Annotated in this window: 47 protein-coding genes (1 of these 47 running past the window's edge); 27 read left to right on the forward strand and 20 right to left on the reverse strand. The window is 73.0% G+C overall.

From position 1 onward, the window contains the following. Positions 1-318: 318 nt before the first annotated feature. On the reverse strand, positions 319-1,362 hold the full coding sequence (locus ABT026_RS20240; protein ID WP_351116084.1) for a DUF6745 domain-containing protein: 1,044 nt from the start codon (positions 1,360-1,362) through the stop codon (positions 319-321). A 65-nt stretch (positions 1,363-1,427) separates the two neighbouring features. After that, positions 1,428-1,754, reverse strand: coding sequence for a DUF8820 family protein (locus ABT026_RS20245; protein ID WP_351116085.1), 327 nt, complete (start codon positions 1,752-1,754; stop codon positions 1,428-1,430). Positions 1,755-1,940: 186 nt separating this feature from the next. Here ABT026_RS20245 and ABT026_RS20250 point away from each other — a divergent pair, with 186 nt between their 5' ends. The 8 genes from ABT026_RS20250 to ABT026_RS20285 all read left to right on the forward strand — a co-directional run bounded on the left by ABT026_RS20250 (position 1,941) and on the right by ABT026_RS20285 (position 11,548). Then, positions 1,941-2,894: an STM4015 family protein gene (locus tag ABT026_RS20250; protein WP_351116087.1), complete on the forward strand. Its 954-nt coding sequence runs from the start codon at positions 1,941-1,943 to the stop codon at positions 2,892-2,894. A gap of 141 nt (positions 2,895-3,035) precedes the next feature. Continuing rightward, positions 3,036-4,205: an STM4014 family protein gene (locus ABT026_RS20255; protein ID WP_351116088.1), complete on the forward strand. Its 1,170-nt coding sequence runs from the start codon at positions 3,036-3,038 to the stop codon at positions 4,203-4,205. Positions 4,206-4,212: 7 nt separating this feature from the next. Further along, on the forward strand, positions 4,213-5,028 hold the full coding sequence (locus tag ABT026_RS20260) for an STM4013/SEN3800 family hydrolase (RefSeq protein WP_351116186.1): 816 nt from the start codon (positions 4,213-4,215) through the stop codon (positions 5,026-5,028). After that, positions 5,025-6,416, forward strand: a complete 1,392-nt coding sequence (locus ABT026_RS20265; protein ID WP_351116090.1) for an STM4012 family radical SAM protein — start codon at positions 5,025-5,027, stop codon at positions 6,414-6,416. The genes ABT026_RS20260 and ABT026_RS20265 overlap by 4 nt, the downstream gene beginning before the upstream one ends. 10 nt (positions 6,417-6,426) lie before the next feature. Further along, on the forward strand, positions 6,427-7,317 hold the full coding sequence (locus ABT026_RS20270) for an STM4011 family radical SAM protein (protein ID WP_351116091.1): 891 nt from the start codon (positions 6,427-6,429) through the stop codon (positions 7,315-7,317). Between the two features lie 174 nt (positions 7,318-7,491). Next, positions 7,492-9,009 (forward strand): peptidoglycan-binding protein, encoded by a 1,518-nt coding sequence (locus ABT026_RS20275; RefSeq protein WP_351116187.1) that lies wholly within the window; start codon positions 7,492-7,494, stop codon positions 9,007-9,009. 235 nt (positions 9,010-9,244) lie between these two features. Further along, the gene (locus ABT026_RS20280) at positions 9,245-10,972 is read left to right on the forward strand and encodes a GAF domain-containing sensor histidine kinase (protein ID WP_351116093.1); all 1,728 of its coding nucleotides are present in this window, start codon (positions 9,245-9,247) and stop codon (positions 10,970-10,972) included. Between the two features lie 198 nt (positions 10,973-11,170). After that, the gene (locus tag ABT026_RS20285; RefSeq protein ID WP_351116094.1) at positions 11,171-11,548 is read left to right on the forward strand and encodes a nuclear transport factor 2 family protein; all 378 of its coding nucleotides are present in this window, start codon (positions 11,171-11,173) and stop codon (positions 11,546-11,548) included. A gap of 80 nt (positions 11,549-11,628) precedes the next feature. On the opposite strand, the gene ABT026_RS20290 is transcribed toward ABT026_RS20285, so the two are convergent. Continuing rightward, positions 11,629-12,384, reverse strand: coding sequence for an alpha/beta fold hydrolase (locus ABT026_RS20290; protein ID WP_351116096.1), 756 nt, complete (start codon positions 12,382-12,384; stop codon positions 11,629-11,631). 99 nt (positions 12,385-12,483) lie between these two features. Here ABT026_RS20290 and ABT026_RS20295 point away from each other — a divergent pair, with 99 nt between their 5' ends. From ABT026_RS20295 to ABT026_RS20315, 5 genes are all read left to right on the forward strand, one after another. Continuing rightward, positions 12,484-12,987, forward strand: coding sequence for a MarR family winged helix-turn-helix transcriptional regulator (locus tag ABT026_RS20295; protein WP_351116189.1), 504 nt, complete (start codon positions 12,484-12,486; stop codon positions 12,985-12,987). A gap of 257 nt (positions 12,988-13,244) precedes the next feature. Further along, complete coding sequence (locus tag ABT026_RS20300; RefSeq protein ID WP_351116098.1) at positions 13,245-14,282, forward strand: hypothetical protein; 1,038 nt, start codon at positions 13,245-13,247, stop codon at positions 14,280-14,282. Positions 14,283-14,418: 136 nt separating this feature from the next. Beyond that, positions 14,419-14,901, forward strand: coding sequence for a hypothetical protein (locus ABT026_RS20305; RefSeq protein WP_351116099.1), 483 nt, complete (start codon positions 14,419-14,421; stop codon positions 14,899-14,901). 30 nt (positions 14,902-14,931) lie between these two features. Then, the gene (locus ABT026_RS20310; RefSeq protein WP_351116100.1) at positions 14,932-17,166 is read left to right on the forward strand and encodes a hypothetical protein; all 2,235 of its coding nucleotides are present in this window, start codon (positions 14,932-14,934) and stop codon (positions 17,164-17,166) included. Positions 17,167-17,233: 67 nt separating this feature from the next. Then, complete coding sequence (locus ABT026_RS20315; RefSeq protein ID WP_351116102.1) at positions 17,234-17,932, forward strand: hypothetical protein; 699 nt, start codon at positions 17,234-17,236, stop codon at positions 17,930-17,932. A gap of 62 nt (positions 17,933-17,994) precedes the next feature. On the opposite strand, the gene ABT026_RS20320 is transcribed toward ABT026_RS20315, so the two are convergent. The 3 genes from ABT026_RS20320 to ABT026_RS20330 all read right to left on the reverse strand — a co-directional run bounded on the left by ABT026_RS20320 (position 17,995) and on the right by ABT026_RS20330 (position 20,529). Continuing rightward, entirely contained in the window at positions 17,995-18,666 is a 672-nt protein-coding gene (locus tag ABT026_RS20320) for a lytic polysaccharide monooxygenase auxiliary activity family 9 protein (RefSeq protein ID WP_351116103.1), read from the reverse strand. 212 nt (positions 18,667-18,878) lie between these two features. Beyond that, positions 18,879-19,769 (reverse strand): GNAT family N-acetyltransferase, encoded by an 891-nt coding sequence (locus tag ABT026_RS20325; RefSeq protein WP_351116105.1) that lies wholly within the window; start codon positions 19,767-19,769, stop codon positions 18,879-18,881. A gap of 124 nt (positions 19,770-19,893) precedes the next feature. Beyond that, complete coding sequence (locus tag ABT026_RS20330; protein ID WP_351116106.1) at positions 19,894-20,529, reverse strand: CatB-related O-acetyltransferase; 636 nt, start codon at positions 20,527-20,529, stop codon at positions 19,894-19,896. Between the two features lie 210 nt (positions 20,530-20,739). Here ABT026_RS20330 and ABT026_RS20335 point away from each other — a divergent pair, with 210 nt between their 5' ends. Beyond that, a complete protein-coding gene (locus ABT026_RS20335) occupies positions 20,740-21,378 on the forward strand; it encodes a helix-turn-helix transcriptional regulator (RefSeq protein WP_351116107.1) in 639 nt (212 codons plus the stop codon). Between the two features lie 33 nt (positions 21,379-21,411). Beyond that, complete coding sequence (locus ABT026_RS20340) at positions 21,412-21,945, forward strand: DUF3291 domain-containing protein (RefSeq protein WP_351116109.1); 534 nt, start codon at positions 21,412-21,414, stop codon at positions 21,943-21,945. Positions 21,946-21,967: 22 nt separating this feature from the next. Here ABT026_RS20340 and ABT026_RS20345 read toward each other — a convergent pair whose 3' ends face one another. Then, entirely contained in the window at positions 21,968-23,266 is a 1,299-nt protein-coding gene (locus ABT026_RS20345; protein ID WP_351116111.1) for an MFS transporter, read from the reverse strand. A gap of 73 nt (positions 23,267-23,339) precedes the next feature. Between ABT026_RS20345 and ABT026_RS20350 the strand changes: the two genes are divergently transcribed. Next, positions 23,340-24,236: a LysR family transcriptional regulator gene (locus tag ABT026_RS20350; RefSeq protein ID WP_351116112.1), complete on the forward strand. Its 897-nt coding sequence runs from the start codon at positions 23,340-23,342 to the stop codon at positions 24,234-24,236. Between the two features lie 71 nt (positions 24,237-24,307). Here ABT026_RS20350 and ABT026_RS20355 read toward each other — a convergent pair whose 3' ends face one another. The 4 genes from ABT026_RS20355 to ABT026_RS20370 all read right to left on the reverse strand — a co-directional run bounded on the left by ABT026_RS20355 (position 24,308) and on the right by ABT026_RS20370 (position 30,353). Further along, a complete protein-coding gene (locus tag ABT026_RS20355; protein WP_351116114.1) occupies positions 24,308-26,359 on the reverse strand; it encodes a serine/threonine-protein kinase in 2,052 nt (683 codons plus the stop codon). A 320-nt stretch (positions 26,360-26,679) separates the two neighbouring features. Beyond that, complete coding sequence (locus ABT026_RS20360; RefSeq protein ID WP_351116115.1) at positions 26,680-28,227, reverse strand: IclR family transcriptional regulator domain-containing protein; 1,548 nt, start codon at positions 28,225-28,227, stop codon at positions 26,680-26,682. 146 nt (positions 28,228-28,373) lie between these two features. Then, positions 28,374-28,964 (reverse strand): RNA polymerase sigma factor, encoded by a 591-nt coding sequence (locus ABT026_RS20365; RefSeq protein ID WP_351116116.1) that lies wholly within the window; start codon positions 28,962-28,964, stop codon positions 28,374-28,376. 513 nt (positions 28,965-29,477) lie between these two features. After that, positions 29,478-30,353, reverse strand: a complete 876-nt coding sequence (locus ABT026_RS20370; RefSeq protein ID WP_351116118.1) for a hypothetical protein — start codon at positions 30,351-30,353, stop codon at positions 29,478-29,480. A 142-nt stretch (positions 30,354-30,495) separates the two neighbouring features. Here ABT026_RS20370 and ABT026_RS20375 point away from each other — a divergent pair, with 142 nt between their 5' ends. From ABT026_RS20375 to ABT026_RS20385, 3 genes are all read left to right on the forward strand, one after another. Then, on the forward strand, positions 30,496-30,843 hold the full coding sequence (locus ABT026_RS20375; RefSeq protein WP_351116119.1) for a deoxyxylulose-5-phosphate synthase: 348 nt from the start codon (positions 30,496-30,498) through the stop codon (positions 30,841-30,843). Positions 30,844-30,919: 76 nt separating this feature from the next. After that, positions 30,920-31,363 (forward strand): hypothetical protein, encoded by a 444-nt coding sequence (locus tag ABT026_RS20380; RefSeq protein ID WP_351116120.1) that lies wholly within the window; start codon positions 30,920-30,922, stop codon positions 31,361-31,363. 188 nt (positions 31,364-31,551) lie between these two features. Next, positions 31,552-32,307, forward strand: a complete 756-nt coding sequence (locus ABT026_RS20385) for a 3-keto-5-aminohexanoate cleavage protein (RefSeq protein WP_351116122.1) — start codon at positions 31,552-31,554, stop codon at positions 32,305-32,307. Here ABT026_RS20385 and ABT026_RS20390 read toward each other — a convergent pair. Further along, positions 32,252-32,761, reverse strand: a complete 510-nt coding sequence (locus tag ABT026_RS20390) for a GNAT family N-acetyltransferase (protein ID WP_351116123.1) — start codon at positions 32,759-32,761, stop codon at positions 32,252-32,254. The genes ABT026_RS20385 and ABT026_RS20390 overlap by 56 nt on opposite strands. A gap of 13 nt (positions 32,762-32,774) precedes the next feature. Beyond that, complete coding sequence (locus ABT026_RS20395; protein WP_351116125.1) at positions 32,775-33,959, reverse strand: serpin family protein; 1,185 nt, start codon at positions 33,957-33,959, stop codon at positions 32,775-32,777. A gap of 288 nt (positions 33,960-34,247) precedes the next feature. On the opposite strand from ABT026_RS20395, the gene ABT026_RS20400 reads away from it, so the two are divergent. Further along, a complete protein-coding gene (locus tag ABT026_RS20400) occupies positions 34,248-34,532 on the forward strand; it encodes a hypothetical protein (protein ID WP_351116127.1) in 285 nt (94 codons plus the stop codon). 15 nt (positions 34,533-34,547) lie between these two features. Here the strand turns inward: ABT026_RS20400 and paaI are convergent, their stop codons facing one another. Then, the gene (gene paaI / locus ABT026_RS20405) at positions 34,548-35,003 is read right to left on the reverse strand and encodes a hydroxyphenylacetyl-CoA thioesterase PaaI (RefSeq protein ID WP_351116128.1); all 456 of its coding nucleotides are present in this window, start codon (positions 35,001-35,003) and stop codon (positions 34,548-34,550) included. A gap of 402 nt (positions 35,004-35,405) precedes the next feature. Here paaI and ABT026_RS20410 point away from each other — a divergent pair, with 402 nt between their 5' ends. Beyond that, entirely contained in the window at positions 35,406-37,097 is a 1,692-nt protein-coding gene (locus tag ABT026_RS20410) for a carbohydrate-binding module family 20 domain-containing protein (protein ID WP_351116129.1), read from the forward strand. A gap of 88 nt (positions 37,098-37,185) precedes the next feature. On the opposite strand, the gene ABT026_RS20415 is transcribed toward ABT026_RS20410, so the two are convergent. Next, positions 37,186-38,115, reverse strand: coding sequence for an ABC transporter permease (locus tag ABT026_RS20415; RefSeq protein ID WP_351116131.1), 930 nt, complete (start codon positions 38,113-38,115; stop codon positions 37,186-37,188). Then, a complete protein-coding gene (locus tag ABT026_RS20420; RefSeq protein WP_351116133.1) occupies positions 38,112-40,751 on the reverse strand; it encodes an alpha/beta fold hydrolase in 2,640 nt (879 codons plus the stop codon). Before ABT026_RS20420 ends, ABT026_RS20415 begins: the two co-directional genes overlap by 4 nt. 338 nt (positions 40,752-41,089) lie before the next feature. Between ABT026_RS20420 and ABT026_RS20425 the strand changes: the two genes are divergently transcribed. Beyond that, the gene (locus ABT026_RS20425; protein WP_351116134.1) at positions 41,090-43,879 is read left to right on the forward strand and encodes a penicillin acylase family protein; all 2,790 of its coding nucleotides are present in this window, start codon (positions 41,090-41,092) and stop codon (positions 43,877-43,879) included. A gap of 67 nt (positions 43,880-43,946) precedes the next feature. Here ABT026_RS20425 and ABT026_RS20430 read toward each other — a convergent pair whose 3' ends face one another. Continuing rightward, a complete protein-coding gene (locus tag ABT026_RS20430) occupies positions 43,947-44,237 on the reverse strand; it encodes a zinc-ribbon domain-containing protein (protein ID WP_351116136.1) in 291 nt (96 codons plus the stop codon). Between the two features lie 198 nt (positions 44,238-44,435). On the opposite strand from ABT026_RS20430, the gene ABT026_RS20435 reads away from it, so the two are divergent. From ABT026_RS20435 to ABT026_RS20445, 3 genes are all read left to right on the forward strand, one after another. Next, the gene (locus tag ABT026_RS20435; protein WP_351116190.1) at positions 44,436-46,001 is read left to right on the forward strand and encodes a phytoene desaturase family protein; all 1,566 of its coding nucleotides are present in this window, start codon (positions 44,436-44,438) and stop codon (positions 45,999-46,001) included. Between the two features lie 253 nt (positions 46,002-46,254). Further along, complete coding sequence (locus tag ABT026_RS20440) at positions 46,255-46,974, forward strand: NPP1 family protein (RefSeq protein ID WP_351116192.1); 720 nt, start codon at positions 46,255-46,257, stop codon at positions 46,972-46,974. A 262-nt stretch (positions 46,975-47,236) separates the two neighbouring features. Beyond that, positions 47,237-50,383, forward strand: coding sequence for a CLIPPER-2 domain-containing protein (locus ABT026_RS20445; protein WP_351116193.1), 3,147 nt, complete (start codon positions 47,237-47,239; stop codon positions 50,381-50,383). Positions 50,384-50,519: 136 nt separating this feature from the next. Here the strand turns inward: ABT026_RS20445 and ABT026_RS20450 are convergent, their stop codons facing one another. After that, positions 50,520-51,446: a response regulator transcription factor gene (locus ABT026_RS20450; protein ID WP_502968018.1), complete on the reverse strand. Its 927-nt coding sequence runs from the start codon at positions 51,444-51,446 to the stop codon at positions 50,520-50,522. Positions 51,447-51,574: 128 nt separating this feature from the next. Between ABT026_RS20450 and ABT026_RS20455 the strand changes: the two genes are divergently transcribed. Beyond that, positions 51,575-53,194, forward strand: coding sequence for an AMP-binding protein (locus ABT026_RS20455; protein ID WP_351116137.1), 1,620 nt, complete (start codon positions 51,575-51,577; stop codon positions 53,192-53,194). 48 nt (positions 53,195-53,242) lie between these two features. Here ABT026_RS20455 and ABT026_RS20460 read toward each other — a convergent pair whose 3' ends face one another. Next, on the reverse strand, positions 53,243-53,779 hold the full coding sequence (locus ABT026_RS20460) for a DUF4240 domain-containing protein (protein ID WP_351116138.1): 537 nt from the start codon (positions 53,777-53,779) through the stop codon (positions 53,243-53,245). A gap of 218 nt (positions 53,780-53,997) precedes the next feature. Between ABT026_RS20460 and ABT026_RS20465 the strand changes: the two genes are divergently transcribed. After that, positions 53,998-55,008, forward strand: coding sequence for a LacI family DNA-binding transcriptional regulator (locus ABT026_RS20465; RefSeq protein WP_502968019.1), 1,011 nt, complete (start codon positions 53,998-54,000; stop codon positions 55,006-55,008). Positions 55,009-55,150: 142 nt separating this feature from the next. Here the strand turns inward: ABT026_RS20465 and ABT026_RS20470 are convergent, their stop codons facing one another. After that, a protein-coding gene (locus ABT026_RS20470) for a glycosyl hydrolase (protein ID WP_351116140.1) crosses the window boundary here: on the reverse strand, positions 55,151-57,068 show its 3' portion. The gene runs 878 nt beyond the window's last position; the window shows 1,918 of its 2,796 coding nt (coding positions 879-2,796); the start codon falls outside the window, past its right edge — the gene reads right to left on this strand; it ends in the stop codon at positions 55,151-55,153.

Here is a 57,068-nt window from a genome sequence, read left to right on the forward strand (position 1 = left end):
GCACCTCCCTGCGCGCCCCCGTGCCCCAGCTCGGCACCGGAACCGGCACGGCCGGCGGGAGGCCGTGTGCCGCGTGCGTCGTCCGGCCCCCGCCTGCGGCCGCCCCGTGCGGCAGTTCGGGCCGTGCGGCCCCGCCGCCCGCCCCGTGCGGCAGTTCGGGCCGTGCGGCCCCGCCGCCCGCGTCGTGCGGAAGCTCGGGCCGTGCGGCTTGCGCCTGGTGGCAGTTCGGGCTGTGCGGCCCGCGGTGCGGCTTGTGCCGACGACGGTCCGGGCCGGGCCCGGGCCCGGGCCGGGGCCCGGACCGTGCGGCGTCGGCGCTCAGGTCTCGCGGAGGGGCTCGTACGCCTCCCCGGCGAGGCCGAACGTCCAGGCGACGCCCTCGCGGGCGGTCCGGGTGCGCGGCGGAACCCGCAGCCAGTACGTGCGGAACGTCCCGTCCGGCTCCGGCGTCGAGTTCACCACCTCGACCATCACCACCGGCTCGTCGTCCACCAGGTCGATGCGCCACAGCACCCCCGCCTCGTCCCGGTGCAGCGGCCGCGCGCCGGAGTCGGCGAGATAGCGGTCGTAGCCGTAGTGCTCCAGCATCACCCGCCGCAGCTCCGCGTTCTCCTCGCCGCGTATCCGCTCCGGCGTGAGTGACGGCAGCTCCGCCAGGAACGCCGCGGGCACCGGCATGCCACGCCAGGCGTACAGCGCGAACCCGTCCGGGTAGGCGAGCGCAGGGCCGTCGCCGCGGTCGAGCCGCCCGTTCTCGTCCCGGTGCAGCTCCTCCGGACGCTCGCAGATCACCGCGGCGTTCTCGTAGGGCCACCACCAGCCGGCCGCGCCCGCCACCGCCGCCACCCCGTCCAGCGGAGCGCGGTCCGTGTCGAAGGCGGACAGCCAGGCCGCCTCGTGCTGGCCGAGCACCGCGTCGAGGAGCAGCAGGCGTATCCGCGTCCGTGACGCCGCGTCGTCCCCGGCCAGTTCCTCGGTCAGCGCCGCGGCGATCCGCTCGGTGAGCAGGCGGGTGGTCTCCCACAGCAGTCCGCCCGTCGCCGCCCAGTGGGCGCCCCAGCCCGCCGGCCCCAACGCGGCGCCCAGCCGCTCGCGTTCGGCCGCCCACGGCGCCGTGCGCACGGCGTCGCGCACGCTGCGCCCCAGCCCTTCCGAGACCGGCAGCAGGGTCACGGCCTCGCGGGGCGAGGCGGCCCACACGATCCGCTCCGGTCCGGACAGTCCCGCCCTGCGGTAGGCGAGGCGCACGCCCTCCTCCGCCGCGGCGCGGTCCGCCGGACCCGTCCGGGCCGCCGCGCGGCGCCATCGCGCCACACCCTCGGCCGTGATCACCTCGCCGGTCGTCGTCGCGTCGCTCGTCATCGTCGTCTCCCCGCCCCTTCGCGCCACGTGGCCCTGCCGTCCCGCCCGGTGCTCCCGGTGCTGCCTCAGTCCGCCACCAGCCGCACGGAACCCGGCACGTACTCCCGCTGCCTGATCACCCGGTACCAGCCCTTCGGCAGGGGTATCGCCGCGTGCTCCTCGTGCACGACCCGTCCCCCCTCCGGGAGATGGAGCAGCAGCGGGCCGAACGGGCCGCTCTCGCGCACCAGTCGGCCCGCGCCGACCACCGCGTGGGCATGACCGGTCACCTCGCCCAGAGCGAGCACCAGCCGCCCCCGGCCGTCCCTCGCCTCGCCCGGCGCGTCCACCGCCTGACGCGGCACCGCCTCGGCGGCCACGGGCACGATCAGCACGTCTCCCTGCCGGTACACAGAGCTCTCCCCTCGACTCCGTGCCGGGGCCGTCGCCCGGACACGTCTTCGACAGTAGGAGCCGCCACCGACAACGCACCGTCGCGGAACGTCCCCGCCGTCGTCACTGTCGGTGGCGCTTGGTAGAACTTCCGACGGAGCGGCAACTCAGCTGTTCGAACCGGGGACCGTCAGGAGAGCGCGCGCATGACCGTCAACCACCACCTCGACGAGCTGTACGGCCTGCCCTCGTTCACCTTCCCGGAGGCCGGGCAGGAGAGCGCGATGCCCGAGCCGGAGACCGTCGCCTGGCGCCTCTCCGTCGACGTCTACGACTCGGACGAGGAATGGGCGCAGGTGTTCGCCCGGTTCGCCGGGGCCGTGGACCTGGCCCGCGTGCGCGCCCTGATCGTCGGCGCGTGGAACGACGCCTACGAGAAGTCCAGCAAGGAGATCGTCGAAGCGATCGTGGCGGCCCGCGACCGGCTCCCCGCTCTGCGCGCCCTCTTCCTCGGCGACATGACGAGCGAGGAGTCCGAGATCTCCTGGATCATCCAGTCGGACGTCACCCCGCTCCTGGAGAGCTTCCCCGGACTGCGCTGGTTCGGTGTACGCGGAGGCAGCGGCCTCGTCCTCCCGCCCGTACGTCACGAGGCGCTGGAGACGCTGGTGGTGGAGACCGGCGGCCTCGGCGCCGAAGTGGTGCGCGGCATCGCGGCGAGCGACTTCCCGGCGCTGGAGAACCTCGACCTGTGGCTGGGGTCCGACATGTACGGCGGTGACGCCGAACCCGGCGATCTCGAACCGATCCTGGCCGGCACCCGGCTGCCCTCGCTGCGGTACCTCGCGCTGCGCAACAGCGTGATCCAGGACCGGATCGCCGAGGCGCTGGCCGGCGCCCCGGTCGTGGCCCGGCTGGACGTGCTGGACCTCTCCATGGGCACCCTGACGGACGAGGGGGCGGCCGCGCTGCTGGCGGGGCAGCCGCTCACCCACCTCAGGAAGCTGGACCTGCACCACCACTACCTGGGCGCGGACCTGAGGGCCCGTCTCCGGCAGACGCTCGAACCGGCCGGCGTCGAACTCGACCTCGACGAGGACGACGCCGAGTCCTACGAGGACGAGGACGAGATCCACCGCTACATCGCCGTGGCCGAGTGAGCCCGGCCGTGAGCTTCCCCTCCGGCCGTCTTCAGTGCTTGACCGGCCTGCCGGTCTTCGCGCTCCCCGCCCTTGGGCAGGGCGACGGGCCCTTCCCCTCTCCGGGCCCGGTGGCCCGGCGCCTGCGCCTGTCGGGACGTCATGTCTCCGTCGCCGAGTGACCGCCCCACCCGGTTCGCGGTGGTCGGCAACCCGGAGAACCGCCGGGTCGCCCTCTTCGCGGCCGCGGTACGCGAGGCCGGGCTGCCCGCGCCGCGGGTGGTGCCGTGGCTGGACGTCCTGCGCGACGGCGGGGCGCGGTTCTCCGCCGAGGAGACCGTCCGGCTCGACTCGCCCGGCGAGAACCCCGAGGTCGACCGGATCCTGCGCGGCGTCGACGATCCCGCCCGGGTCGAGGGCTCGGCGCGCTGGTACCGGCACTTCACCGCCGCCGCCCGCACGCTGACCGGCGGCCGCCGTCTCGACGACGCCACCGAACTCGCTGTCCTCTTCGACAAGCGCCGCTGCCACGCCGTGCTGCGCGAGGCCGGGGTCCCGGTGCCCGCGTCGCCGACCTCCGGCCCGGACGCGCCACCGGTCCGCGGCTGGGACGACGTGCGGACGCTGATGCGCGAACACGGCATGCCCAGGGTCTTCCTCAAGCTCGCCCACGGCTCCTCGGCCTCCGGGGTGCTGGCGATCGAGTCCGCCTCCGGCGGCCGGTTCCGCGCCACCACCTCGGTGGAACGCGCCGGTGACGGGCGGCTGTTCAACTCGCTGCACCTGCGACGCCACGACGACGAGCGGGAGATCGCCGCCGTGGCCGACACGCTGGCCCCCGACGGACTGCACCTGGAGCGCTGGGTGCCCAAGGCGGCCGTCGACGGCCGGACCTGCGACCTGAGGGTGGTGGTCGTCGCCGGGCGGGCCACCCACGCCGTGGTACGCACCAGCCGGTCGCCCCTGACCAACCTGCACCTCGGTGGCGAGCGCGGCGACCTGGCCGCCGTCCGAACGGCCGTCGAGGCCGCCGGCGGCGACGTCGCCGACCTGCTCGCCGTCTGCGAGCGGGCCGCCGCCTGCTTCCCCCGCACCCTCTGCGTGGGCGTCGACCTGCTGCCCGCCGTCGGCTGGCGGCGCTTCGCCGTCGGCGAGGTCAACGCCTTCGGCGACCTGCTGCCGCGCCTCACCGGACTGCCCGGCAGCGGCGCCGAGGGACTGGACACCTACGCCGCCCAGATACGCGCCGCCCGGCACGCCGCAACGTCCCCCGCACCACCGCACAGTACGAGGAACCTCCATGCCCCCGCAGCCACCGCCGCTCCTCGCTGAGCCGGACATGAACGAGATCGTCGGCAGCCACGACCTGCTGATGGTCACCCTGGACACCCTCCGGTACGACGTGGCCGTCGAACTGGCCGAGGCCGGGCGCATCCCGAACCTCGCCCGCCACCTGCCCGGCGGGCGGTGGGAGGAGCGGCACGCGCCGGGGAGTTTCACCTACGCCTCCCACCAGGCGATGTTCGCCGGTTTCCTCCCCACGCCGGCCCGGCCCGGCCCCCACCCGCGGCTGTTCGCCGCCCGGTTCGCGGGCAGCGAGACCACGGCCTCGCGCACCTTCGTGTACGACACCCCCGACCTGGTCACCGGACTGGCCGGGGCCGGGTACCACACGGTGTGCGTGGGCGGGGTCGGCTTCTTCAACCAGCAGGGCCCGCTGGGGTCCGTGCTGCCGGGCCTGTTCGCCGAGTCGCACTGGGAGCCGGAGTTCGGCGTGCCCTCGCCCACCTCCTTCGAGGCCCAGGTGGCCTGCGCCGAGAAGGCGGTGGCCCGGCTCCCGCGGGAGCGGCGGCTGTTCCTCTTCCTCAACGTCTCGGCCCTGCACCAGCCCAACTGGTTCCACCTGCCCGGGGCCACCCGGGAGGACGGGGACACCCGGGCCAGCCACGCGGCGGCCCTGGAGTACGTGGACCGGCACATCGGCCGTCTCTTCGCCGCCATGAGCAGCCGCCGCCGGTGCTTCGCGCTCGTCTGCTCCGACCACGGGACCGCCTACGGGGACGACGGCTGGACGGGTCACCGCCTCGGCCACCCCGTGGTGTGGACCGTCCCCTACGCCCACTTCTTCCTCGACCACGACGAGGCAACGCGATGAACGCCCCGGCCCCCACCCCCGCCCCGGCCCCCGCCGTCACCCCCGCCGCTCCCGGGGCGGCCCCGGCTCCGCGCCCGTACAGCCAGTACGTGTACGCCTACCCCCACAAGACGGCCTACCGCCGCCTGGATCCCCGGCCGGCGCTGCGCGACCTGTGGGCCGGCGAGCCCAAGGACGCGCTCTCGCTCTACCTGCACATCCCGTTCTGCGAGGTCCGCTGCGGGTTCTGCAACCTGTTCACCCGGATCGGCGCCCCCGAAGGGCTGACCGGCGCCTACCTGGACGCCATGGACCGGCAGGCCTCCGCCGTGCGCGAGGCCCTGGGCGACGAGCCGGTGCGGTTCGCCACCGCCGCGTTCGGCGGCGGCACCCCCACCTTCCTGACCGCCGCCGAGCTGGAGCGGCTCTGCGACATCGCCGAGCGGCGCACCGGCGTGGACCTGCGCGCCGTCCCGCTCTCCGTGGAGGCATCGCCGGCGACCGCCACCGCCGACCGGCTCGCCGTCCTCGCGGAACGCGGCGCCACCCGGCTCAGCCTGGGCGTCCAGAGCTTCGTCGACTCCGAGGCGCGCGCGGCCGTCCGCCCGCAGCGCCGCGCCGACGTAGAGGCCGCCCTCGGGCGGATCCGGGAGGCCCGGATACCTGTCCTGAACATCGACCTCATCTACGGCATCGACGGCCAGACCGAGCGGACCTGGCGCGAGTCGCTGGACGCGGCGCTCGCCTGGAACCCGGAGGAGATCTACCTCTACCCGCTCTACGTCCGCCCGCTGACCGGCCTCGGCCGGCTCGGCGCCGCCGCGGACGCCGCCTGGGACCGGCAGCGCCTGGCGCTCTACCGCCTGGGCCGCGACCACCTGCGCGAGCGCGGCTACGAGCAGCGTTCCATGCGCATGTTCCGCCGCGCCGACGCCCCCGCCGTCGGCGAGGAGGACTACGCCTGCCAGACCGACGGCATGATCGGACTGGGCTGCGGCGCCCGCTCCTACACCCGGGCCCTGCACTACTCCTTCGACTACGCCGTGGACATGCGGGAGATCCGCGCCATCGTCGACGACTGGACCACGCGCCCCGCCGAGGAGTTCGGGTACGCCGAGTACGGCCGCGAGATCGACGCCGTCGAGGCCCGGCGCCGCCACCTCCTCCAGTCGATGCTTCAGGCCGACGGCATGGACGAGGCCGACTACCGCGCCCGGTTCGGGGCGGGCCCCGAGGCGCACTTCCCCGGGGAGCTCGCCCGTTTCGCCGCCCGCGGCTGGCTGGACGGGACCGCGCCCGCCGGGCTGCTGCGGCTCTCCGAGGAGGGCCTGGCCCACTCCGACGCGCTCGGCCCCGAACTGTTCTCGCCGGCGGTCCGCGCCGCCATGGCCGCCTACGACCTGAAGTGAGCGGCCCGCGATGGATCTGACGCTGCTGTACCGGGGGCCGCTGGCCTCCTGCGACTACGACTGCCCCTACTGCCCGTTCGCCAAGCGGCGCGACACCCCCGCGCAGCTGCGCGCCGACCGGGCGGCCCTGGAACGCTTCACCGACTGGGCGGCCGCCCGCACCGAGGACACGCTCTCCATCCTGTTCACCCCGTGGGGCGAGGGCCTGGTGCGCTCCTGGTACCGGCGCGCCGTGGTCCGGTTGTCCCGGCTGCCGCACGTGCGCCGCCTCGCCGTGCAGACCAACCTCAGCTGCCGCACGGACTGGCTGTCCGAGGCCGACCCCGACACCGTCGCCCTGTGGTGCACCTACCACCCCGGCCAGACGCCCTACGACCGCTTCCTCGCCAAGACCCACGACCTGACCGCGCGCGGAGTGCGCTTCAGCGTGGGCGTGGTGGGCCTTCCGGAGCATCTGGAGCACGCCCGGCGGCTCCGCGCAGATCTGCCCGAACGGGTGTACCTGTGGGTCAACGCGGCCGAGGGGCACACCTACACGGACGAGGAGGCCGACCCGTGGACCGCGCTGGATCCGCTGTTCCCGTACAGCCGGCATCCGCACCGCAGCGCGGGCCTGCCCTGCCGGACGGGGGAGTCGGTGATCTCGGTGGACGGCGACGGAACGGTCCGCCGGTGCCACTTCGTCCGTGCGGAACTGGGCAACCTGTACGACGATTCGTTCCGTACGGCTCTGCGCCCCCGTGCCTGCCCGCTCGCATCCTGCGACTGTCACATCGGCTACGTCCACCTCGAGACGCTGCCGTTGTACGACGTCTTCGCCGGCGGGGTCCTGGAGCGGATCCCCGCCGACGTCCCGTCGGCGGGCCTGCCGGTGCGACTCGAAACACCGAGGCGCTATTGACGCGTCCATGACGGATCGGCTGGAGTGGGGGCGCCCGCATGAAACGGCCGCCCCCGCGGCCGCTCCGGCGACCTGGAGGAACTTTTGAGCACACGAACGGCGCTCCACACGCGTACGGCCCGCTTCAGACGTACCGCCGTGCCGGCACTGGGCGCGGTGCTGGCGGCCGCCCTGATGGTGACGAGCGCCCCCGCCGGCGTCGCGGCCCCCGCCCCGGACCGCGGGGCCGTCGCCGAGGCGGAGGCCGGGTCGGTGGCGCGCGCCTTCGCACGGTCGGCCGCCGAGTACGGGGTGCCCCGTGACCTGCTGGTGGCCGTCGCCTACGGCGAGAGCCGTCTGGACGGCCACCACGGCGAGCCCAGCCAGGCCAACGGCTTCGGCGTGATGCACCTGGTCAGCAACCCCGACCACCGCACCCTGGAGCAGGCGGCCGGTCTCACCGGACTGACCCGGGAGCGGCTGCGCGAGGACACCGCGGCCAACATCCGCGGCGGCGCCGCCGTGCTGCGGGCCCTGGCCGACGAGCGAGGCCTCGGCGCCTCCGACCGCCGGGACGCGGCCGCCTGGTACGAGACGGTGGCGGCCTACGGTGGCGCGAAGGACGACCGGGCCGCCCGGCTCTACGCGGACGCGGTCTACGACTTCCTCGGCCAGGGCCTGACAGCCCGCACCGAGACCGGCGAGACGGTGACGGTGACCCCCCGGGCGGTCGAGCCCGACCGGGGGAAGCTGGAGCGTTCGACGACCGGCGAGTTCGGCATCCAGAGCACCGACTACGCGCCGGCCCTGTGGGTCCCCGCCGACGCCTCCAACTACACGGTGGGACGCACCTCCGCCATCACCCACGTGGTCGTGCACGTCACCCAGGGGTCGTACGCGGGGTCCATCAGCTGGTTCCAGAACCCGTCCTCCGACGTGAGCGCGCACTACACGATCCGCTCCTCGGACGGCCAGGTCACCCAGTCGGTCCGTGAGAAGGACACCGCCTGGCACGCCCGGTCCGGGAACGCCTACAGCGTGGGCATCGAGCACGAGGGGTACATCAGCGAGCCCAAGTGGTTCACCGACGCCATGTACCGCTCGTCGGCCGCCCTCACCAAGAACCTCGCCGACCGGTACGACATCCCCAAGGACCGCACGCACATCATCGGCCACGTCGAGGTGCCGGGCAACGACCACACCGACCCCGGGCCCTACTGGGACTGGACGTACTACATGCAGCTGGTCGGCGGCACCAACACCGGTGGCCAGGTCCAGCTCAGCTTCCCGGCCTACACCTCGATCAGCGCCGGCTCCACCGGTGACCTGGTGCGCGCCGCCCAGTACCTGCTCAACCAGCAGGGCCACAACGCCGGCACGGTCGACGGCATCTTCGGCTCCGGGACCACCGCTGCCGTGAAGTCCTTCCAGACCGCCAAGGGCCTCACTTCCGACGGCGTGGTGGGCGCCCGCACCTGGACGGCGCTGCTCTCCGCCGGGACGAAGCCGGTCCTCCAGCAGGGCAGCTCGGGCGCCGACGTGCAGCGCCTGCAGCGCGCGCTGACCGCGGCGCTCGGCCGGACCGTGAGCGCGGACGGCTCCTTCGGCTCGGGCACGGCGACGGCGGTCCGCGACTACCAGACGAGCCGCGGCCTGACCGCCGACGGCATCGTGGGCTCCGGCACCTGGGGAGCCCTCCAGGCCGGTCGCTGACAGCCGCCCGCCGAACCCCCGCTCCGCCGGACCCCCGCTCAACCGGCGGCCCACCGCCCTCCCGGCGGTCCGCCACCGGTCTCCTCCGGGCTCTGTCCGGGGGCCGTCACCCCCGCGTGCCTGCCGCGCGGGGGTGACGCCCTTTCCGGCCCCCCGCCCCACAACTGCCGTGCCGTCACGTAATCTTCACGGTCGCGGACCGTTGTCGGAGGAACAGTGTGGAGGGGGCCGGCCGGTGGCTGAGGAATCCTTGGGGCCGCGGGTGCGGCTGCCGCAGCTGAGGCTGGACGAACTGCTGGGCGAGGTGCAGGCCCGGCTGGACGCCGCCAGGGGTACCCGCGACCGCGTGCACAGCCTCCTGGAGGCCGTCCTGTCGGTCGGCCGGGAGCTCGACCTGCAGCAGGCGCTGCACGGCATCGTGGAGGCCGCGGCCGTCCTGGTCGACGCGCGGTACGCGGCGCTCGGCGTGATCGGCCCGGACGGACGGCGCCTGTCCGCCTTCCACACCATCGGCGTGAGCGACGAGCAGATCGCCGAGATCGGACCCTTCCCGGAGGGGCACGGCATCCTCGGCGAGCTGATCCGTCACCCCGAACCGCTGCGGCTCACCAAGCTGTCCGAACACCCCGCCTCGTACAGCTTCCCGCCCCACCATCCGCCGATGAACAGCTTCCTGGGCGTCCCGATCCGGGTCCGCGACCAGGTCTTCGGCAACCTGTACCTGACCGAGAAGCGGGGCGGGGCGCAGTTCGACGAGGACGACGAGTCCGTCCTGTCCACGCTGGCCGTCGCGGCCGGTGTCGCCATCGACAACGCCCGCCTGTACGAGGAGTCGCGGCTGCGTGAGCGCTGGCTGCGGGCCAACGCCGAGATCACCCACAGCCTGATGTCCGGCACCGGCCGTTCCGACGTGCTAGGCCTGATGGCCGAGCGGGCCCGGGAGATCACCGGCGCCGCCCGCGCCGTGGTCGCGGTGCCGCTGGACGACGACGGCTGCCTGCGGGTGGAACTCGCCACCGGCGAGGGCGCGGACGAACTCGGCGGCCTGATCCTCAAGGTGGGGGAGAGCCTGCTGGGCCGCTCCTTCTCGACGGCCGCCCCGGCCTTCTGGGCGGACCGCCCGGCGGACGGCGGGGGGCTTCCGGACGACGTCTCGCTGCTGCCCGGCCGGGGTCCGGCCGTCGCCGTGCCCATCGGGGACGGCGGTCAGGGCGTCCGCGGCGTCGTGCTGCTGGCCCGTCAGGCGGGCGGATCGGCCTTCACCGGCGACGAGACCGAGCAGCTGCAGGCCTTCGCCGCGCAGGCGGCGATCGCCATGGAGCTCGCCGAACGCCGTCGCGACGCGGAACAGATGGCGGTGCTCCAGGACCGCGACCGCATCGCCCGCGACCTGCACGACCTGGCGATCCAGCGGCTCTTCGCCACCGGGATGACGCTGCAGAGTGCGGGGCGGTTCATCGAGCACCCCGTCGCGGCGGACCGGGTGCTGCGGGCGGTCGACGACCTCGACCAGACCATCAAGATCATCAGGTCCACCATCTTCGGACTGCGCGCCCGGGCCGGCGAGGGCACCGCCGGCCTGCGCTCGCGCCTGGTGGGCGTCGCGGGCGAGGCCGCTCCCGTCCTCGGGTTCGCGCCGGGCGTGCGGATGGAGGGACTGGTGGACACGGTCGTCCCCGCCCGCCTGGCCGACGACCTGGTGGCGGTCCTCTCCGAGGCCCTGACCAACGTGGCCCGCCACGCCCACGCGGACCGGGTCGACGTGGTCGTCGAGACCGACGGCCGTACGGTCCGCCTCACGGTGACCGACAACGGCGTCGGCCTCACCCCGGGCGGACGGCGCAGCGGCCTGCGCAACATGACCGAACGCGCCGAACAGTGCGGCGGCGCGCTGCGGCTCGACACACCGCCGCAGGGCGGCACGGCGCTGACCTGGGAGGTCCCGCTGCCGGTCGAGGGCTGACAGTTCCCCGACCGGGGCGGCCCCTGCGGTGCCGTCCGTCCCAGGAGTCGAAGAGGCTGCGGTGCGGCATGTCCTGGGGTCGGTGGGCGGCAGGGGGCGGATCACCCCTAGGGCCCCGTCGCGCGGGTACGCGGCGGCCCGAGGCGATCGGCCCGCCGTCGTGCGCCCGCTGTCGGACCGTCGTGGGAAGCTCCGTGGATGGAATCCGCGAAGGTGATCGAGACACTGTGGGCCCGGATCCAGGACCGGGACTGGGCGGGCGTCGGTGAGCTGCTCGCGGAGGACCTCGTCGTCGAGTGGCCGGTCAGCCTCGAACGCATCGTCGGCCGGGAGAACTTCGTCGCGGTGAACCGCGAGTATCCGCAGGGCTGGTCGATCCGGGTGCTCAAGGTGGTGGCTGAGGGCGACGAAGTCGTCTCCGAGGTGGAGGTACCGCACGACAGCCTCGGCGTCTTCCGCGCGGCGTCGTTCTGGACCGTCCGTGACGGACGGGTCGTCCGCGGCACGGAGTACTGGACGGGCGTGGGAGCGGACCCGCGGCCCGCATGGCGCGCGTCCCTCGCCGAACCGATGTGAGGGAGCGGGCCACTTCCGAGACCTCGACGTCCTTGGGGGCCCGGCGACGACCTCCGGGCCCCGGCGAGGGCCGGCGTGGCTCAGAGGGTGTCGAGGAAGGTCAGCAGCGCCTGGTTGTAGGCCCGCGGGTTCTCCAGGTTGGGCAGGTGCATCGCCTCGGGGACGCGGACGCTCTCGCCGCGCTCGACCGCACCGGTCACCGCCGCCGTCGCGGCGAGGAAACCGGGGGAGTCGTGTTCGCCGTCCAGCGCCAGCACGGGGACCTTCGCCAGTTCCCCGAGGCGCGCGGGCACGTCGGGGACCATCACCAGGAGGTTGGGCTCGTCCGGCGTGTGCTTGGCCATCGTGCCGGCCAGCGCCTTCCGGAGCAGTTCCACCGCCTCGGGATCGTGGCGGTGCATCGAGGAGAGCGGCCAGTCGGGCGGGAACGTCGGCATCGGCGGCGGCTCGTTCGGGTCATGGCCCGGCGGAAGCGGCATGACCCCTCCGCCGGAGATCACCAGCGCCCGCACGAGGTCCGGGTGTTCCAGCGCGGTCTCCACGGCGATGCCCGAGCCCATGGACACGCCCACCACCACGGCCGGTCCGGCGTCCAGGTGGCGGATCAGGGCCGCCACGTCGTCGGCCACGCGGAAGGGACGGCTCGCGTTGGCCGAGCGGCCGTGCCCGCGCAGGTCCATCGCCACCACGTGGAAGCGCTCGGACAGTTCGGGGACCTGCCACCGCCAGACGGTGTGGTCGGCGAAGCCGGAGTGCAGGAGGAGGACCAACGGGCCGTCGCCGGGGCCTGCTTCGGTGTAGGCGAGCTCACCGTCGTCACTGAGGAACGTCTTCATGACAACCAAGGTGTCATTGTTTCGCGGAGTTGACAACCGGGGTGTCATAATCGGGGCGTGGACGACGTGAGCGAAGAGCAGCTGCCGACGACCGGCCCCATGGACCCCGACGCCCGGGCCCGCCGGCTGACCGAGGTCTTCGACCTGGTCGGCCCGCTGTACCACAAGGTGTTCCGCAAGGTGGAGCAGGAGACCCCGGTCGACGGCGTGAGCGTCGGCGTGCGCGCCGTCCTCGACCTCCTGGACCGGCACGGCCCGCTGACCGTCCCCCGGATGAGCCGCGCACAGGCGCTCAGCCGCCAGTTCGTGCAGCGCATGGTCAACGACGCCGTCGCCCGCGGCTTCGCGGAGAGCCGGCCCAACCCCGCGCACCGGCGCTCCCCGCTGATCGCCCTCACCCCCGCCGGTGCGGAGGCGGTGGCCGCCGTCACCGCCCACGAACGCACCCTGCTGCGCCAGGTCGACGGCGACCTCACCCACGAGGACGTGGACGCCTGCCTGAAGGTCCTGGGCCGGATGCTGGACCTGTTCGCCGACGTGGACATGGAAGGCTCCGTCCCGCTCGCCCCGCCGCGCGGGCGGGTCGAGGAGGACCGGCCCTGACCGCGGCCCTCGGCCCTGACCCCGGCCCTCGGCCCTGACCCCGGCCACCGGCCCTGCCCCCGGCCGGGCGGCAGGCGCCCACCTGGTCAACTCCACCACCGGCGGTCAACTCCACCACCGGGCAACGCCCTTGTCCGGATGCCCGCTTGTGGATCTTCAGTCGGGGAGATCTACGGAGGGCGTCGCGGCCGCAGGGCCGCAGCAGCGCGGGGGCGCCGACCGCCGGTCCTGCGCCAGGGGCGGGAGGAACCCACGACATGCTCTCCACCGACATCACCGGGGCGCTCGACGACATGCCCCCGCATGCCTCGTCGGAGTACCACGCGCGGGCGGGCGCCCTCTGCGACCGGCTGACCGAGGAGGAGATGACGGCCCTCGAGGCGCTGATCACCGACCCCGGCAACCGCAAGCGCGGCTTCGACGCGCTGTACGTCCTGCTCGCCCGGCACCGCCGGTCGCTGGACTCCGACCGCTTCCGCCGCCTCTACGAGCGCCACGCCGGCCACTTCGACGACGTGCCCATGCGGGCCGTGCTCGACTCCGACATGGCCATGCTGCACCCCGGCGGCCCGGACCTGCCGAGCTCGGTCGAGTTCGCCGCACGCGCACTGGACGCCTACCCCAACAACCAGCCCCTGGTGGCCCACCACGCCCGCACGCTGGCGGAACTGGGCTGGTCCGGCGTCGAGGTTCCCGAGGCGGACCTGGCCCAGGCGCTGGCCCGGGTGGAGCGCTCGATCGAGGCGGACCCGGAACGGCCGAGGTTTCGCGCGGTCAAGGGCCAACTGTGCGCCCTGCTGGGCCGCTACGAGGAGGCCGAGGCCGCGATCCAGCGGGCCATGGAGCTCGAGGACTCCGGCCTGAACGGCTACGCCATCCGGGTCATCGAGTACCAGCGGCTGCGCGCCGACGTCCGTCTTCGCGCGGAGACCGGCCGCATCCGGCAGTCCCTGCACGAGACGACGCGGCGGCTGGAGCAGGAGATGGACCAGCGGCTCACCGCGGTGGCCGAGGCCATCCGGCAGCGCGAGGAGGGCGAACTGGCCAAACTGCGCTCGGAGTCGCTGGGAACGCTGGGCCTGCTCGCCGCGGTGATCGCGTTCATCGTCACCAGCGTCCAGGTCGCCGACAAGATGCCGCTCTCCGACGCCCTGCGCCTGCTGGCCGGCATCGCCGGCGTCCTCACGCTGGTCTTCACCGTCTTCGCCGGCGTCTACGCGGCGGTCCGCTCCTGGTGGCTGGCCGCACCGGTACTGCTGGGCTTCGCGCTCTTCACCTACGCCACCCTCGGCTGACCGGCCGCGGGTCCGCCTGGTTTCCCGGAGTCGATGGTGATACTCCGTGGACGGCTCTATGTTGAAACTTCGTGCGAGGCGCAACGGTTCGAATATCAGCGGAGCACAACGAAGTTGACTCACGGGGGTGGTCACTGTGGCATGGGACGAATGGGATCAGCTCAAGCGGCAGGCCGCCGGTCACCACGGTGACGGCGGCCACATGCGGTTGAACCAGCTGCCGGCGGAGGGCGGCGGCGGTGGGGGCGGCCAGGACCTTGTCGTCCGCCAGGACGACCTGGGTGCCGTCGGCCATGAGGCGTTCGAGCTCCACGCCGACCTGCGCGAGAAGGCGGACGTCGCCGGGATGGGCCTCGACGACCAGGGGTCCGGCTCGTCCATGAGGGCCGCCACCGAGCTGAAGAACTCCAACTTCGCCATGGGCGACAGCCTTTCGCTGACCGTGGAGGTCTGGACGGGGCAGCTGAAGTCGCTTCTCGACGCGTGTGCCCACATCTCGAACCACCTGGACTTCTCGAAGAAGCTTCACGCGAACGACGACGCGCAGGTGGAGGCGTCGATCAGAGGGCGTGACGGCTCGGGGGCGCCTGTCTCGGAACTGGACAAGTACTTCAAGTAGCAGCGGGGGATCGCTTTGTCCGGCATCACCATGACCGACCTGACCGAGGTCGACCTCGGGAAGCTGAAGACCGCCGTCGACGACTGGAAGAAAATCGTCGACGACCTCAAGACGCTGGCCGAGCGGGCCGACAAGGGCATGCTGGCCAGGTCGGAGTCCGCGCGTTGGGCCGGCGTCAACTCCGACATCACGCGGCCGTTCGTCCGCAAGACCGCCAAGGAGTTCTCGGACGCCCACGCCGAGGCGAAGAGCATCTACCAGGTCATCGAGGACGGGCACAGCGAGCTGCTCGTTCTCCAGAAGAAACTGGCGGCGGTGAACCAGGACGCGGCCCAGCACGGGCTGAGGGTCGCCGACAACTTCGACGGCAGTGTGCGTGTCTTCCATCCCCGCGACCGTACGTCGAACGACCAGCACACCGACGCTGAGCGGAAGGTGGCGCAGGGCTTCGCCGACCGCATCGCCGAGATCGTCTCGCACGCCCGGGAGATCGACGACTCGGTGACCATGGCATTGGGCAGAAGCCACCGGGGCGACACGTACAACTTCGGCCACGACACCTACACCTCGCTGGACGACGCCCAGGCGCAGCGCGCCGAGGAGCTGGCAAAGAAGAGCCTGCGGCTCTACAAGGAGGGGAAGGAGCTCTCGGAGGACGAACTCCGCGAGCTGGCGACCCTCGTCAAGTACAACGCGGACGACAAGGGGTTCGCGACCGATCTCTATCGCTCCCTCGGGCCGGAGGGAGCGCTGCGTTTCCAGGCGCAGTTGTCGCTCGACGGCACCGCCGAGGGCGGCGAGCAGATGCGGCTCGCACGGACCATTCAAACCGGCATGGGCACGGCACTGGCCACCGCCATCCCGGGCCTGGGCGACCAGTGGACCGACGACCTGATCAAGCTCGGCAAGACGGAACTCGACCTGCAGATGTCCGGAAACCGCGTGGCGCCGATGGGCTACCAGGTCCTCGGCAACCTGCTGCGCGAGGGAGAGTACCCGAAGAAGTTCCTCGACAAGGTCGCCGACGACATGATCGCCTACGAGCGGGGCGGCGGCAGTTGGAGCCGGCCGGACGGCAGCTACTCAGGCATGAAGGACTTCGGCCTCAACGCCACCGGCCAGGGCGGGCGCGGCTGGGATCCGATGACCGGGCTGCTCGAGGCCTACGGGCACAACCCCGACGCCGCGACGGACTTCTTCGGTCGCAACGCCGCCGGTCCGGGCAAGGAGATGACCAACCTTCATTACCTCCTCGGAGACCTCGGCGGCCCGGACGGGAACGAGCCCAAGCGTGACGGCGCGCGGCAGTGGATCCCCGACGTGACAGCCCCGATGGCCCAGGACAAGATCGTCTATCACGGCAAGGACGCACTGGGGCATGCCCTCGAAGCCGCGGTCACGGGTCTCCCGTACGACCACGCGGGGACGGGGACGCACCCGGAGCACACTCCCGAACGTCAGGCGATCATGCAGGAGGTCGTGCGAGAGGTCGCCTCCGACCCCAGCCTGTCCGACGACCTCATGGCGGACAGCTTCGGCCGTATGGCAGGCGAGTACATGCCGGAGATCAACGCGACGCTGCGCCAGTCCGACGCCTTCGACGACCTGTACGGCAATCCCCGGAAGTTCTCCGACACCCTTGCCACCGTGGAGTTCCTCGACGCGGTCGGGCGCAACCCGGACGGATACGCGGAGGCGACGCTGGGCGCGGAGAACTACTCCGCGAGCCTGATGCAGGACGTGGTGGCCCACCCCGAGAGCCACACGGGAGTCCCGGCCGAAAACCTCAAGCACGTGGCACGGGGCACCGGAACGATCGAGGGAATCCTGGCCGGTGCCCGGCACGACGAGATCATCACGGGCCAGCAGCAGAGCGACAAGGACTACAACGAGGCTCTGCAGAAGAAGGCCGACCTGTTCAACTCGGTCTTCGGCTCCACGGTCGGCCTTGCCACCGAGCGGGTACCGATCGCCGGTGAAGTGATCAACGGCGTCACCGAACACGTCGTCGGGGCGGCCGTTGAGGGCGCTGAGCGCAACACCGCGGCCAAGGGAGCGCACGAGGCCGGCCAGACGTCCTTCAACGGACGCCAGAACGCCATGGACCAAGCGGCCGCCGGCCTGAGGGCGGCGGGGGACCCCGCAGGTGTGGACCCGTCCGAACTGCGCATGGACGTGTCGGAGGAGGCGGGTGGTGGCTTTGCCGAGGGCCGCGACCTGCAGCGACAGGCGAAGGACCACTACCAGCGCAACCCTCCGAAGTGACAGTGGTGACAGGACCGTGATGACCGGCCCTCTCCCGCCGGACGGGTGAGGAAGAGATGGGGAAGAGATGGCTGCCAGAAGTATGTCGGGCAGAACGGCGGTGCTCAGTGTCGTGGTCGTGCTGGCGCTGCTTGTGGCAGGGCTGGGGGTGTGGTGGTTCCTGTCCCGCGACGAGGCCGAGGCGCTCAAGGCACCTGTCAAGCCCTGCTGGAACGGCACACCACGGCAGGACACGATGCAGAAGCTACTGGGCCCCGGGGACCGGTTCCATCGCGAGATGAGCGCCTTCCGCGTGGCCGACGACCACTGGCCGAGCTACTGCGCCTACGACGTCGAGGCCGACGGCAGCGGGGTGGCGGAGGTCCTCGACATCAATGTGAGCTGGGAGGACGAAGACCTCCCGGCCGACCCGGTCGAGGACGATCCCGTGAGCTACCGCCCCGGGGACGCCCCGACGCGGATGGATGCCGGAGTTCTCGCCTACTACCTGCGAGATGCTCAGAAGATTTACTTCGAGTGCGACACGGAGCTGCCGCCCGACGCCCCGGGCCACATCAAGCGCGACAGGTACCTGTCCGTCGAGGTCGTCGCCCGGCCGATGCGGGAGGCCGGGCTGTCCGCCCTGGAAGCTCGGCGGACCGGGCTCGACATCCTGTTCCAGATGGCCCGGGACGTCGAGAAGCAGGCCGGCTGCACCAACGACACCCACCTGCCCGCCGGGGTCCCCTCAGTGAAGGAGGCCAACTGGGCGGACTACCGGTCGTAGGCGTGGGGAACTGCTCCCCGCCGGACGGCAACGCCCGGCGGGGCGTCGGAACGTATGGCGGCCTAGCGGAAGTTGACGTCGCTGCACAGGAAGTAGGTCTGGTCCATGTGCGAGGCCTGCCAGATGGTGTAGATCACGGCCCGGCCGCTGCGTCCGGAGATGCTCAGCGGAACGTTGTAGTCCGAGCCGACGGCGTAGCGGCTGGTGCGGGTGACCAGCTGGAGGTCGTTCCAGGTCAGCGCCTGGGTGAGCGGGTTGAAGCCCTGCCGGGTGACGTAGACGAGGATGTAGTCGGCGCCGTGCCGGGCCTGGTCGTGCAGCTTGAGGGTGAAGCTGGAACCGACGTCCGTGGCCTTCCAGTTGCCGACCGCGTCCATGGCGTTGTAGCGGCCGCTCTCGGTCCGGCCGCCGCTGCACTGCTGGCCGTTGGGGATGACCGCCTGGAAGTTGCCCGCCGAGCCGTTGCGGTACAGGCCGTTCCAGTTCCACATGGCGTTGGTGTCGGCCTGCCAGGCCTGCCAGCACATCGGGTCCTGCTGCTGCATCGCCGGGTTCTGGAAGTCGCTTCCCCAGCGCAGCCAGCAGCCGTAGTTGCGGGTCGCGGGGTCGACCACCGAGCCGTGGGCGTAGGCGGTGCCGCTCGTGGGGACCAGCGAGAACAGCGCGGCGGTGATGAGGGAGAGGGCGAGGAGCGGGCCGCGGCGTAATCGGCCGGCGAGGTCGGAACGGGTCATGGGGGGCCTCCTCGGAGGGAGCGGGACGGTCACGGGGGGAGAGCGCACGGGAGCGCTCCCACCCCAAGGTTGCGTACATGTCAACGCGGTGACAACGTTGTATTGCGTCGCTTCCGGCCCGCCTGACCGGTTCGTGCGCGTCGGGCGGCCGGACGTCCTGGACGGGCGCGCACCGCGGGCCGGCCCAGGACGCCGTCCCGCGTGGACGTGCCTCACAGGTCGAGCTGGTACTCCAGGGCCTTGTGCGTGGGGACGTAGCCGAGCGCGTCGTTGATCCGCCGCATGTGCGTGTTGCTGTCCGCCGTGTCGGTGACCAGGCCGGCGAGCTCGGGGCGGTCGCGGCGCGCCAGGCGGATCGACTCGGCCTTCATCCACCGGCCGAGACCGTGGCCCCGGTGCTCCGGGAGCACGCCGGTGCCGTAGTGCTGCCCGTCGCCCGTGCCGTCGCCCGGCACCACGAGTTCGGAGAAGCCGGCGATCGACCCGTCCGACTCGTCGACGACGGCCACCGTGGTCAGCAGGTCGCCGCGGTCGGCGACGGCCTGCGCGGCGGCCAGCACCCGCTCCACGTCCCAGGTCGCGACGCCGTAGTCGGTGTCGTCCATCGGCATGTCGTCCATCGCCCGGCGCGAGCGGGCGAACGTCCCGGCCAGGTCGCCGGGAACGGTGCCGCGCCATGATGTGAGGCGGTAGCCGGGATGAGGCCGCTCCACGGCCGCCTCGATCTCCCGCAGCGCACCGCTGTCGAGCCCGTCGAGCTTTAGGCGGGCGTAGGTCAGCGTGAGCACCTTCCGGAAACCGTTCGCGGCAAGGAAATGGTCGCCGGGCGTCCCCGCGTCGGCCGACGCTATCACCGAGCGGCGGCCGCGCTCGCGAGCGGCGGTCACGGCCTCCTCGAGCAGCCGCGACCCGACGCCGCGGCGGCGCTCCGCAGGGTGCACGTTCACCCGCAGTTCGGCGAGATGGTCCTGTCCCTCCTTGGTGAACACGCGGAGGTACGCGGAGCCGAGCGGGTTCCCGTCGCGGTCCTCGGCCAGCCAGGTGAGACGGTGACCGGAGGGCGTGGGAGCGGGGTCGGCAAGGGCGGTGACGCGGAGGGGCAAGGTGGCTCCGGGGGAGTGGCGGGGAGTGGTGGGCGGGTCGACGGCACAGTGGACCGCGCCGTCCGCCGCCGCGCCGCCGAATTACCGGGGCGTGCGTCAGGGGGCGTGCGTCAGGGGGCGTGCGTCAGGGGGCGGCAGCCTCCAGGTCGTCCACGCTGCCCGACATGATGGTCCGGACATGGACGGTGATGTGCTCCACGGGCCAGTCCCACCAGGCCACGGCGAGCAGCCGGGCGACATCGTCCGCGTCGTACCGGGTGCGGAGCAGGCGGGCGGGGTTGCCGCCCACGATGCCGTAGTCGGGGACGTCGGAGGTGACCACCGCCCCGGCGCCGATGATCGCCCCGTGGCCGATGCGCACGCCCGGCATCACGGTCGTGCCGTGGCCGAACCAGACGTCGTTGCCGACGACGGTGTCCCCGCGGCCGGGCAGACCGGTGAGGAGGTCGAAGTGGTCCGCCCACGAGCCGCCCATGGTGGGGAAGGGGAAGGTCGAGGGCCCGTCCATGCGGTGGTTGGCGCCGTTCATGAGGAACCGCGTCCCCGTCCCCAGGGCGCAGAACCTGCCGATGACCAGCTTCTCCGGGCCGTAGTGGTAGAGCACGTTGCGCGTCTCGAAGGTGGTCGGGTCGTCCGGGTCGTCGTAGTAGGAGAACTCCCCGACCTCGATCAGCGGGGACGTCACGAGTGGCTTGAGCAGCACGACGCGGGGCTGCCCGGGCATCGGATGGAGGACGGTGGGGTCGGCCGGCACGGGCATAGGCGTTCCTCGGCGGTCGGCGGTCGGCGGTCGGCGGTCGTCGTTTGTCGGGGAGGGGCCCGTCCAGCATGCTCACGGATCGCCCGCCCGTCGCGTCGATTTCCGGCGGCCCGAGCCGCGCCGCGCGTCACGTTGCGGTCCGGGGCGTGGGCCGCGGGGGGGGCAGGTCCGTTCTCTTTCGCTTACTTCTGTTGGTCATAGACTCGGTGAATGACTGCTGAGGACTCCGCCTTCGCCGTGCTGGGTGTACTGGGAGACCCCGTGCGCCGACGGCTCTATCGACATGTCGCCTCAAGTCCGGACGAGGTCGGGCGGGACGCCGCCGCGGAGGCGGTGGGGGTGTCGCGGTCGCTGGCCGCGCATCACCTGGACAAGCTGGTCGAGGCCGGGCTGCTGGAGGTGTCGTTCCGGCGGCTGTCCGGGCGGGCCGGGCCGGGAGCGGGACGGCCGGCGAAGCTGTACCGGCGCGCCGAGGGTGAGCACGCGGTGTCGGTGCCTCCCCGTTCCTACGACGCGGCGGGGCGGATGCTCGCCGAGGTGGTGGAGAGGGCGGGTCTGGACCGGGAGTTGCAGACCGCGGCGAGGGCGGCGGGCGCGGCCGACCCGGAGGCCGCCTCCGGGGAACTCGTGGAGGTGCTGGAGAGTCGCGGCTACCAGCCGTTCTGGGACGGCGGGACGCTGCGGCTGCGCAACTGCCCCTTCCATGCGCTGGCGGACGAGTTCCCCGCCCTGGTCTGCGGGATGAACCTCGCGCTGCTGGAGGGCATGGCGGACCAGGAGTGGACGGCCGCGATGGATCCCTGTCCGGGTGGGTGCTGCGTGTCGCTTTCTAAAAACAACGAAGGTTGACGTTACAGGGTGGGGTGCGTCAGTCTGTGGTTCATGACGACCTTTCACCTCGCGCAGGTCAACGTCGGACGTATCGTCGGCCCGCTGGACGGCCCTGAACTGAGCGGCTTCGTGGCCGAGCTGCCGACCATCAACGCGCTCGCCGACCGCAGTCCGGGGTTCGTGTGGCGTCTCGTCGACGAAGGGGGCGAGGACTCCACCGGCCTTCGCCCCGAGGAGGGTGACGACATGCTGCTCATCAACTGCTCGGTGTGGGAGTCGGTGGAGGCGCTGCGGAACTTCACCTACCACTCGGACCACCTGCGGGTGCTGAGCCGCCGGCGCGAGTGGTTCCGGCGGATGGGCGAGGTGCACCAGGCGCTGTGGTGGGTGCCTGCGGGGCACCGTCCGAGCACCGCCGAGGCGATGGAGCGGGTCGCGATGGTGCGTGAAAACGGCTCCACGCCACTGGCGTTCACCTTCCGGGAGGCGTTCCCGCCGCCGGGCCCGGCTCCCGTGTCCGCTCCCGTGTCCGTTCCCGCGTCCGCTCCCGCCCCGGCGTCGGTGGGCGAGGCGGAGAGCGCGTAGGGCAGAGGTCCGAGGTCCGGCGTCACGCGGCGCAGTCCTCGGCGGCGAGCCGGCTCCGCGGCCTCGCGTCGGCCGCCTCCCAGCGGGCCACCAGCAGCCCCGCCGCGGCCGCGGCGATCTGGAGCAGCCCGGTGGCCACCAGCACGCGGCCCGATCCCGCCCACCCGATGACCGCACCGCCGGCCAGCAGCCCCAGGGAGGCGCCGCCGGAGTGCAGGACGGTCTCGGCGGTGAACGCCGCCCGTCGCTCACCCCCGGTCGTCCGCTCGCTGATCACGGCGTTCAGGGCGGCGATACCCCACGGTGTCGCCGCACCGCCGACGCCGGCGATCAGGGCGACGGCCACCAGGTTCGGGGCGGCCACGGGCAGGGCGAGGAACGCGGCTCCGAGGACGGCCCAGGAGAGGGCCATGGTGGCGGTGCGGGGCAGGCGGTCGATCACCAGCGGCACCAGCAGGGAGACGGCGACGGAGGCGGCTCCGTAGCCGCTGACGCCCGCCGCGATCAACGCCCCGGGCCGGCCCGTCTCCACGCCCAGGACGGCCAGCCCGAGGGTGAACCCGAACCAGCAGAGGCCGCCGACGCCCGCCATGAGGACACCGGCCGCCACCTGCGGGTGGCGACGCAGAACGGCCACCGCGGAGACGGGCGGGGACGCCGCGGTCCCGGCTTCCTCCGCGCTGCGAGGCACGCCCGGCGCGGTGGGAACGGACAGGACCGCGAGGGCCGCCACGGCGAACACGGCGGTCTCGCACCACAGCAAAGGCTGCGTCCCCCAGGCCGTCACCAGCCAGGCCCCGAGAGGCGGGGCGAAGATCATCGATACCCGATGGGCGAGGTCCTGCCAAGCCAGCCACCGGGCCGCTCCCGTCCTTCCGTCAGGTGCCGCGGGTCGGCCCGGGACCCTTCCCGCGCCCCGCCGGCCCTCGGCGTCCGCCAGGTCGGCGACCAGGGCACGCTGGGCCGGGCCCGACAGCGCCCCGGCCGTGCCGGTCACCATGCCGGACGCGCACAGCGCGACGGCGCCGACCTGCCCGGTCAGGGCGGCCACCGGCACGACGGCGAGTCCGGCGGCGTGGACGGCCGTCACCACGGACAGCGCCCGCCCGGAGGTGAGCCGGTCCCGCAGGCCCCGGCCCCACCAGCCCACCGTCAGCAGCGGCAGCCCGGCCATTCCGCCGACCAGCCCGGTGGTCCACACCTCCCCGGTCTCGGCCAGGGCGACCAGCGGCAGGGCCACGGCGGTCATGCGACTTCCGGTCCAGGTCAGGAAGGTGAGGACGGTCAGCAGTGGCAGTGGTGGAAGCAGTGGTTCTCGCATGCATCCGATCCTGGGCCGGACGCCGTGCGGCAGGTAGGCGCCGCTTCGTCCCTGCCGCTCATACGCTGAGGACATGACCTCACGCCTCACCGTCGAGGACCTGACCCTGGCCGAGGCCGTCGCCCGGCACGGCTCGGTCGGAGCGGCCGCCAAGGAGCTCCTGACCACCCAGCCCTCGGCGTCGCGCCGTCTGGCGGCCCTCGAACGGCGCCTCGGCGTCCGGCTGTTCGAGCGGGACACCACCGGGGCGCGACCCACCCCCGCCGGGCGCGAACTGGCGCGGCAGGCCGCTCGGCTGCTCGCGGAGATCGACGCCCTGCCGGATCAGGTCCTCGCCGCCACCAGCACACGCTCGCTGAGCGTCGGCACCATCCAGGCCCTCGCCCCGATGGTCTTCACCGCCCTGTCCGTCGAACTCGACGACGTCACCGTGCATCCGGAGGTCGATCACGGGCCGGTGCTGATCCAGCAGGTCCACGACGGTCTGCTGGACGCCGCCGTCGTGACGATCGTCGACCAGACCACCGTCCCCCGGGGCCTGCACCGCACCGTCCTGGGGATCTCGCCGCTGGTCCTCGTCCTGCCCGACGGCGCGCCGCCCCTCACGGCCGGGAGACGCCCGTTCGCCGGCCGACCCGTCCTCTACTCGACGTTCGACCGAACCGGGGAGGCCGTCCGGCAGCGGCTTTCCGCCCTCGGCGCCCTGCCGATGCCGGCCCCCACGATCGAGGCGGGCCTGCGCATCGCCCGGCACCGTCGACTCTGCGCGGTGGTACCGGAGTTGGCGGCCCACTGGTATCTGGCGCCGGGAGACCGGATCCGGCCCTCACCGGTGTCCGGGGAGGTCAGCCTGTCCCTGGTGGCCCGCCCGCCGGGGTCTCCGGTGGCGGCCGACGCCCTGGAGCGGATCACGGCCCACGTCCTGGGCGCCGCCCCGGCCGTGCCGGGCAACGATGCCTGTCAGGGTTGACCGGGCAACGATGCCGGTCAGGGTGGGCCGGGCAGCGGTGCCGGTCAGGACGGCCCGACCATCGGTGTCGGTCAGGACGGGCAGTCCGCGCGGGTGGTGGGGGTGTCCCAGCGGAGCATCAGGTAGCCGGAGCCGGACCCCCCGATCTCGGCCACCGCGTAACGGGTGTACGGCCAGGCGTCGCCCGCGGATCTCCGCCGGTCCACCAGGGCGCGGCACGCCTCGCCGGCCGCCGCGGACGCCCAGGCCTCCCTCTCCGCCCGGTTCCACCCGAGGTGGTCCGACCAGACGTACATCGCGGAGTTCGCGGGGTCGAAGCCCACCATGATGTCGCGGTGACCGAGCTCCCGGTCGGTCCCGAGGACGTCGCGCATGCCGTTGGTGCGGCGGATGACCGCCTTGGCCGCACTGTCCGCCACCTCGATCTCCGCCCTGTCGGAGCTGGGGACCATCGCCTCCGCGAGACCCGTCTCGTCCGGCCCCCAGGTGTCCCCGGAGCCCTCCTCGACGGTCGACAGGCACTCGGGGTCGGTGAGGAAGCTCTCCCGCCAGGTCACCTGGGCCGAGCCGCTGCTCCCCTGACGGACCATGACGTAGGAGCGGTACGGCAGGTCCTTGTGCATCCCGAGGACGGTGTCCCGCAACGTCAGGCACATCGAGCGGGCGATCTCCGCCTCCACGAGGAGTGCGGTGTGTTCGTCGGGGGCGTCCAGCGCGTAGGAGAAGTACACCTCGCGGCGCGACTCGTGGAAACGGACCGTGCCGGGCGTCAGACCGCTCCCCGGCGAGTCCCCCGACAGGACCTCCTCGTCGTCCATGACGGCGCGCGCCACGTCGTGTTCCTCCTGCCCCCGTGCGTCACGCGCCTGCCTCCAGCTCGCCACGTCCGCCGAGCCGTCGCCGGACGTCCCGGACGACGCCCCCGGCGACTCGAGCGCGTCGTCGCCGTCCGCGGTGTCGGCGGACGCCAAGGGCGCGGAGGACGGTCCGGACGCCGCGGACCCGCGCTGCGCGGAGTCGTCGGGCAGGAGGGCGGCGACCGCGCCCGCGAGGCCCCCCACCAGCGCGCCCGCCAGCAGGAGCGCCCCCACGAGCCGGAACCGTGAAGGGCCGGAGCCGGAACCGGAACCGGAGCCTGAGCCGCTCGGGCCGCTGTGGCCGAGCCAGGCGCGGGCGGTGCGCGCGGGCGGCTGCCACTGCGGGTCGGTGCCGGCCGGCACGTCCCACAGGGCCGTCACCATGTCCACCGTCGTCGCGGCCGCGTCGCCCGCCGCTACCTGGGTGATCTGGGCGGCCAGCAGCTCCGCGCACTCCTCGGCCGCGCGGGCGGCGGACGTCCGGTCGGCCGGGTCCTTGGCCAGCGCCCGCCCGACGACCTGACGCAGCGGAGCGGGAAGACCGTCCAGGTCGGGTTCCTCGGACAGCACCCGGAAGGCGACCACGTCGGGCGCGCCGGTGCCGAAGGGGAGCCGGCCGGTGGCCGCGTACGCGACCAGCGCACCCCAGGCGAACACGTCGCCGGCCGGTCCCGCGGCGCCTTCCCGGTACTGCTCGGGACTGATCCAGCCGGGGGTTCCGGTCATGATCCCGGTACGGGTGACGCTGGTGCCGTCGGCCGCGTGGGCGATGCCGAAGTCCAGGACCCGGGGGCCGTCGGGTGCGAGCAGGACGTTCTGCGGCTTCACGTCGCGGTGCACCACGCCGGCGCCGTGCACGGCGGCCAGGGCCTGGGCCGTGGCGGCGGCGAGACAGTGCAGGCTCCCGCCGGTCAGGGGCCCGTTGTCGCCGACGTACCGGTCGAGGGTCGGCCCGGGGACGTAGGCCGTCGCCAGCCACGGTGACGCGGCGGCGGTGTCCGCGGCGAGCAGCGGGACCAGGTGCGGGCCGGCGACACGCGAGGACAGCGCGACCTCGCGGTGGAAGCGGGCGCGGAACTCGGGGTCCTGCGCCCGCTCGGAGTGGATCACCTTCACGGCCACGCGCGTGCCGTCCGGGGCGATCCCGGCGTGGACGGTGCCCATGCCGCCCGATCCGAGGCGGCCCACCACGCGGTAGGGGCCGATGCGGGAGGGATCCTCTGGACGGGCCGGCTGGACCCTGCCGCCGGAGCCGTTGTCGTTCACTGGTGTTTCCTTCGCCTGTACGGGAGTCGGCCTCGACCGGGCCGGGAGCGCCGGGGTCTCGCCGGGATGGATCTCCGGGACGCGGCGGAAGGGGAGGGGCCACGGGAGACGTCGGCGGACGGCGGCTCCGAATCTAGCGGCAACTCGGGCCCCGTGAGGCGGTAACCGCGTGTCGTACGCGGCAAGTGCGGTGCCGGGTGCGGGCGTTGCTAGGTGGCGTCCCAATCCTGGGGCCGCAGGGCATCTCGGCCGCCGGGGCGCAGGTGTCCCCCGAGGAGACCCCTGCGGCGACCGCCTCCGCGAGCTCGGCAGCAGAGCTGTCAGCCTTGGCGCACCGCCTTGCCCTGGGGCAGCATCGCCAGAGGCTCGGTGTGCCCCCTGTCTTCATGGGGCGGCGCCTCCCTGTTGGCTCCCTTCACCGCGGGTGGATCCCGCAACTCCTCGGTAAGCAGATGGGTGAGGAGGAGACCGGTCGCACGGCGACTGAGTGCTGCGGCTGTCGCGACAAGGCGGTGACGTTCGGCCACTGGCAGCGAGAGAGCGATGCTGGAGGCCCGGTGGGGCAGACCCAGTGAGTACGCGACGCAGAGCTCCGAGTTCGAGTATTCCAAGAGGTCGAACTGCGCCGAATGTGGCCCATGATCGTCCAGTCGTTCGAGCAGCGTTTCCTTGTTGGTGATGGTGCGGTCCGTGAGCTGGATGGACGGGTACCGGCTGAGGTGGTCCATACGGCCCGCGAACGAGAGTTGGGCCAAGAGGCTCTTTCCGACGGCGCTGGCATGTGCGCTCACACCGAACGGCGTGCGCTCCAGCACCGCCGGGGCAATGGCGCTGGAGGACGACTGCTGGATGGCGATCTCGCCGTCGGTGTACGCGCTGATGTAGACGGCCGCGCGGAGGTCGTCGCGCAGTTCCGTGAGTTCGATGGTGAGGGGGTCCTGAGACAGGTCGGGCCTGCTGATCTGGAGCAAGCGCGGACCGGGCAGGTGGGTTCCCTTCACCGTCTCGACGAAGCGCTGCTCCCGCAGCCAGTCGAGCATCTGGACGGTGGTGTGCTTGGACGTTCCGGTTCGGTGGGCGAGAGTACGGGTGTCGATGCCGTCAGCCTGCTGGAGCACCCTGAGCAGATCGCAGGCCCGCTGGGTGGTTCGCCACCTCGCGGGGGCGACGGCAGGCGCCGAAGTGGTGCGCGCCATGCGGTTGATCACGGCGGGACGCAACGCATGGACTGACCACCGTTGTTCTCCGTCCGGCAGGAACAGCCCGTGCGTCGTGACGGGTACCTCCGGTGGATCGGGGACGGGAAGAGTCAGGCCGCCCGGCAATGCGGTGAGCCGCGGCCGTTCCGCAGGTACTGCCCTCTGCCACTTGGATGCGGGAGGGGAGACGGTCGGCACAGCGGGCGCGGGCACGAGGACCAAGTGGTTCACTCCGGCGGAGGCATCGCCTAGCTCGCTCTCTTCGCGCGGGACGCTGCCTCCCGGAAGCGCCGGCGAACCGGTGACGGCGGGGACCAGGCGTCGACGGATCTCCTCGAAGAAGATCCGGTCCTCGGGCTCATCGGTTGTACCGCCCGACGGCGCCGACCTGGAGGAGACATGGGGAAGCAGCATCTGCGCGTCCCCGTGCCCATGGCGGGCGGCCTCGGCGATCAGAAACCATGCGTCGTCGTTCTGGTCATCGCCCTCGCCCCCCTCGTCTGCGCCGGTGAGCAGCGAGGCCAGGGCGAGCCGGAACAACGCCCCGGGGTGGCCGTCGGCCGCTGCCGCGCCCAACAGGTCGATCGCCAGTTGCAGGTCGTTGCGGGCAAGTGCACTCGATCCCAGGCGGTACAAGGAGTTCGCCCGTTCCTGTGCCTCCTCGCCCAAGGCGTAAAGATGAGCAAGGGGACCGAAGTCACCGGTGGGTCTGTCCCAGCAGTCCGGCGCGCCGGAGGACCGGCCTCGGAGCCCAGCCGGTCGTGGGGCTTTCGGCGCTCCTCCGCCGCTGTCCCTGTTGAAGCGGCTCACCGTAGTCACCCGTCCTTCTTCATTCGTTGCGTTTGCCTGCGATGCCCATCGCGGATGTTCGGGCTCAGCTTGTCGCGCAGTTCGTTGACCGCAGCGGACCGGTCCTTGTGCAACCGGTCAGGGGCTATGCCGAGTTCTTCGGCGATCGAGGCGTCGTCCAGACCCTCGCTCTGCATCTGCACGACTCTTCGACGCCGAGTGGGGGACATTGCTTCGATCGCCGGTCTGACCAGTTCCTCCATCGGATCGACGTCCAGGCTTCGCTGGACCGAGAGCGAAGCCATCAGATCCGTGTCGTGCACCACGGGGCGGCGACTTTGGGCGCGCAGCACATCCAGTGCGACATTCCAGGTCGTCCGTTGCAGATACCCATGGAGGTTCACGGTGGCGCCCAGCTTGCCTGCGGTGATTTTCGCTCGTACACGTTCGAAGGCCTCGTGCACGATGTCCTGGCAGGTAGCTTCGGACAGCTTGTTCCCCGCCTTCCGTCGAAGGAGGGACGGCGCGGCCGCCATGAACTCGGGGTATGCGTCGAGCAGTTGCTTCTCCAGGTCGGCGGTGGCGGATGCCTTCACCCGCGCCTCGCCGCCTACCACGGGGCATCCCCCTTCGCCGGCCGGAGCGTCACGCCTCCCGCTCCGCCGCAGATACGAACGGAGACGGCGATCTCTCCCGCGTCATGCCGGACGATACGGACGTCGATGATGTGCGGGCTCCGATGCCGTTTCCCTTCGCGTACAGCCCGAAGAACCGTGGGCTTCTGCGTCGTCTCGGCATTGTGCTGCCGCCAGCCCCAGTACAACGGCACTACGGCGGCCGCCGCCTGCACGGCAGCCGCAACGACCGGGACGAGTCCGGCCATCTCCAAGGACGACGTCATTGAGTTGCTCTCCATAGGGTCCAGGGCGCATCAACAAGCGCCTTCGCCCCACCTGACGACGATCGGCCATCCGTTCTCCCCCGCTCGATCGAAGGTCACCGTTATTGATCACATGTGCGCCGAGTGTCCGCTGTTTTGAACAGATTGCGCTTTCTGTACTGACTAACGGCCTGTCGGCCAGGTGAGACGGGAGACGCCAGGCAGGCGCCCTGACCGGGCAGGGATGCGGTCAACTAGCCGAGGAGCTATGCGGTGAAGGTCGGAGACGGGCGATCCGGGCTCGGTGGCGGGCCCGGACGGCCCGGCGTTCCGTGGCCTCGGCAAGCACCGCGGCTCTGGAGTCTTCGGCGCCGAAAGCAGCCGGAGCGAAGCGGGCGTCGGCTTCGACGTGCCGTTCCCAGTCGTCCTGCCAGAACTCCACCGTCCAGCCCGGCCACATCTCCGGCACCTGGTACGCCCCCGGCGTGGAGAAGAGGGACCACCAGCCCACGTGGCGGCGCTCCGGGTCGAGGTGGATGCCGGAGTTGACGTGCAGGTGGCAGCTTTGGTGCCGGGGGGCGGCCGCCAGGCGGTGGAGCAGGGCGGGGCCCTGGCGGACCGGGTGGTCGAAGGCGTCGGAGGCGATGTGGCAGTGGCCGGTGCCGACCGTGATCACCACGCCGCCGGGGTCGGGCCCGGCCAGGTCCGCGTCGCCGGGGGCGAGGAACGGGGCCAGGTCGAGGTTCGCCTCACGGCAGCGGACGTGCTCCGGGTCCAGCCCGACGTGCGCACGCAGTTCCGCCGGGCCGTCGTACAGCCAACGGACCTCCCAGCCCTGCCATGCGGCGCGGATCAGCTCGAACGTGGCCGCGCGGTGGCGGAGTTCGGTGCTGGGCCCCTCCCAGGCGAAGAGCAGGAGCACCTTCCGTCCGAGGTCGAGCAGTATCCCGCCCTGGGCCGTGCTGTCGTCCAGCCACCAGCCGTCCTGGCGCAGTTCGGGAAGCATGGCGAGAACCGGCGCCGGCCCCTCCAGCAGGTCGAGGTCGATGCCGACCGCCCAGCCGGTGCGGTACAGCTCGTGTGTGCCGTTCTCGTGGACCACGATCACGTTGGCTCTGTCGCCCATCGGGTCAGCATGCCGGGCGGGAAGCCGACGGTCATCCGTTTTCGGCACGCTTCGGGGGCGTGGTGTCCAGGGGGGAGGGGCGGGGGCCGGGGTGGGGCGAAAAGCCGTCGTGGCCGCGGCCCGCCGCCGTTACCGTGGGCGCATGGGGATCGCCAGGACGTCGTACGTGTGCCTGCCGTGCCGGGCTTCGTGGAAACAGGAGTTCCGCCGGGAGGGCGATGACGGCCGCGCGCGGATCTGTCCGCGCTGCGCGGGTCCGCTGACCCACGTCGGTTCGGTCTTCGCGGCGCCCGCGCGGCGCGACGACGAGGGCTGGCGGGTGCTGACGGTGCTGTTGAACGCCGGCATCCGTTTCCACGCGAGCGGTTGCTGCGGCTGCGGCCAGGGCTATCGTCCGCGCACCATGCGGGAGGTGCGGGAGCGGCTCGCGTACGCCGGGCGCACCGGGATGCCCGTCGCCAGGGCCCTGGTGCTGCCCGAGGTGCCGTGAGCCAGGCCCCGCCCGGCCGGAAGTGCGAGCTGCCGACCCCTCCGCCGACGGGCGGCCGCCCTCGGCAGGGGTACGCATGACGGCCACCAGCTCCGGGTCGCGGGCCGGCTCTGCGCGACCCGCGACCCGCGCCCTGGAGGACGACCTGCGGCTTCTGCTCAACGAGTGGGATCCGATCGGCGTCGCCGACGAGGTGCCGGACGAGTACGACTGCATGCTCGGCCCTCTCCTGCAGCGACTCCGCGGTGGGGCCGGCCCGCGGGAGATCGGCGGGTTCCTGAGGGACGAACTGGAGCACCACTTCGGTCTCGACCCGGTGCGGTCCGACCCGGCGGCGACGGCAGCCCGGGTGATGCGGTGGTGGGCTGCCGCCAGCGCCAGCGCCAGCGCCAGCGAGGGCGACGACACCAGGGGCGGTGGGACCGGGCTTCGGCGTGCCGTGCGGGGCTGGTGGCGCGCCGCTCCGCGCAGCCGTCGCCGTCGCCGTCTCCGGGGCGGGCCTGCGGGGATCCTGGACTGAGCGCGTGCGGGCCTCGTCGGAGCGTCCGGTCGCCGGCCGGGCACTCGCGGAGCCCCGGCCCCCACGTTCAGTTCAACCGGCCCACCGGCCCACCGGCCCACCGGCCCACCGGCCAACCGGTCAACGGACCAACGAGCCAACCGGTCAGCCGGGAGACGCCTCGCGGGCCGGGCTGCGAGGATGGCGTCATGCTCCAGGTCTGTCTGAACGGTGCGCGAGGCAGGGACGAGTGCCCTCATCTGCCGGTCACCCCGGCCGAGTTGGCGACCGCGGCCCGGCAGGCCGTCGACGCCGGCGCCGTCGACATCCACCTGCACCCCAAGGACCGCCACGGCCAGGACACCCTGGACGGCTCGGCCGTCGCCGCCGCTGTCGGCGCGGTGCGGGCCGCCGTGCCGGGCGTGCCCGTGGGGGTGACCACCGGCGCCTGGGCCACGGCCGACCCGGGGACCCGTGCCGCGCAGGTCCGGGCCTGGACCCTCCTGCCCGACCACGCCTCCGTCAACTTTCACGAGGACGGCGCGGTCGATGTCGCCACCGCGCTGCTGGACCGGGGCGTCGGCGTGGAGGCCGGTGTCTGGTCGGGCACCTCCGGGGCGCGGCGGTTCCTCGCCTGGTCCGGCGCCCACCGGGTGCTGCGCGTCCTGGCCGAGATCACCGAGAGCGCGCCGCACGACGCGGTGCGCGCCGCGGCCGGCCTGCTGGACGAGCTCGCGCCGGCTGCCGCGCCGGTCCTCCTGCACGGCGAGGACGCCGCCGCCTGGCCCGTCCTGCGACTCGCGGCCGCCCGCGGTCTGGACACCCGGATCGGCCTGGAGGACGCGCTCCTCCTCCCCGACGGCACCCCCGCCCCGGGCAATGCCGCCCTCGTCCGGGCGGCGCGCGAGGTCATCGCAGGGGCAGGGTCCAGGCGACCTCACGGGCCAGCTGACCCGTCCGGGTGAAAAGCCGGACCTGCTCGGTGTCCGCCAGCGCGGCGGCCAGGGCGTCCCGGTCGGCCGGGACGAAGCCGAGCTTCCGCCAGAAGGGGCCGGAGCGGCGGCTGAACAGCCAGGCGTGTTCGGCGCCCTCCTCGACGGCGCGGGCGAGGGCGAAGCGCGCCAGCTCGCTGCCGTGTCCGGAGCGCCGCGCGGCAGGGCTCACCGCGACGCTGCGGATCAGCGCGTGCCGGCCGTCCGCGCTCAGCTCGTAGCCGGTGCTCCCGGTGACCGTCCCGTCCGGGGCCCGGTCGATCCACAGCCGCACGGAGGGGGCGTCCAGGCCGCTGAGCGTGAGGTCGGCCTCGCCGAGGAAGGCGGTGAGGGCGGCGACGTGCTCCGACGTCACGCGCGTCGGCGCCGGTGAGCCGGACAGGTCGCCGCCCGGGTGCGAGCCGCGGGCGCGGGAAGCCGTGAACATGGGGCGGATCATGTCACCCACCCGGCTCGTTCACCCATCCCGCCGCCAGGACGAGCCCGCTCCGGCGGTGGACGGCGAGGAAGCCGAAGGGCCGGTCGACGCGGACGCGCACCTCGGTGACACGGTGGCGCGTGATCGGAGGGGCGCTGCCCGCCATCATGGCGAAGGCCGTGACCGCCGAGGTCCGGAATCCGCGCTCGCCGAAGGCCGCGGTGGCCTTCTGGGCGGCAGCGCTCAGCGCCAGCGGCTGGTCGCTCACGCCCGGCAGGTGGCCCTGCCCGGTGTCCAGGAAGGAGGTCAGGCCGAAGAGTTCGGGGTGCCGCGTCAGGTCGTGGTCGCCTGTCACGGCGAACGGCACGGTCGTGACCTCGAGCGTGGGCGGGCCCGCGGCGGTGCGCAGGGCGTGGCGCACCTCGATGCCGGGGCCGGGCTCGCCGAACGGCAGCTCGCTGCCCCGGACCACCGGGCGACGGTGCTCCAGTACGTCCAGTCCGCTCCTGAGCACCTGTCCGGGCTCCGCCGACTCCTCGCCCAGGAGCAGGCGCACGTCGACGCCCTCACGGCCCAGCACGGTCAGCCCGGTCACCGCGCCGTCCGGGGTGTCCGCGAGCACGAGCCGGTCCGGCACCGCGGTCGAGCGGTACAGCGCCGGGAGCTCCAGGTCCCGCCACGGGCCTGTCTCCGGGCACAGGTGGCCCGGCACGAACGGCCGGTGCCACTCGGTGCCCACCGTGAGGGCGGTGGCGAGGACCATCTCGGTGTCCTCGCGGACCGGCACGGGCATGCGGTCGATCCCGCCGCCGGTACGGCCGGCCGCCCACGCGTCCAGGGCGGCCGCGTCGGCCCGGGGGTCGCCGGTGAGCACCCCGTGCGTGCCGGGTGCGAGGCGTTCCAGCCAGGAGGCCCTGACCTCGAGCGTGCGGCGGGTCCACAGGCGGAGGGCGAACCGCAGCGCCGGTTCCGCCTCCAGCGCCGACAGCAGCCCGCGCGCCGCGCCCGCCGCCTCGGAGGCGTCCAGCCCCACCGCACCGGTCAGTTCCTCCCGGGCGCGGCCGTCGGCGCCGTCGGCGAGGAACGCCAGCAGCGGCCAGACGCCCACGGCGGAGAACGCCGTGCCGGTCCCGTCCGCCGGCGCCTCCTGGGCCCAGCGCGCCGTCAGCCCGTTGACCGCCCGCACCGTCCGCCCGTCGATCCGCATCCCGCCGCCCCGCCCCCGTGCTCGTCCGCCGTGCCGTGTGCCGCCCGCACGGTACCGGAACGGGCTCATGGAGGTCCCCCGTGTGTGCGACAGCGCCGTCATGCCGACCGTCATGGCGGGGCTGCCCGCGGCGGGCAAGAGCTCGGTCGCCGAACGTCTGGGGCGGGTGCCCGCGGCGGTGGTGTCCGTCGACCCAGGTCGAGGCGGCGATGTGGCGCGCCGGCGTGGACCGTGGCCCGCGGGAACCCGCTGCGGGACTGGGACGGCCGCGGGCACATACCGCGGGGCGTGTACCGGAAGGCCGTCGCCGCCTACGAGGCCGCCCGGGACGCCTTCCTCGCCGAGGTCGCCGCCGGTGAGCGCCACGGCGTCATCGCGGAGATCGGTGACGCCTTCGGGACCTCCCTCAACGAGCTGGACCTGCGCGCGCAGTTCATCGAGACCGAGGAACGCGAGGAGCTGTTCGACGCCCTTGACTTCCTGGTGGACGAGACGCAGACCCGCGTGGGGCGGGACCTGTCCGCGGCTCGCGCGGTGCTGATCGAGGCCGTCGACGCCGTGCACGACTGGTGACCGGCGTCCCGGCATTCACCGCGGGGCCTCGGACGCCGGGGTCCGGGGACGTCCCGCCGCGCCGCCGCCGATCGTGCGGCTGCGGCCGCGGAACTCGGCGACCACCTCGTCGCCGCGACGGAGCGTGACGTCGTAGATGCCGCTGCGGCCGAAGCTGGTGCGCTCCTGCGCGGTCGCCACCAGGACGTCGTCCTCGTGCACGGGGGCGACGAACTCGATGTCGGCACCCGCCGCGACGGTCACCGGACCGCGGCTGTTGCAGGCGCAGGCGAAGGCGGTGTCGGCGAAGAGGAACAGGTAGCCGCCATGCGCGATGCCGTGCCCGTTCACCATCGCGCGGGTCACCCGCATTCGGCACACCGCGGTGCCCGGACCGTGCTCCACCAGCTCGATGCCGAGGGCGGCCGAGGCCGCGTCGGCGGCGAACATCCTTTCCGCCGGACCGGGGGAGTCCTGTGCGGTCTGCGCCATGGAATACCACCACCGTGAGTTACCGACCGAACATTCGGTATTCGTGTGTAGGGGCCAGTAATTCAGCCACGCGAACGAGTGTCAAGGGACGGCGGGGGAGGGGCCGGTGGGTCGCGCCGGGTCCGTCGGCGGGCGCCCGGGCGACGGCCGGGGCGCGATCTGGGCGGCGGCGGGCGAAGCGCCCGCATTGCTCCGGTGATCTTGGAAACGCTTGCTGCGCGAAGGGTTGACGCCTGGTCGGGCCGCTCGTACGGTCGCGACCGCGCACCGAATGAAAGAGCTTGCTGCAAGTGTCATCGGGTTCTTGCATGAGTTCCTGCATCGGTGTGCGGTCCCAGAAGTGCCCCCGCAATCCCCCCGGTTACGCGCGCACATTCCCCCTCTCCCCTCCGTGGAGGACACATGGCCAGAAAGACCATGGCCGCGACTCTCGCCCTCGTGGCGGGAGCCGCCCTGGCCGTCGTGGCGGCGCCGACGACGGCGCAGGCCGCCCCGCCCGGCGACAAGGACGTCACCGCCGTCCTGTTCGAGTGGAAGTTCGCCTCGGTCGCCAAGGCGTGCACCGACCAGCTCGGACCGGCCGGTTACGGCTACGTCCAGGTCTCGCCCCCGCAGGAGCACATCCAGGGCTCCCAGTGGTGGACCTCGTACCAGCCCGTCAGCTACAAGATCGCCGGACGCCTCGGCGACCGGACCGCCTTCAAGAGCATGATCGACACCTGCCACGCGGCGGGCGTCAAGGTCGTGGTCGACACGGTGATCAACCACATGTCGGCCGGGTCCGGCACCGGCACCGGCGGCTCCTCCTACACGAAGTACAACTACCCGGGCGTCTACTCCGCCCCGGACTTCGACAACTGCACCGCCCAGATCAGCAACTACGGCGACCGGGCCAACGTGCAGAACTGCGAACTGGTCGGCCTGGCGGACCTGGACACCGGCGAGGACTACGTCCGCGGCCGGATCGCCGGGTACATGAACGACCTGCTCTCCCTGGGCGCCGACGGCTTCCGGGTGGACGCCGCCAAGCACATGCCCGCGGCCGACCTCGCGAACATCAAGTCCCGCCTGACCAACCCGAACGCCTACTGGAAGCAGGAGGTGATCCACGGCGCCGGCGAGGCCGTCCAGCCCGACGAGTACCTCAACACCGGTGACGTCCAGGAGTTCCGGTACGCCCGCGACCTGAAGAGGGTCTTCACCAGCGAGAACCTCGCCTACCTGAAGAACTACGGGGAGTCCTGGGGCTACCTCGGCTCCTCCAAGGCCGGCGTCTTCGTCGACAACCACGACACCGAGCGCAACGGCGAGACCCTCAACTACAAGGCCGGCGCCACCCACACCCTGGCCAACGTCTTCATGCTGGCCTGGCCGTACGGCTCCCCGGACGTCCACTCCGGCTACGAGTTCAGCGACAACGACGCCGGCCCGCCCAACGGCGGGCAGGTGAACGCCTGTTACAGCGACGGCTGGAAGTGCCAGCACGCCTGGCGGGAGATCTCCTCCATGGTGGCCCTGCGCAACACCGCGCGCGGCCAGACGGTGACCAACTGGTGGGACGACGGCGGCGACCGGATCGCCTTCGGCCGCGGCAGCAAGGCCTACGTGGCCATCAACCACACCGGCACCGCCCTGTCGCGCACCTTCCAGACCTCGCTCGCCGCCGGGGACTACTGCGACGTGCAGTCCGGCCGGGCCGTCACCGTCAACTCCTCCGGGCAGTTCACCGCCACTCTCGCCGCCGAGACCGCGGTGGCGCTGCACACCGGGGCCCGCACCTGCTCCGGCACCGTCCAGCCGTCCGCCGGGGCCTCGTTCAAGGTGAACGCGACCACCGTCGTCGGCGAGAACATCCACGTCGCCGGCGACTGCTCGCAGCTCGGCGGCTGGGACACCGCGAAGGCGCCGAAGCTCGACCCGGCCGCCTACCCGGTGTGGAGCCTGGACGTGGCGCTGCCCGCCGGCACCACCTGCGCCTACAAGTACGTGCGCAAGAACTCCTCCGGCGCCGTCACCTGGGAGTCGGGAGCCAACCGCACCCTCACCGTGCCGTCCAGCGGCCGGATCACGCTGAACGACACCTGGCGCGCCTGACCGTCGCGGACGCCGGGCGCAAGGAAAGGGGCGGCCGGAGTGCTCGAGCACTCCGGCCGCCCCCTCCTCGTCCCGGGAGCGGCGCCGGTCAGGACACGACGTCCTTGCGGGCGAACCCGCGGAACGCCAGGGCGAAGAGCACCAGCGCGTAGGCGACCGACACCGACATGCCCTGGATCATCGCGTCCCAGACCACCTGCGGCTGGATGGCGTCCGCCCAGGCGAACTGCCAGTGCGCGGGCAGGAACTCACGCCACTGCCCGAGCGCCTCCACCTGGTCCAGCACGCTTCCGGCGATGGTCAGGCCCACCGCCCCGCCCACCGCGCCCAGCGGCGCGTCGGTCCGGGTGGAGAGCCAGAACGCCAGGCCGGCGGTCACCAGCTGGGAGACGAACAGGTAGCCGACCACGACCGCCAGCCGCCACAGGGCGTCGGTGAGCGGCAGCGCGCCGCCGGTGGGGATCCGCAGCGGGCCCCAGCCGTAGGCGACCGAGCCCACCGCCAGGGCGACCAGCGGCAGCCAGATCATCGCCGCCAGGCTCATGGTCAGCCCCACGGCGAGCTTGGACCACAGCAGCCGCATCCGGGGCACCGGGGCCGCCAGCAGGTAGCGCAGCGAGGACCAGTTGGCCTCCGAGGCCACCGTGTCGCCGCAGAACAGCGCCACCGGCACCACCAGCAGCAGGCTCGCCGAGACGAACAGGCAGGTCGCGGCGAAGTTGGCGCCCGAGGCGGTCGCCGTGTCCATCAGGTTGATCCGGCGGCCGGGCCCGTCCCCGTCGTCGCCGCCGATCGCGAAGGCCACCGCCATGACCACCGGGAGCAGGGTCAGCACGGCGCCCATGGCGAGCGTCCGGCCCCGCTTGAGCTGCCGGACGAACTCGACGCGCACCGGCAGGGTCCGCCCCGGCCGGTACCCCTCGGCGGTCGCGGTCGCGGTCGAGACCGCGGCCGCGGCCTGCGCCTCGTCGGCCGCCGGCTCCGGGCCGGACCCGGCGAGCGTGCTCTGCGGGCTCATGCGGACTCTCCGATCAGGGTGAGGAACGCGTCTTCCAGCCGGCGGTGCGGGCCCACCGACTCCACCGGGACGTCGAGCCGGACCAGCTCGGCGACCAGGCGCCCGGGAGTGGTGCCCGCCACCAGCCGGATCACCAGGCCGTCGTCGGTGACCACCGCCGTGTCCACCTCGGGCAGCGCGGCGATCTTGTCGGCCAGCGGAACCGCCACCGGCTCGCCGGTGCCGACCAGGAGGGTGTCGCCGGTGCCGACGATCTCCGCGACCGGTCCGGCCTGCACCAGCCGGCCCTGGTCCATCACCACGAGATGCGTGCAGGTCTGCTCCACCTCGGCGAGCAGATGGCTGGAGACGATCACGGTCCGGCCGGCGGCCGCGTACCGGATCATCACCTCGCGCATCTCACGGATCTGCGGCGGGTCGAGCCCGTTGGTGGGCTCGTCGAGGATCATCAGGTCGGGCAGCCCCAGCATGGCCTGGGCGATCGCCAGCCGCTGCCGCATGCCCTGCGAGTAGGTGCGCACCGCGCGTTCCAGCGCGCCGCCGAGGCCGGCGATCTCCAGTGCCTCCTCCAGGTGGGCGTCCTCGGCCGGCCGGCCGGTGGCCCGCCAGTACAGCTCGAGGTTCTCCCGCCCGGACAGGTGCGGCAGGAAGCCGGCGCCCTCGACGAAGGCGCCGACCCGGGAGAGGACCGGCGCGCCCGGCCGGATCGCGTGTCCGAAGACCCGGATCTCGCCCTCGTCGGGCCGGATCAGCCCCATCAGCATCCGCAGCGTCGTGGTCTTGCCCGCCCCGTTGGGGCCGAGCAGGCCCAGCACCTGCCCCTTCTCCACACGGAAGGACAGGTCCCGCACCGCGTAGCGGTCGGCGGAGCCGGCGTACCGCTTGCTCAGCCCGCTGATCTCCAGCGGCGTCTCGGACAGCTCCGGCGACGGCGCCGGGACGGCCGCGCGGCGGCGGCCGGCGAACAGCAGCGCCGACGCGATCAGCAGGCCCGCCAGCGGCAGCCACCAGACCCGGGCCGGCAGCGGGGCCTCGGCCGCCCGCACGTCCTTCGCGGTCGGCACCATCAGATCGCCCCGCAGGGAGACCGAGTACGTCGCCGGGGCGGCGGGCGAGGCGTAGGCGAGGTCGGTGGAGGCCAGGACCAGCCGCAGCCGGTGCCCGGCGCTGACCTCGTGGTCGATGACCGGCAGCGGGATCCGGACGTCCTGCCCGGAGGGCACCCGCAGCGGGGTGACCAGCTGGGAGGGCAGGACCTGCCGCCTGCCGTCGGGGCCGACGTCGTAGACCTTGGCGAACAGCACCGCGTCGTCGGTGTCCGACTCGACGTGCACGGTGGCGGTGGGGGAGCCGGTGATCCGCAGGTCCTCCGTCAGCGGCCGCGACTCGAACGCGGCGAACTGGCCGGGGATGTCCAGGGAGGTGTCGACGCCCAGCGAGGAGAGCTGGGCCATCCCCCCGCCCGCGGCGAGGCCGGGCAGCGAGGAGACGGCGGGCGGTGCGGCGCCCGCCGGGTTCTCGATCCGCTGCTGCTTCCCGGTGAGCGGGAACCGCAGCAGGCCCGCGTTCAGCCCCGGATACTCCGCGCTGCTCGCCCCGGTGTACCGGACGTCGCCGTCCCGGGAGTCCACCCCGCCGGCCCGGGTGACGCGGAAGGCGGGCCCGGTGTCGGTGTCCCGCTCGCCCTTGAGGTAGCGGTCGAACCAGGCCTCGGTGCGAACCTGGACCCGCCCGCCCTCGGCGCTGCCGCCGTCGTGCCCGCCGGCCAGCCAGTCCACGGCCACCGGGGCGCCGTTCGCCCGGATGGCCCGGGCGGCCGCGTCCGACTGGTCCAGCGGGAAGAGCGAGTCGCTCTGGCCCTGCATCAGCAGCGTCGGCGCCTTGATGCGGTCGCCGACGGTCACCGGACTGCGGCCCGCCAGCAGTTCCATGGCCTCGACGTCCGGCTTCCCGGACTGCGCGACCCGCTCGTACATGCGGCACAGCTCGTCCTCGAAGTGCGAGCAGCCGCCGCCGGAGCTGATGAAGGTGCCCGCCCAGAGCTTCTTGAAGACGCCGTTGGGGAAGAACGCGTCGGACAGGTTCCAGTAGGTGATCGCCGGGGCCAGCGCGTCGATGCGGCCGTCGTGCCCGGCGGCCAGCAGGGCGATCGCCCCGCCGTAGGAGGCGCCGGCGGCCCCCACCCGGGGGTCGCCCTTGCCGTCCAGGCGCACCTCGGGGCGGGTGGCCAGCCAGTCGATCAGCCGGGAGACGTCGGCGACCTCGGACTTCGGGCCGTTGATCCCGATCTTCCCGGTCGACCGGCCGAAGCCGCGGGCCGACCAGGTCAGCACCGCGTAGCCGTGCCGGGCGAAGTCTTCGGCCTGCTCGCGGACCTCTCCCTTGTCGCCGCCGAAGCCGTGCCCGAGGAGCACCGCGGGGCGGCGCCGGTCGGACGGGCCGGAGGTGTAGAAGGAGGTGTCGATCCGCACCCCGCCGTCCATCGTCATCATCCGCGCGGTGTGCCGCACCGGGGGCGCGTCGTCCCCGGAGGCCACCGCCGCGGTTCCGACGGCCGCGGCGCCCGCCAGCACGACGACGGCCGCCGCTGCCGCGAGCACACGCTTCCGTGGCCACCTGGGCAATCGAAGATCCATGCGGAACACCCTACGGGGGGTTCCCGGACGCCCGGTCCGCAGCCGGTTCCCGGACCTACCGCCCGGGCCGTCACCCGCCCTCTCGGTGACACACCCGCCCCCTCGGTGACAGGGGGAGGGGCGACTTCCTCCGGGCACACGTCCGTCGAGGACCGTGGTCCCCGGCAGGGCGTCCGTGTCCGCAGCAACGGCAGCGGTGGCTGCCGAGAGCGCGGATACCCTCCATGCGTTCCCCACAAACCCCGCGATTTCCGCGCGGAAGTTGGCGTACCGGCATCTTCAACTGTGCGGCTACCGGCGGTAACCTCCTGGCCCTGTCCCCGTCGGGAGGAGCTGCCGTGAGACGGCACACCCCACGCACCGCCCCTGACAGACGAACCGCCCGCAGGCTCCCGGTCCTGCTCACCGGCGCCATGATCGCCGCCCTGCTCGCCCCCGCCTTCCCCTCCGCCGCAGCCCCCGCGGCCCCTGCCGCACCCGTCGCGGCCGCCGCCGTGACCGACCACTGCGGCGACGGCTGCTCGGACATCCTGCCGCCCGGCGCGGACGGCACCGCCACCCTCGCCGAGATCCTGCTCGACCAGACCGTCAATACCGTCCCCGCGCACAGCGACGACCAGCTCGGCCCTTACGCGAACCTGGCGAGCGGCTATCCGGAGCTGACCGAGTCCACCATCGGCGACTTCTTCAACGACGCCTCCTTCGGCGTCCCCGCCGACCAGGTCGCCTCCACCAAGAAGCCCGCCGGCCGCACGGACGTCACCATCGTCCGCGACAAGGCCACCGGCGTCCCCCACATCACCGGCACCACCCGCTACGGCACCGAGTTCGGCGCCGGGTACGCCGCCGGCGAGGACCGGCTGTGGCTGATGGACGTCTTCCGCCACGTCGGCCGGGGACAGCTCACGTCCTTCGCCGGCGGAGCGCCCGGCAACCAGGCGCTGGAACAGGAGTTCTGGCGGGCCGCGCCCTACACGGAGGCGGAGCTCCAGGCCCAGATCGACCGGGTGGCCGCCGAGAACGGCGAACGCGGCCGCCAGGCCCTCGCCGACGCGCAGGCCTACGTCGACGGCATCAACGCCTACATCACCGCCTCCGACAAGGGCCGCTACTTCCCCGGCGAGTACGTGCTCACCGGCCACAAGGACCCGATCCTCAACCTGGGGAAGATCCAGCCCTTCAAGCTGACCGACCTGGTGGCCCTGGCCTCCGTCGTCGGCGCGCTCTTCGGCTCCGGCGGCGGCGGCGAGGTCGACAACGCCTTGTCGCTGCTCGCCGCGCAGTCCCGGTACGGCGTCGAGGAGGGCACCCGGGTCTGGGAGTCCTTCCGCGAACGCGACGACCCGGAGGCGGCGGTCACCGTGCGCGGCGCCCGCTTCCCCTACGCCGGCCGGCCCGCCGACCCGCAGGGCACGGCGCTGCCCGACCCGGGCTCGGTGACCCGCGAGCCGCTGGTGCACGACCGCACCGGCAGCGCCGCCACGGCCAAGGCGGACGCCGCCGCCGAGGCCGCCGCCAAGGCCGCCGTCGGATCCGCCCGGCGCGGCATGTCCAACGCGCTGGTGGTCAGCGGCGAGCACACCGCGAGCGGCCGCCCCGTCGCCGTCTTCGGCCCGCAGACCGGCTACTTCGCGCCCCAGCTGCTGATGCTCCAGGAGATCCAGGGCCCCGGCATCAGCGCCCGCGGCGCCTCGTTCGCCGGACTGTCGATGTACGTCCAGCTCGGCCGCGGCCAGGACTACGCCTGGTCCGCCACCACCTCGGCCCAGGACATCGTCGACACGTACGCCGTGGAACTCTGCCAGGACGACTACCACTACCTGTTCCACGGGCAGTGCGTGGCCATGGAGAAGGTGGAGCACACCAACTCCTGGAAGCCGACGGTCGCCGACTCCACCGCCGCCGGCTCGTACCGGATGCGCGCCTGGCTGACCAGGTACGGACCGGTCGAGTACCGCGCCACCGTCGGCGGCAAGAAGGTCGCCTACACCAGCCTGCGCACCTCCTACCGGCACGAGGTCGACTCCATCGTCGGCTTCCAGATGCTCAACGATCCCGGTCACGTCACCGGCCCGGAGACCTTCCAGCAGGCGGCGCAGCACATCAACTTCACCTTCAACTGGTTCTACGCCGACTCCAGCCGCACCGCCTACTACAACAGCGGCGACAACCCCGTGCGGGCCGCCGGCGTGGACCCGGACTTCCCCGCCTGGGCCGACGCCCGCTACGAGTGGCGGGACTGGAACTCCGAGAACAACCGGGCCGCCTACACCCCGCCGGCCCAGCACCCGCAGTCGCTCGACCAGGACTACTACATCTCCTGGAACAACAAGCTGGCCCACGGCTACACCGTCGCCTCCTGGGGCAACGGCTCGGTCCACCGCGGCGACCTGCTCGACGACCGGGTCCGGGCCCTCGTCCAGAACGGCGACGTCACCCGGGCCTCACTCACCCGCGCCATGGCGCAGGCCGGCCTCGCCGACCTGCGCGCCGAACAGGTGCTGCCCAAGCTCCTCAAGGTGCTCCGCAGCGGCCCCGTCGACGACCCGGCCGTCACCGACGCGGTGGCCCGACTGTCCGCCTGGGTCTCGGCCGGCTCCCTGCGCACCGAGACCTCACGCGGCTCGAAGCGGTACGCGCACGCCGAGGCGATCCGGATCCTGGACGCCTGGTGGCCGCTGCTGGTGAAGGCCGAGTTCGGGCCCGGCCTCGGCGAGGGCCTCTACGCCGCGCTGGAGAACAACCTGCCCGTCGACGAACCGCCGGGCGCCTCGCACGGACCCACCGGCGGGCACGCGGGCAGCGCCTTCCAGTACGGCTGGTGGAGCTACGTCGACAAGGACGTCCGGGCTGTGCTCGGCGAGAAGGTGGAGGGCGGCCTGGCCCGCTCCTACTGCGGGGCAGGCGATCTCGCCGAGTGCCGGGGCGTGCTCGCCCGCACCCTGAAGGACGCGGCCGGACGCACCGCCGCACAGGTCTACCCGGGCGACGAGCACTGCGCCGCGGGGGACCAGTGGTGCGCCGACGCGGTGATCCACCGGGCGCTGGGCGGCATCACCCACGCCCCGATCAGCTGGCAGAACCGGCCCACCTACCAGCAGGTCGTCGAGTTCGCGTCCCACCGGTAGGACCTCCGGGACGCACCGGTCACCTGGGACGGCGGGCCTGGCCACGGCCCGGCCCGCCGTCCCGGCGTCAGGACTGGTACGGCTGCTGCTGGGAGCTGCCCTGGACCGGGTTGCCCTGCCCGCCCGCCGCGCCCGCCTGCAGATGGTCCGCCTCCGCGCTGCTCAGCCGCCGCTGTGCCCCGCAGAAGGTGCACTGCGTCGAGTACTTCACCGAGACGGGGAAGAGCGGTACGAAGAACAGCGTGAACTTCGTGACCTGCTTGCGCAGCGCGTGCGCGGAGGGGTTGCCGCAGTTTCCGCAGACCAGCGTCAGCATGGCCAGCTGGTACAGGTAGCCCTTGGTACCGAAAATGATCATCTTATGGTCCTTCCCCCTTGCGGCGTGCGCTCACAGTACCCGCAGTGGTCGAACGTGTCCGGGGGCCGCCGGGTTCCCCCGATCAGGGGGCCGGCCGCCCGCCGCGTACACCTACCGGGTCACCGCAGGAGCCCCACCCATGCACGGGCCTGGGCCCCGGGCGCCCGGTGGGGGAGGGTGGGCGCCATGACATCGATCATGACGAGCCGCACCGCCTACGACGTCGTCGTGGTCGGCGGCGGCCACAACGGGCTCGCCGCGGCCGCCTACCTCGCCCGGGCCGGACTCTCCGTCGCCGTCCTGGAGCGCCTCGACCGCACCGGCGGGGCCGCCGTCTCCGCGCAGTCCTTCCCCGGGCGGCCCACCCGGCTCTCCCGCTACTCCTACCTGGTGTCGCTGATGCCCGAGCGGATCATGCGGGACCTGGGGCTGGAACTCGAACTGGCCTCCCGCTCCACCGCCTCCTACACCCCCGTCCTGCGGGGCGGACGGCCCGGCGGGCTGCTGGTGGAGCGGCCCGAGGGCGAGGCCACCCGCGAGAGCTTCCGCCGGCTGACCGGGTCGGAGGCCGCGTACGAGGCGTGGAGCGACTTCTACACCCGCCTCGGCGGCCTCGCCGAGGTGCTGGCGCCCACCCTCACCGAGCCGCTGCCGCGCGAGAGCGAACTGCGGGGGCGTGTGGATCCCGGCCTCTGGGAGGAGATCGTGCGCCGGCCCCTCGGCGAGGCGCTGGAGAGGCGGTTCGCCGACGGCACCGTCCGCGGCGTGGTGGCCACCGACGCACTGATCGGCACCTTCGCGGCCCTCGACGACCCCCGGCTGATCCAGAACCGCTGCTTCCTCTACCACCTGATCGGCAACGGCACCGGCGAATGGCGCGTCCCCGTCGGCGGGATGGGCGCGGTCACCGACGCCCTCGCCGCTTCGGCGCTGCGGGCCGGCGCCGAGCTGGTGACGGGCGCCGAGGTCACCGCCGTGCGGCCCGCCGCCGACGGCGCCGAGGTCGAGATCGCCGGGGGACCGGCCCTGCGCGCGCGGTTCGTCCTCTCCAACGCCGCGCCCTGGGTGCTCGACGGGCTGCTCGGCGAGACCCGCGACCCGGCCGACAAGCCGGTCGGCTCCCAGCTGAAGATCAATTTCCTCCTCGACCGGTTGCCGCGCCTGAAGTCCGGGGCCGATCCCCGCGTCGCCTTCGCGGGCACCCTCCACCTCGACGAGGACTGGGACGACCTGGCCGCCGCGTACGCCGAGGCCTCGGCCGGCCGGGTGCCGCGGCGGCTGCCCGGCGAGGTGTACTGCCACTCGCTCACCGACCCGTCCATCCTCGGCGACGTCCCCGAGGGGACCCACACCCTCACCTATTTCGGCCTCCACCTTCCCGCCACCCTCTTCGCCGACCCCGCCACCCGCGCCGAACGCAAGGCGGAGGCGGTGCGCCGCGCCGTCGCCTCCCTCGACCGGCACCTGCTCGACCCGCTCGACTCGGTGATCGCCCGCGACGGCGACGGACGGCCCTGCGTGGAGGCCAAGATCCCGCAGGACGTGGAGGCGGACGTCGCCATGCCCGGCGGCCACATCTTCCACGGCGACCTGGCCTGGCCCTGGGCCGCGGACGACGCCGACCTCGCCACCCCGGCCGCCCGCTGGGGCGTGGCCACCCGTCACCCCTCGGTGCTGCTCTGCGGCTCCGGAGCGGTCCGCGGCGGAGCGGTCTCCGCACTCGGCGGCCACAACGCGGCCATGGCGGTGCTGGAACAGGCCTGATCCCGGCACGGCGGGGCGGAATTGGGCCGTTCTTCATGAGCACGTCATTCCCTGCGCGCCGCGGTACCGGCAGAGTGTCCCGTGCACGCGTCGCGCACCCACGGGTGCGTCACATCCCCTCTCCGGCTGACGAGTTGAGGAGAACGCCTTGCCAGGACGACGCACTTCCCCGGTCAGATCCCGCTCCGCCCGCCCCCGCCCCCGCCGTCCCCGTCGTGCCGGCCGGGCTCTCGGCACCCTCGGCGGCGCCCTCGTGCTGCTGCTCGCCGTCGCCGGCCCCGCCCAGGCCGCTCCGCCCGCCGCCCTGCCGGTGAACGCCACCCCGCTCGAGCTGCGGTTCCAGCCCGCGCTCGACTACGACAAGGACGGCTGCTACTCCACCCCGGCCATCGGGCCCGACGGCTCGCTCAACGGCGGTCTCAACCCCACCGGCGCCCTCAACGGCAACTGCCGCGACGACTTCGACCTGGGCAACACCAACGCCTACTCCCGGGCCACCTGCAACAACGGCTGGTGCGCGGTGCTCTACGGCCTCTACTTCGAGAAGGACCAGGCTCTCGCCGGCACCAGCATCGGCGGCCACCGGCACGACTGGGAGCACATCGTCGTCTGGGTCGAGCAGGCCACCGACACCGCCCGCTACGTGGCCACGTCGAACCACGGCGACTTCACCGTGCACAGCCGGGACCGCATCCCCTGGGAGGGCCTCCACCCCAAGGTCGTCTACCACAAGGACGGCATCGGCACGCACTGCTTCCGGGCCGCGACCGCGAACGACGAGCCGCCGGAGAACCACCGGGGCACCTGGCAGTACCCGGCGCTGGTGGGCTGGAGCGGCTACCCGGCCGGGCTGCGCGACAAGCTCGCCCAGGCGAACTGGGGCAGCGCCAACTTCGGCCTGAAGGACAGCAGTTATCTCTCCCACCTGGAGAAGGCGAAGCCGGCGGGCATCCCCTTCGTGCCGGCGCTCTGACCCTGCGGACGTGGCCCGGCCCGGTTGCCTAACGGCACCCGGGTCGCGCCCTGTCAAGCAGGTGACGGTGCGACACCCCGCCCGCCACCCGGTGGGCGGGACGACACGCCGACGTGACGGCGTGTCCGCTCCCCGTCGGCGCACCCGGAAGGCGACCGGAGCCACATGTCGTTACTTTCCGGGCATGAGATCATTTTTGAGACCGCCGTCGGCACGCCGCGGCATCCGACGCCGTGTCGGATGTGCCCTTGGCGTGGCCGGCATGGTGGCGGCGGGCCTGGGCATCGACACGGCGGCCCAGGCGCAGCCGGTCGGTGTCCCCCTGGTCGACGAGACCTTCACGGGTGCCACGGCCGACCCTGACTTCCTCGCCTACGGCCCCGCGTGCCTGACCGGTGCCCCGGAGGCGCCCGCGCCCCCGCCGGTGGGCGCCCACGAACTCACGGGCTGTCCGCCGGGAGGAGTCGGGCCCCTCCCGCCGGGCAACGCCGCTCCGCACGGCTACCTCGACCTCACGACCGCCGCCAACGACCAGGCGGCCGCCGTCCTCTACAACCACGCCCTGCCTGCCAACCAGGGCCTGGTGGTCACCTTCGACCAGTGGCAGTACGGCGGCACCACCGTCCCGCCGGCCGACGGCATCTCGTTCTTCCTGATCGACGGCGCCGCCGAGCTGACCGCCCCCGGCGCCTTCGGCGGCAGCCTCGGCTACGCACAGAAACTGCCCGACGACGACCCCGGCCGGGAGTTCCTGCCGGGCGTCAACCACGGCTACCTCGGGGTCGGCCTCGACGTCCTCGGCAACTACTTCGGCGACTGGGAGCACCGGGGCAACGGGTGCGACACCCGCTCGCCGGCCGGGACCGGCTTCCGCATCCCGGAGCCCAACAAGGTCACCCTCCGCGGGCCCGGCAACGGCACCGAGGGCTACTGCTTCCTGACCTCGACCGCCGAGAACCTGAACAGCACCACCGGTCCCTGGCCCAGCACGCTCCCCGGAGAGCTGCACGGGCCGACGACGAACATCCCCGCGGACGCCACCCCCGAGGAGGCCGAGAGGCTGCTCGAGCCCTCCCGGCGCACCGTCCGGGTGGAGATCTCGCCCTCGCCGAACCCGGTGGTGACGGTCTGGATCGACTTCCGGGACGGCAAGGGCTTCCAGGAGGTGCTGAGCACGCCGGCCCCGCAGCCGGTGCCCTCCAGCTACAAGTTCGGCTTCGCGGCGTCCACCGGCCAGTTCACCGACGTGCACCTCATCCGCAACGTCACGGTGCACCCGGCGGCCGAACTGCCACGGCTCAACCTGGTCAAGCAGGTGGCCAAGGACCCGGAGGTGCCGCTGCCGCTGAAGCCGGGCCAGCAGGTCCCGTACCAGTACGTGGTCACCAACAGCGGCAACACCCCGCTCACCGACGTGACGGTCACGGACGACCGGGTCACGCGCATCTCCTGTCCGAAGGACACGCTGGGTGTCGGCGAATCGATGACCTGCACCGGGCTGTACGCGGTCACCGACGAGGACGCGACCGCCGGGCAGGTCCGCAACGTGGCCAACGCCACGGGCAGGTCGGGCGACACGGAGGTCCCGGCGCCGGAGGCGGAGCTGACCCTCCCGGCCCAGCGGGGGCCGGGCCTGCGGATCGAGAAGACCGCGGACGACACCCGCGCCTACCGGGTCGGTGAAGAGGTCGAGTACACCTACACCGTGACCAACACCGGGCCGGTGGAGATCACCGGCCTCACGGTCGCCGACGACCGCGTCCGGGAGGTCACGTGCGAGGCCACGACCCTCGCGCCTGCCGGCCAGGACGGCGACACCACCGAGTGCCGGGGCACCTACACCGTCACGGAGGACGACGCCGAGGCCGAGGACGTGGTCAACGTGGCCACCGCGAGCGGCGACGCGAACGGCAGAGGGGTCACCTCCCCGCCGGACGAGATGACCGTCGGCGTGGCCAACCGGCTGGAACTGCTGTTGAGCAAGTCGGTCGACGACTCGCGCGCCTACGAGGTGGGCGACGAGGTGCCCTACCAGTACGAGGTGACCAACACCGGAGACCGCGAGATCACCGACCTCACCATCGTGGACGACAAGGTCACCAGGATCACCTGCGACGACGTATCGCTCGCCCCCGGTCAGCGCACCACCTGCCGGGGTACCTACACCGTCGCGGAGGACGACGTCGCCGCGGGCAGCGTCACCAACATCGCCGACGCGCGCGGCCGGTCCGGCGACAGGACGGTCGAGTCGCAGCCGGACACCGCCGAGATCCAGGTCGTCACCCCGGGCGGTCCCGCCCTCAGCGTCGAGAAGGAGGTCGTGGACCGACAGGACGAATACCGCGTCGGCGACCAGGTCACCTACGAGTACACGGTGATCAACACCGGCGACCGTGACATCACCGGCGTCAGGGTCGAGGACGACCGGGTGGAGAACGTGGACTGCGAGGAGGACACCCTCGCGTCCGGTGCGGGCACGACCTGCCGCGGCACCTACACCGTCACCGCCGAGGACGCCGCCAATGGCTTCGTCGTCAACGTGGCGCAGGCGTTCGGCACCTCCGGCGGAGCCCCGGTCGAGTCCGAGCGGGACACCGAGCGGATCGAGGTCACCGGTCAGCGCTCCTCGCTCACCATCGACAAGCGGGTCGACGAGGAGCGGACCTACGAGGTCGGAGACCTCGTCCGCTACGAGTACGTCGTGCGGAACACGGGCGAGACCACGCTCACCGACGTGCGGGTCACCGACGACCGGGTGGTGGACGTCGACTGCCCCACCGCCCCCCTGGAGCCGGGCGAGCAGGTGACCTGCACCGGTTCCTACCGGGTCACCGAGGGCGACGCGGAGGCCGGGTCGGTCACCAACACCGCGCGGGCGATCGGCACGTTCCGCGGGGAGGAGTTCCGCTCCGAGGAGGACAGCGCGCGGATCACGGTCGCCGGCGGCGGTGGTGAGTCCGGGCTGCGGCTCGACAAGCGGGTGGACGAGGACCGCACCTACCGGGTCGGCGACGTCATCACCTACGAGTACGTCGTCGAGAACACCGGCGACACCCCGCTCACGGGCGTGGCCGTCCAGGACGACCGCCTCGGCCGCGTGACCTGCCCCTCGACCACGCTGGCGCCGGGCCAGGAGATGACCTGCACCGGCACCCACCGGGGCACCGTGGCGGACGCGAAGGCCGGGCGCATCACCAACACGGCGGTGGCCATGGCCGAGGGAGGCGTCCGCTCGGACAGCGACTCGGCGACCGTCCAGGTCGAGCGCAAGCCCTGCGAGGGCAAGCACTGCAAGCCGGGCCACGGCCACGGCAAGCCCTGCAAGGGCGGCCACGGCAAGCCGGGCCACCACGACGGGTACGGCTCCGACCGGGCCACCCCGTGCCGGCACGAGCGGTCCGCCGCCTGACGGACCGTGACGGACGGCCTGGGACCGCCGGCACCTCACCGGCGGTCCGGGTCCTGAACCCTGCACAGAGAGGGCGCCCTCCCGCGGACACGCGGGCGGGCGCCCTCCCGCATGCCCGCACCAGTAGCGGGACGGCTCAGGGCAGCAGTCCCGCCCGCCGGGCCGCCGTCACCGCCGCCCACCGGCCCCGCGCGTCCAGTTTCCGGGCGGCCGATCCCAGGTAGGCCTTGACGGTCTCCTGCCGCAGCCCCAGCCGCCGGGCCGCGGCCGCGTTGGTGTCGCCGACCGCCACGCAGGCCAGCACGTCGAGTTCACGCGGCGTCAGGCTGACCGGCGCGCCGGCCGGTGACACCGGGCCGCCGTCGCCCGCACCGGGGCCGAGCAGTGCGCACACCTCGTCGAGGCCGGCCCGCACCGCCGGGTCGTCGACGTGCGGCGCGAGCGCCCGCAGCGCCGCGTACGCCTCCCTGGCCCGCTCCCGCATCGGGTTGTCGGCCTCGTCCGGCCCTGGCGGCCCCGCGAGGTCGGTGGGCAGCCGCGCCGCCCCCTCGTCGGCCGCCCCCGCCTCCTCGGCGGCGGTCAGCCCCCGCGCCGCCTGGCGCGCGGCCTCCACCGCCGCGCCCAGCGTGCGGTCGCCCAGCGGCTCGGCGGTGCGCAGGGCGCCGTACAGGACGCCGCGCACCCGGCGGCGCACCACCACGGGCACCGCGAGCACCGAACGGAGCCCCTCCGCCGCGACGGCGGCGTCGTACTCGTGGCTGATCCGCCGGGACGCCGCGTAGTCGGCCACCGCGCACGGGCGTTGCAGCACCGCCGCCCTGCCGCCCAGGCCGGTGCCGGTGGAGACGGCCAGGGCACGCAGCGCCGGGGTGCGGGTCCCGCTGAGCTCGCTGATCCTGATCCGTGGCCCCGTCGCCTCCACCAGCCCGCCGAAGACGACCGGCAGCCCGCTCGTGCGGCCCAGGCGGGTCAGCGCGGTGCGGATCGCCGCCGCGGCGGCGCGGTCCGCTGCGCCCCCGCCGCGCCCGGCGTCCGCACGGTCCGTCCCGTTCGTCGGCGTCACTCTCCCCGCCCTTCGTGGTCGCTCCCGCCCACTACCCCCGTTCGGGGGTGGTGGGATCCGTGTCACGGATTACACGATGGCGGGGAGCCGCCCGGCAATGGTGCCGGAACCCGTTCCTGGAGGACGCCATGACCACCCGGACCCCGGCCGAGCCGTCGTACACCCACGGCACCGGCACCACCGCGCTGCTCGGCGACACCATCGGCGCCGACCTGGCCCGGACGATCGCCGCCCACCCGGACCGGGAGGCGCTGGTCGACGTTGCCTCCGGACGCCGGTGGACCTACGCGCAGTTCGGCGCCGCCGTCGACGAGGTGGCCCGCGGACTGCTGGCCCTGGGCGTCACGACGGGGGACCGGGTCGGCATCTGGGCGGTCAACTGCCCGGAGTGGGTGCTCGTCCAGTACGCGACCGCCCGGATCGGCGCGATCATGGTCAACATCAACCCGGCCTACCGTACGCACGAGCTGGAGTACGTGCTGGAACAGTCCGGCGTGAGCGTGCTGGTCTCCTCGCTCGCCCACCGCACCAGCGACTACCGGGCCATGGTCGAGGAGGTCCGGGGCCGCTGCTCCGCCCTGCGGGAGACCGTCTTCATCGGCGATTCCTCCTGGGACGCCCTGACGGCCGGCGCCGCCTCGGTGCCCGAGGAGCGGCTCGGCGAGATCGCGGCCGGGCTCAGCTGCGACGACCCGGTGAACATCCAGTACACCTCCGGGACCACCGGCTTCCCCAAGGGCGCGACCCTCTCGCACCACAACATCCTCAACAACGGGTACTGGGTGGGCCGCACCGTCGGGTACGACGAGCAGGACCGCATCTGCATCCCGGTCCCCTTCTACCACTGCTTCGGCATGGTCATGGGAAATCTGGCGGCCACCTCGCACGGCGCCTGCATGGTGATCCCCGCGCCCTCCTTCGACGCGGCGGCCACGCTGCGCGCCGTCGAGGCGGAGCGCTGCACCTCCCTCTACGGCGTGCCCACCATGTTCATCGCCGAGCTGGCCCTGCCCGACTTCGCCTCCTACGACCTCTCCAGCCTCCGCACCGGCATCATGGCCGGCTCGCCCTGCCCGGTGGAGGTGATGAAGCGGGTGGTCACCGAGATGCACATGGCCGAGGTCTCCATCTGCTACGGCATGACGGAGACTTCGCCGGTGTCCCTCCAGACCCGGAGGGACGACGACCTCGAGCACCGCACCGCAACCGTCGGCCGGGCCCTCCCGCACATCGAGGTGAAGATCGTCGACCCGGCGACCGGAGTGACCGTGGAACGCGGCGTACCGGGCGAACTGCGCACCCGCGGCTACAGCGTGATGCTGGGCTACTGGAACGACCCCGCGCGGACCGCCGAGGCCATCGACTCCGCCCGCTGGATGCACACCGGGGACCTCGCGGTGATGCGCGAGGACGGGTACGTGGAGATCGTCGGCCGCATCAAGGACATGATCATCAGGGGCGGCGAGAACATCTATCCCCGGGAGATCGAGGAGTTCCTGTACCGCCACCCGAAGATCGCGGACGTCCAGGTCGTCGGGGTGCCGCACGAGCGGTACGGCGAGGAGGTGCTCGCCTGCGTGATCCCTCGCGACCCGGCGGACCCGCCTGTCCTGGAGGACGTGCGCTCCTTCTGCGAGGGCCGGCTCGCCCACTACAAGATCCCGAGCCGCCTCGCGGTGCTGGACGCCTTCCCGATGACGGTCTCCGGCAAGGTCCGCAAGATCGAACTCCGCGAGACGCACGGCTGATCGGGCGGTGCCGGCCGTCGTTGCGACCGCCCGGTGGGGCGTCTGGGTTCACTCCGGGTACAGGGCGGCCAGGCGGGGGAGCCGGCGCGTCATCTCGGCGTGGTCGCCGAAATCGAAGTTCCAGGCGTGGGCCGGCGCCGGACAGCGGATGGTGAACGCGTCGTCGGGGAGCTCGCGGCCGGTCGCCGCGATGTGCGCGTCCCAGGCGATGCCGAGCGTGTCCTCGCACCACAGGTCGTGTCCGGCGGCCGCTGCCCTCCGCACGGCCGGGAGCTCCGCCAGGGCGTCGGGGTCGGCGACCACGCGCTCGAAGGTCTCGCGTCCCTGGACGATCAGCCAGCCCCGGAAGTAGTCGAAACCGTCGTCGGAGCATCCGCCGTTGATGAGGTAGGCGGCGGCCCACAGAGGATTCGTGTAGGAGACGGCCATCAGGTCCCACAGGGTCTGCGACGCCGCGACGATCGCCTCGGCGGGGTGGGCGGCGAGCGCCGCGCTCGCCCGGCGGGCGACGTCCTCACTGTCGCCCGGGTCCGGCGCCCGGTCGCGGGCCGACTCGACGAGGTGCCAGAACTGTCGTGTGTCCATGGCGGCGGAGCATGCCACCCGGGTCGGACAACGGGCGGCCGGGGAGGCCGGGCCACGGAAGCGGGCGCCCCGGGTCACGGTTCGGCGGCCGGTCGTGCAAGCGCTCTCAGCGGGAGGACCGGGAGCGCCTATCCTGGTCCGCGCCGGGTGACCGGCGCGGCATCGGGCGAAGGAGCCCGCGGAGCCAGACAAGGAGCGCACCGTTGTCCGAGCAGACCATGGGACCCCGTCCGACGCTCGAGGCGGTCGCGGAGCGGGCCGGGGTGTCCCGGGCGACGGTCTCCCGCGTGGTCAACGGCGCCGTGGGGGTGCGGCCGCCGCTCGTCGACAAGGTCCGCAAGGCCGTGGAGGAGCTGGGGTACGTCCCCAACCACGCCGCCCGGTCGCTGGTGACCCGGCGCACCGGCGCGGTCGCGGTGATCATCGCGGAGCCCGAGTTCCGGGTCTTCTCCGACCCGTTCTTCGAGCAGCAGATCCGCGGTATCAGCCGCGAACTGAGCGCGCACAGCGCCCAGTTGGTGCTGCTGTGGGTGGAGGGCGCCGGTGAGCACGAGCGGATCGCCCGTTACCTGGAGGGCGGTCACGTGGACGGCGCGCTGGCCTTCTCGCTGCACAAGGACGACCAACTGGCGTCCCTGATAGCCCGCACCAGGATCCCGGCGGTCTTCGGCGGCCGCCCCGCTCCCGGATCCGGGCCCGTCGCGCCGTTCGTCGACTGCGACAACCGTGGGGGCGCGCGCGAGGCGGTGCGTCACCTGGTGTCGCTGGGCCGCCGCCGGATCGCCCACATCGCCGGTCCGCGCGACAAGATCGCCGCCCTCGACCGCATCGACGGGTACCGGGACGTGCTGGTCGACGCACCCGAAGAGCTGTTGTGGCAGGGCGACTTCACCGAGGAGAGCGGCGCCCGTGCGATGGCCGGCCTGCTGGACCGGTGCCCCGGCCTGGACGGGGTCTTCGTGGCCAACGACCTGATGGCGGCGGGCGCGCTGCGCACGCTGCGCGAGCGGGGCGCACGGGTGCCGCAGGACGTGGCCGTGGTCGGGTTCGACGACATGGCCGCCGTCACGGGGGTCACCGACCCTCCGCTGACGACCGTGCGGCAGGACATCGAGGGAATGGGCCGGCTGATGGTACGGCTCCTGATGCGGCTGCTGGACCGGCCCGGCGACGAGGCCCCGGCGTCCGTGATCACCCCGACCACCCTGGTCCGCCGGGCCACCGCCTGACGAGCCCTGCGGGTCGGACGGACCGCGGGTCCACAGGCCGCGGTGCGGTGAGGGGACGACGGAGGGCGGCGGTCACCGGCCGGAGCCGGTGACCGCCGCCCTGGGCGCCGCGATCGCCGCGATCGTCGCGGTCGTCCGATCGTCAGCTGAAGGGGATCACCACCAGAGAGGTGTCCGTGCCCGTCTGAAGCCGGGCGTCCGCGTTGCCGATGGCGCTCCAGACCTCCAGCCGGACCGTCCCGCCGCGCAGGTTGCCCAGCGTGCCGGTGGCGGACTTCAGGCCGCGGGTCTGGTCGTAGCGCTCCCAGCCCGTCACGGGGTCGGTGGCGAAGTAGGCGTACGTCTCCGTCCGGTCGAAGGTTCCGTCACCGGTCAGGTCGTAGCTGACGCGGGCCTGCTGGCCGAGCCCCACCGAGGTGCCGGCGTCGACGGCGAGCCGGAAGGAGGTCGAACCACCCGAGGTGTACGTGCCGTTCACTCGCTTGATCTCGTAGACCAGAGGCTTGTACGGCGTGCCGTCGTGGTTCGCGCCGCCCGCCGACGGGACCGTGTCACTGGCCGCCGAGCTGCCGGTGGCCGTGGTCAGGGTCCCGCCGGTCCGCAGCTGGAAGGTGTTCCCCGAAGTGGGGGGAGTACCCGGGTCGGTGCTGCCCCCGGGCCCGGTTCCCGTCGCGGTGGAACGCGCCGGCACGCTCAGCGTCCGGCCGTCGGAGAAGGTGACCGTCCGCGCCGAGGAGCCGTGGTTGTGGGCCACGTAGGTGCGGGTCCCGCTCTTGGAGAAGACGGCCGAGGCGGGGATGTCGCCGGTCACCGAGGTGTCGGGCGCTCCCATCGAGTCCAGGCCCAGGATCCAGTGGTAGGTGTGGGCCTTCGACTCGCCTGCCTCCGGGGTGTACCCGGCGTTCCCCGCGTCCCACTTGGACTTCGCCGTCGCCGGGTCGGCCAGCGCCTGGAACTCCCAGAGGATGTCCCGCCATTCGACCGCGGGACCGCCGTTCTCGCGCTCCATCTCGGCGATGTTGCGCCGGATGGCCTCCTTGTGGGCGCCCAGGTGCAGTGAGCCGCCCGCGGTGATCGGGAGGGCGTTGATCCCGTGGATCTCCTCGGGGTTGGCCGTCCACCAGGTCGAGTAGGCGGCGCCGCTGCCCCAGACCATGCCGACCGTGTCGTGCGTGTAGGAGCCGGGGAAGACCTGCTGGTCCTTGTCGAACCAGTACTGGGCGATCGCCTCGCTCTCCGTGGTGAGCAGGTACGTGCCCAGGTCGCGCAGCGAGGTGTCCCCGGTCGCCGAGCCGTACAGCACCAGGGCGGCGCTCAGGCCGGTGGACTCCGAGGAGGACTCCTGGTTGTTGCCGGCCGCGAAGCCCTGGTGGCCGGAGGCCCAGCTGTGCCCGGCGTACACGTCGAAGCCGCGCAGGAACGGGAACGAGCTGTCGGTGCGGCTCGGGTTGGCGGTGTCGCGGACCAGGGCCTTGACCATGCCGCCCCAGGCGGAGTCCGCGGCCCACGACGGGTCGTACTGGGCGACGATCGCGGCGGCGTGGACGTAGTAGCCGTAGTGGAAGTGGTGGTCGTTGAGCTCGGTGTCGCTGCCGTAGGACGCGGGGTAGCCGATCAGCGTCTTCCAGTCGCGGTCGTAGGAGAACTCGCTCGCGCCGCCCGCGGTGAACCACTCCTGGAGCCGGCCCTTGAGCAGGGAGAGCAGACGGTCGCGGATCGCGGTCTCACCGATCTGGTCGGCGACCGGGACCAGCTGCGCCAGCTTTCCGAGCGCCTTGCCGGTCCAGTACGTGTCGGTCGCCCCGGAGAACGGGTCGGAGGCGTTGGCCACGTCGTTCAGGTAGCCGCGCAGGCGGGCGTTGTCGATCGCGCTGCTGCGCGGGAGCTGGGGCAGCACCGGGGCGGAGCGCATGCTCGTGGTGAAGGAGGTCCCCTCGCGGACCTTCATCGTGCCGCGTGGCGAGACGTAGGTGTACGAGGTGAGCGCGTCCGTGGTGTGCAGCCACTGGTGCCGGTAGAGGGCCTGCAGCGCGCCGCGCTCGGAACCCTCCTTGGCCTCG

The sequence above is a fragment of the Streptomyces sp. NPDC002734 genome (assembly GCF_040295685.1).
Classification (GTDB): Bacteria; Actinomycetota; Actinomycetes; order Streptomycetales; family Streptomycetaceae; genus Streptomyces.

Excerpts from the sequence above, each read along its gene's own strand:
- ABT026_RS20310 (WP_351116100.1), top strand. The coding sequence starts at position 14,932 with ATGACCGACCTGACCGAGGTCGACCTCGGGAAGCTGAAGACCGCCGTC.
- ABT026_RS20240 (WP_351116084.1), bottom strand. The coding sequence starts at position 1,362 with ATGACGAGCGACGCGACGACGACCGGCGAGGTGATCACGGCCGAGGGT.
- ABT026_RS20260 (WP_351116186.1), top strand. The coding sequence starts at position 4,213 with ATGAACGAGATCGTCGGCAGCCACGACCTGCTGATGGTCACCCTGGAC.
- ABT026_RS20315 (WP_351116102.1), top strand. The coding sequence starts at position 17,234 with ATGGCTGCCAGAAGTATGTCGGGCAGAACGGCGGTGCTCAGTGTCGTG.
- ABT026_RS20455 (WP_351116137.1), top strand. The coding sequence starts at position 51,575 with ATGACCACCCGGACCCCGGCCGAGCCGTCGTACACCCACGGCACCGGC.
- ABT026_RS20290 (WP_351116096.1), bottom strand. The coding sequence starts at position 12,384 with ATGAAGACGTTCCTCAGTGACGACGGTGAGCTCGCCTACACCGAAGCA.
- ABT026_RS20270 (WP_351116091.1), top strand. The coding sequence starts at position 6,427 with ATGGATCTGACGCTGCTGTACCGGGGGCCGCTGGCCTCCTGCGACTAC.
- ABT026_RS20345 (WP_351116111.1), bottom strand. The coding sequence starts at position 23,266 with ATGCGAGAACCACTGCTTCCACCACTGCCACTGCTGACCGTCCTCACC.
- ABT026_RS20335 (WP_351116107.1), top strand. The coding sequence starts at position 20,740 with ATGACTGCTGAGGACTCCGCCTTCGCCGTGCTGGGTGTACTGGGAGAC.
- ABT026_RS20380 (WP_351116120.1), top strand. The coding sequence starts at position 30,920 with ATGACGGCCACCAGCTCCGGGTCGCGGGCCGGCTCTGCGCGACCCGCG.
- ABT026_RS20265 (WP_351116090.1), top strand. The coding sequence starts at position 5,025 with ATGAACGCCCCGGCCCCCACCCCCGCCCCGGCCCCCGCCGTCACCCCC.
- ABT026_RS20430 (WP_351116136.1), bottom strand. The coding sequence starts at position 44,237 with ATGATCATTTTCGGTACCAAGGGCTACCTGTACCAGCTGGCCATGCTG.
- ABT026_RS20375 (WP_351116119.1), top strand. The coding sequence starts at position 30,496 with ATGGGGATCGCCAGGACGTCGTACGTGTGCCTGCCGTGCCGGGCTTCG.
- paaI (WP_351116128.1), bottom strand. The coding sequence starts at position 35,003 with ATGGCGCAGACCGCACAGGACTCCCCCGGTCCGGCGGAAAGGATGTTC.
- ABT026_RS20390 (WP_351116123.1), bottom strand. The coding sequence starts at position 32,761 with ATGTTCACGGCTTCCCGCGCCCGCGGCTCGCACCCGGGCGGCGACCTG.
- ABT026_RS20300 (WP_351116098.1), top strand. The coding sequence starts at position 13,245 with ATGCTCTCCACCGACATCACCGGGGCGCTCGACGACATGCCCCCGCAT.
- ABT026_RS20285 (WP_351116094.1), top strand. The coding sequence starts at position 11,171 with ATGGAATCCGCGAAGGTGATCGAGACACTGTGGGCCCGGATCCAGGAC.
- ABT026_RS20340 (WP_351116109.1), top strand. The coding sequence starts at position 21,412 with ATGACGACCTTTCACCTCGCGCAGGTCAACGTCGGACGTATCGTCGGC.
- ABT026_RS20395 (WP_351116125.1), bottom strand. The coding sequence starts at position 33,959 with ATGCGGATCGACGGGCGGACGGTGCGGGCGGTCAACGGGCTGACGGCG.
- ABT026_RS20295 (WP_351116189.1), top strand. The coding sequence starts at position 12,484 with ATGGACCCCGACGCCCGGGCCCGCCGGCTGACCGAGGTCTTCGACCTG.
- ABT026_RS20275 (WP_351116187.1), top strand. The coding sequence starts at position 7,492 with ATGGTGACGAGCGCCCCCGCCGGCGTCGCGGCCCCCGCCCCGGACCGC.
- ABT026_RS20250 (WP_351116087.1), top strand. The coding sequence starts at position 1,941 with ATGACCGTCAACCACCACCTCGACGAGCTGTACGGCCTGCCCTCGTTC.
- ABT026_RS20385 (WP_351116122.1), top strand. The coding sequence starts at position 31,552 with ATGCTCCAGGTCTGTCTGAACGGTGCGCGAGGCAGGGACGAGTGCCCT.
- ABT026_RS20255 (WP_351116088.1), top strand. The coding sequence starts at position 3,036 with ATGTCTCCGTCGCCGAGTGACCGCCCCACCCGGTTCGCGGTGGTCGGC.
- ABT026_RS20460 (WP_351116138.1), bottom strand. The coding sequence starts at position 53,779 with ATGGACACACGACAGTTCTGGCACCTCGTCGAGTCGGCCCGCGACCGG.
- ABT026_RS20330 (WP_351116106.1), bottom strand. The coding sequence starts at position 20,529 with ATGCCCGTGCCGGCCGACCCCACCGTCCTCCATCCGATGCCCGGGCAG.
- ABT026_RS20410 (WP_351116129.1), top strand. The coding sequence starts at position 35,406 with ATGGCCAGAAAGACCATGGCCGCGACTCTCGCCCTCGTGGCGGGAGCC.
- ABT026_RS20370 (WP_351116118.1), bottom strand. The coding sequence starts at position 30,353 with ATGGGCGACAGAGCCAACGTGATCGTGGTCCACGAGAACGGCACACAC.
- ABT026_RS20445 (WP_351116193.1), top strand. The coding sequence starts at position 47,237 with ATGGTGGCGGCGGGCCTGGGCATCGACACGGCGGCCCAGGCGCAGCCG.
- ABT026_RS20415 (WP_351116131.1), bottom strand. The coding sequence starts at position 38,115 with ATGAGCCCGCAGAGCACGCTCGCCGGGTCCGGCCCGGAGCCGGCGGCC.
- ABT026_RS20420 (WP_351116133.1), bottom strand. The coding sequence starts at position 40,751 with ATGGATCTTCGATTGCCCAGGTGGCCACGGAAGCGTGTGCTCGCGGCA.
- ABT026_RS20320 (WP_351116103.1), bottom strand. The coding sequence starts at position 18,666 with ATGACCCGTTCCGACCTCGCCGGCCGATTACGCCGCGGCCCGCTCCTC.
- ABT026_RS20435 (WP_351116190.1), top strand. The coding sequence starts at position 44,436 with ATGACGAGCCGCACCGCCTACGACGTCGTCGTGGTCGGCGGCGGCCAC.
- ABT026_RS20350 (WP_351116112.1), top strand. The coding sequence starts at position 23,340 with ATGACCTCACGCCTCACCGTCGAGGACCTGACCCTGGCCGAGGCCGTC.
- ABT026_RS20465 (WP_502968019.1), top strand. The coding sequence starts at position 53,998 with ATGGGACCCCGTCCGACGCTCGAGGCGGTCGCGGAGCGGGCCGGGGTG.